General features: G+C 48.7%; 46 protein-coding genes, 3 tRNA genes and 1 other RNA gene. 44 read left to right on the plus strand and 6 right to left on the minus strand.

Annotated features, from left to right (window positions below; all coding sequences use genetic code 11):
- Positions 1-11 precede the first annotated feature (11 nt).
- From guaA to LLF78_03885, 43 genes are all read left to right on the plus strand, one after another.
- Complete coding sequence (guaA, locus tag LLF78_03675) at positions 12-1,556, plus strand: glutamine-hydrolyzing GMP synthase (GenBank protein ID MCE5201597.1); 1,545 nt, start codon at positions 12-14, stop codon at positions 1,554-1,556.
- Between the two features lie 24 nt (positions 1,557-1,580).
- Positions 1,581-2,240, plus strand: coding sequence for a nickel pincer cofactor biosynthesis protein LarB (gene larB / locus LLF78_03680; protein ID MCE5201598.1), 660 nt, complete (start codon positions 1,581-1,583; stop codon positions 2,238-2,240).
- 19 nt (positions 2,241-2,259) lie between these two features.
- Positions 2,260-3,402 (plus strand): AI-2E family transporter, encoded by a 1,143-nt coding sequence (locus LLF78_03685; protein ID MCE5201599.1) that lies wholly within the window; start codon positions 2,260-2,262, stop codon positions 3,400-3,402.
- Complete coding sequence (locus LLF78_03690; protein MCE5201600.1) at positions 3,399-4,049, plus strand: molybdopterin-guanine dinucleotide biosynthesis protein MobB; 651 nt, start codon at positions 3,399-3,401, stop codon at positions 4,047-4,049. Before LLF78_03685 ends, LLF78_03690 begins: the two co-directional genes overlap by 4 nt.
- Before the next feature lie 305 nt (positions 4,050-4,354).
- Positions 4,355-6,313: a sodium-translocating pyrophosphatase gene (locus tag LLF78_03695; protein MCE5201601.1), complete on the plus strand. Its 1,959-nt coding sequence runs from the start codon at positions 4,355-4,357 to the stop codon at positions 6,311-6,313.
- 93 nt (positions 6,314-6,406) lie between these two features.
- Entirely contained in the window at positions 6,407-8,155 is a 1,749-nt protein-coding gene (gene dnaG, locus LLF78_03700; GenBank protein ID MCE5201602.1) for a DNA primase, read from the plus strand.
- Entirely contained in the window at positions 8,152-9,543 is a 1,392-nt protein-coding gene (gene rpoD, locus LLF78_03705; protein MCE5201603.1) for an RNA polymerase sigma factor RpoD, read from the plus strand. The genes dnaG and rpoD overlap by 4 nt, the downstream gene beginning before the upstream one ends.
- A 195-nt stretch (positions 9,544-9,738) precedes the next feature.
- The gene (locus LLF78_03710; protein ID MCE5201604.1) at positions 9,739-10,011 is read left to right on the plus strand and encodes an RNA-binding S4 domain-containing protein; all 273 of its coding nucleotides are present in this window, start codon (positions 9,739-9,741) and stop codon (positions 10,009-10,011) included.
- Between the two features lie 31 nt (positions 10,012-10,042).
- Positions 10,043-11,311 (plus strand): phosphopyruvate hydratase, encoded by a 1,269-nt coding sequence (gene eno, locus LLF78_03715; protein ID MCE5201605.1) that lies wholly within the window; start codon positions 10,043-10,045, stop codon positions 11,309-11,311.
- Between the two features lie 42 nt (positions 11,312-11,353).
- Positions 11,354-12,007, plus strand: a complete 654-nt coding sequence (locus LLF78_03720; GenBank protein MCE5201606.1) for a redox-sensing transcriptional repressor Rex — start codon at positions 11,354-11,356, stop codon at positions 12,005-12,007.
- A 93-nt stretch (positions 12,008-12,100) separates the two neighbouring features.
- Positions 12,101-12,508, plus strand: coding sequence for a preprotein translocase subunit YajC (gene yajC, locus LLF78_03725; GenBank protein ID MCE5201607.1), 408 nt, complete (start codon positions 12,101-12,103; stop codon positions 12,506-12,508).
- 95 nt (positions 12,509-12,603) lie between these two features.
- Positions 12,604-13,986, plus strand: coding sequence for a protein translocase subunit SecD (gene secD / locus LLF78_03730; GenBank protein ID MCE5201608.1), 1,383 nt, complete (start codon positions 12,604-12,606; stop codon positions 13,984-13,986).
- A 15-nt stretch (positions 13,987-14,001) separates the two neighbouring features.
- Positions 14,002-14,883: a protein translocase subunit SecF gene (gene secF / locus LLF78_03735; protein MCE5201609.1), complete on the plus strand. Its 882-nt coding sequence runs from the start codon at positions 14,002-14,004 to the stop codon at positions 14,881-14,883.
- A gap of 122 nt (positions 14,884-15,005) precedes the next feature.
- On the plus strand, positions 15,006-15,377 hold the full coding sequence (locus tag LLF78_03740; protein ID MCE5201610.1) for a LapA family protein: 372 nt from the start codon (positions 15,006-15,008) through the stop codon (positions 15,375-15,377).
- Positions 15,378-15,406: 29 nt separating this feature from the next.
- The gene (locus tag LLF78_03745) at positions 15,407-17,038 is read left to right on the plus strand and encodes a DHH family phosphoesterase (GenBank protein MCE5201611.1); all 1,632 of its coding nucleotides are present in this window, start codon (positions 15,407-15,409) and stop codon (positions 17,036-17,038) included.
- Positions 17,039-17,178: 140 nt separating this feature from the next.
- Complete coding sequence (locus LLF78_03750) at positions 17,179-19,389, plus strand: bifunctional (p)ppGpp synthetase/guanosine-3',5'-bis(diphosphate) 3'-pyrophosphohydrolase (GenBank protein ID MCE5201612.1); 2,211 nt, start codon at positions 17,179-17,181, stop codon at positions 19,387-19,389.
- A 5-nt stretch (positions 19,390-19,394) separates the two neighbouring features.
- Positions 19,395-19,838, plus strand: coding sequence for a D-tyrosyl-tRNA(Tyr) deacylase (gene dtd / locus LLF78_03755; GenBank protein MCE5201613.1), 444 nt, complete (start codon positions 19,395-19,397; stop codon positions 19,836-19,838).
- Between the two features lie 7 nt (positions 19,839-19,845).
- Positions 19,846-20,475: an MBL fold metallo-hydrolase gene (locus tag LLF78_03760; GenBank protein MCE5201614.1), complete on the plus strand. Its 630-nt coding sequence runs from the start codon at positions 19,846-19,848 to the stop codon at positions 20,473-20,475.
- Between the two features lie 13 nt (positions 20,476-20,488).
- Positions 20,489-21,139 carry a DNA repair protein RadC gene (gene radC / locus LLF78_03765; GenBank protein MCE5201615.1) on the plus strand — a complete coding sequence of 217 codons (651 nt, stop codon included), beginning with the start codon at positions 20,489-20,491 and terminating at the stop codon, positions 21,137-21,139.
- Between the two features lie 86 nt (positions 21,140-21,225).
- Entirely contained in the window at positions 21,226-22,281 is a 1,056-nt protein-coding gene (locus tag LLF78_03770; GenBank protein ID MCE5201616.1) for a rod shape-determining protein, read from the plus strand.
- A 51-nt stretch (positions 22,282-22,332) separates the two neighbouring features.
- Positions 22,333-23,118 carry a rod shape-determining protein MreC gene (locus LLF78_03775; protein MCE5201617.1) on the plus strand — a complete coding sequence of 262 codons (786 nt, stop codon included), beginning with the start codon at positions 22,333-22,335 and terminating at the stop codon, positions 23,116-23,118.
- A 65-nt stretch (positions 23,119-23,183) separates the two neighbouring features.
- The gene (locus tag LLF78_03780; protein ID MCE5201618.1) at positions 23,184-23,582 is read left to right on the plus strand and encodes a hypothetical protein; all 399 of its coding nucleotides are present in this window, start codon (positions 23,184-23,186) and stop codon (positions 23,580-23,582) included.
- Positions 23,575-25,350 carry a penicillin-binding protein 2 gene (gene mrdA / locus LLF78_03785; protein MCE5201619.1) on the plus strand — a complete coding sequence of 592 codons (1,776 nt, stop codon included), beginning with the start codon at positions 23,575-23,577 and terminating at the stop codon, positions 25,348-25,350. The genes LLF78_03780 and mrdA overlap by 8 nt, the downstream gene beginning before the upstream one ends.
- Before the next feature lie 13 nt (positions 25,351-25,363).
- Positions 25,364-26,032, plus strand: coding sequence for a septum site-determining protein MinC (minC, locus tag LLF78_03790; GenBank protein MCE5201620.1), 669 nt, complete (start codon positions 25,364-25,366; stop codon positions 26,030-26,032).
- A 13-nt stretch (positions 26,033-26,045) separates the two neighbouring features.
- Positions 26,046-26,846 carry a septum site-determining protein MinD gene (gene minD, locus LLF78_03795; protein MCE5201621.1) on the plus strand — a complete coding sequence of 267 codons (801 nt, stop codon included), beginning with the start codon at positions 26,046-26,048 and terminating at the stop codon, positions 26,844-26,846.
- Positions 26,847-26,852: 6 nt separating this feature from the next.
- A complete protein-coding gene (minE, locus tag LLF78_03800; protein ID MCE5201622.1) occupies positions 26,853-27,137 on the plus strand; it encodes a cell division topological specificity factor MinE in 285 nt (94 codons plus the stop codon).
- Positions 27,130-28,248 (plus strand): rod shape-determining protein RodA, encoded by a 1,119-nt coding sequence (gene rodA, locus LLF78_03805; protein ID MCE5201623.1) that lies wholly within the window; start codon positions 27,130-27,132, stop codon positions 28,246-28,248. Before minE ends, rodA begins: the two co-directional genes overlap by 8 nt.
- 107 nt (positions 28,249-28,355) lie before the next feature.
- Positions 28,356-30,140, plus strand: a complete 1,785-nt coding sequence (locus LLF78_03810; protein ID MCE5201624.1) for a TIGR03960 family B12-binding radical SAM protein — start codon at positions 28,356-28,358, stop codon at positions 30,138-30,140.
- Complete coding sequence (locus LLF78_03815) at positions 30,127-30,729, plus strand: TIGR03936 family radical SAM-associated protein (GenBank protein ID MCE5201625.1); 603 nt, start codon at positions 30,127-30,129, stop codon at positions 30,727-30,729. Before LLF78_03810 ends, LLF78_03815 begins: the two co-directional genes overlap by 14 nt.
- A gap of 16 nt (positions 30,730-30,745) precedes the next feature.
- Positions 30,746-32,254: an Rne/Rng family ribonuclease gene (locus LLF78_03820; GenBank protein ID MCE5201626.1), complete on the plus strand. Its 1,509-nt coding sequence runs from the start codon at positions 30,746-30,748 to the stop codon at positions 32,252-32,254.
- The gene (gene smc, locus LLF78_03825; GenBank protein MCE5201627.1) at positions 32,229-35,648 is read left to right on the plus strand and encodes a chromosome segregation protein SMC; all 3,420 of its coding nucleotides are present in this window, start codon (positions 32,229-32,231) and stop codon (positions 35,646-35,648) included. Before LLF78_03820 ends, smc begins: the two co-directional genes overlap by 26 nt.
- The gene (locus tag LLF78_03830) at positions 35,648-36,376 is read left to right on the plus strand and encodes a methyltransferase (GenBank protein MCE5201628.1); all 729 of its coding nucleotides are present in this window, start codon (positions 35,648-35,650) and stop codon (positions 36,374-36,376) included. The genes smc and LLF78_03830 overlap by 1 nt, the downstream gene beginning before the upstream one ends.
- On the plus strand, positions 36,376-37,212 hold the full coding sequence (gene rsmI / locus LLF78_03835; GenBank protein ID MCE5201629.1) for a 16S rRNA (cytidine(1402)-2'-O)-methyltransferase: 837 nt from the start codon (positions 36,376-36,378) through the stop codon (positions 37,210-37,212). The genes LLF78_03830 and rsmI overlap by 1 nt, the downstream gene beginning before the upstream one ends.
- On the plus strand, positions 37,213-39,174 hold the full coding sequence (metG, locus tag LLF78_03840; protein ID MCE5201630.1) for a methionine--tRNA ligase: 1,962 nt from the start codon (positions 37,213-37,215) through the stop codon (positions 39,172-39,174). It begins immediately after the preceding gene.
- Positions 39,175-39,271: 97 nt separating this feature from the next.
- Positions 39,272-40,087 (plus strand): TatD family hydrolase, encoded by an 816-nt coding sequence (locus LLF78_03845; GenBank protein ID MCE5201631.1) that lies wholly within the window; start codon positions 39,272-39,274, stop codon positions 40,085-40,087.
- The gene (gene tgt / locus LLF78_03850) at positions 40,080-41,201 is read left to right on the plus strand and encodes a tRNA guanosine(34) transglycosylase Tgt (GenBank protein MCE5201632.1); all 1,122 of its coding nucleotides are present in this window, start codon (positions 40,080-40,082) and stop codon (positions 41,199-41,201) included. Before LLF78_03845 ends, tgt begins: the two co-directional genes overlap by 8 nt.
- Positions 41,198-42,184 carry a threonylcarbamoyl-AMP synthase gene (locus LLF78_03855; protein ID MCE5201633.1) on the plus strand — a complete coding sequence of 329 codons (987 nt, stop codon included), beginning with the start codon at positions 41,198-41,200 and terminating at the stop codon, positions 42,182-42,184. Before tgt ends, LLF78_03855 begins: the two co-directional genes overlap by 4 nt.
- A 37-nt stretch (positions 42,185-42,221) precedes the next feature.
- Positions 42,222-42,299 (plus strand) — tRNA-Pro (locus tag LLF78_03860).
- A 152-nt stretch (positions 42,300-42,451) separates the two neighbouring features.
- Entirely contained in the window at positions 42,452-42,919 is a 468-nt protein-coding gene (gene smpB / locus LLF78_03865) for an SsrA-binding protein SmpB (GenBank protein MCE5201634.1), read from the plus strand.
- Positions 42,920-42,963: 44 nt separating this feature from the next.
- Positions 42,964-43,320, plus strand: a transfer-messenger RNA (tmRNA) gene (gene ssrA / locus LLF78_03870).
- 267 nt (positions 43,321-43,587) lie between these two features.
- Positions 43,588-44,949 carry a radical SAM protein gene (locus LLF78_03875; GenBank protein MCE5201635.1) on the plus strand — a complete coding sequence of 454 codons (1,362 nt, stop codon included), beginning with the start codon at positions 43,588-43,590 and terminating at the stop codon, positions 44,947-44,949.
- A gap of 277 nt (positions 44,950-45,226) precedes the next feature.
- Positions 45,227-46,393, plus strand: coding sequence for an FIST C-terminal domain-containing protein (locus LLF78_03880; protein ID MCE5201636.1), 1,167 nt, complete (start codon positions 45,227-45,229; stop codon positions 46,391-46,393).
- A gap of 33 nt (positions 46,394-46,426) precedes the next feature.
- Positions 46,427-47,863 (plus strand): aldehyde dehydrogenase family protein, encoded by a 1,437-nt coding sequence (locus tag LLF78_03885; GenBank protein ID MCE5201637.1) that lies wholly within the window; start codon positions 46,427-46,429, stop codon positions 47,861-47,863.
- A gap of 84 nt (positions 47,864-47,947) precedes the next feature.
- On the opposite strand, the gene LLF78_03890 is transcribed toward LLF78_03885, so the two are convergent.
- The 3 genes from LLF78_03890 to clpB form a co-directional block, all read right to left on the minus strand.
- On the minus strand, positions 47,948-48,652 hold the full coding sequence (locus LLF78_03890; protein MCE5201638.1) for a hypothetical protein: 705 nt from the start codon (positions 48,650-48,652) through the stop codon (positions 47,948-47,950).
- 161 nt (positions 48,653-48,813) lie between these two features.
- Complete coding sequence (gene htpG, locus LLF78_03895) at positions 48,814-50,694, minus strand: molecular chaperone HtpG (GenBank protein MCE5201639.1); 1,881 nt, start codon at positions 50,692-50,694, stop codon at positions 48,814-48,816.
- Positions 50,695-50,778: 84 nt separating this feature from the next.
- A complete protein-coding gene (gene clpB / locus LLF78_03900) occupies positions 50,779-53,394 on the minus strand; it encodes an ATP-dependent chaperone ClpB (protein MCE5201640.1) in 2,616 nt (871 codons plus the stop codon).
- 344 nt (positions 53,395-53,738) lie between these two features.
- Here clpB and LLF78_03905 point away from each other — a divergent pair, with 344 nt between their 5' ends.
- Positions 53,739-53,942: a cold-shock protein gene (locus tag LLF78_03905; protein ID MCE5201641.1), complete on the plus strand. Its 204-nt coding sequence runs from the start codon at positions 53,739-53,741 to the stop codon at positions 53,940-53,942.
- A gap of 228 nt (positions 53,943-54,170) precedes the next feature.
- Here the strand turns inward: LLF78_03905 and tnpB are convergent, their stop codons facing one another.
- The 3 genes from tnpB to LLF78_03920 all read right to left on the minus strand — a co-directional run bounded on the left by tnpB (position 54,171) and on the right by LLF78_03920 (position 54,892).
- Positions 54,171-54,527, minus strand: a complete 357-nt coding sequence (gene tnpB / locus LLF78_03910) for an IS66 family insertion sequence element accessory protein TnpB (GenBank protein MCE5201642.1) — start codon at positions 54,525-54,527, stop codon at positions 54,171-54,173.
- 206 nt (positions 54,528-54,733) lie between these two features.
- A tRNA-Met gene (locus tag LLF78_03915) sits at positions 54,734-54,810 on the minus strand.
- Positions 54,811-54,815: 5 nt separating this feature from the next.
- Positions 54,816-54,892 (minus strand) — tRNA-Met (locus LLF78_03920).
- Position 54,893: the final 1 nt, after the last annotated feature.

Genomic DNA, 54,893 nt, shown 5'->3' on the forward strand with positions numbered 1-54,893 from the left:
GACTCCCCGTGATGATGGAAAAAAAGAATAAAATACTTATCCTTGACTGCGGTTCTCAATACACACAACTTATAGCCAGGCGTGTCAGAGAACTTGGCGTCTTCAGTGAGATACTTTTCTGGGACGCTGCAGAGGATAAAATCAATGAAACGGTTCCGGCAGGAATTATTATTTCCGGGGGGCCACGCAGCGTGCTTGACAAAGATTCTCCCTTCATTCCGATGTCTGTACTGAAATCAGGGATCCCAATACTTGGCATATGCTACGGAATGCAGATCCTTGCTCATCAGTTTGGAGGCAAGGTCCAGCGTGGCAGCGCCGCCGAGTACGGGCGTGCCAGGGTCAGGCTGCTTGGCCGCGGCCGCGTGTTCGATAAACTTGCTGACGAGAAGATCCTCGATGTATGGATGAGCCACTGGGATCAGGTCGTCGGACTTCCTGACGGATTTGTTGCGACGGCCGTCAGTGAGAGCGGAGCCCTTGCCGGCTTTGAGTCATCTGACGGCAGGATAAGCGGTCTGCAGTTCCATCCGGAAGTCGTACACACGCCGAAGGGAAGCGAGATACTTTCGGCCTTCCTCTTTGATATATGCGGCTGCACGGCCGATTGGGACCTTGGGCACAACTGGATAGACCGCGAAATAGAGAAGATACGCAACATGGTAGGGAGCGGCAGGGTAATCTGCGGTCTATCCGGGGGAGTGGATTCAACTGTCTCGGCTGTTATCACTTCCAGGGCAGTCGGAAAGAATCTTTTCTGTATTTTTGTCGACCATGGGATGCTACGTAAAGATGAGGGCAGACAGGTCATGGAGACATACAAATCCTTGCATCTCAACGTTCGCTATGTCGATGCTGAGGAGCGATTCCTCAAAGCCTTGGCAGGAGTAACTGACCCTGAGGAAAAGCGCAAAATTATCGGAGAGCTATTCATACGTGTGTTTGAGGAAGAGGCGCGCAGAATAGGCGGCTCGGACTGGCTGCTTCAGGGGACCATATATCCGGATGTTGTTGAGAGCGGTCACGGCGGAGGGGGAGTCATCAAGAGCCACCATAATGTCGGAGGATTGCCTGATGATATGAAAATGCAGCTCCTTGAGCCACTCAGAGATCTTTTTAAGGACGAAGTAAGGGCCGTGGGAAAGGTTCTTGGTATTGAACCGCATTTTCTGCAGCGCCATCCTTTCCCCGGCCCCGGGCTTGCCGTGCGCTGCCTCGGTGAACTCAAGAAAGAGAGGCTGGATGTTTTGCGCGAGGCGGATGCGATATTTATAGAGGAGATACGAAAATTCGGACTCTACGACGAGATATGGCAGGCGTTCTGCACGCTGCTGCCGGTCCGCAGCGTAGGAGTTGTCGGCGACGTGAGGACATACGGTGAGACTATAGCTCTTCGTGCGGTAGCATCGCTTGACGCAATGACAGCAGAATGGGTGCACCTGCCTTATGAGCTTTTGGATACAGTCTCACGCCGTATCTGCAATGAGGTCCCGCATGTCAACCGTATCGTTTTTGATGTTACGAGCAAGCCGCCTGCAACGATAGAGTGGGAATGACAAGGAGATGTATTTTTGAATACTATGAAATCTAAGGCAGCGGAAGTCAGACTTGATTTTGCGAGGAGAGAAAGAAAGGGGTTTTCTGAGGTTATTTTCTGCCCCGGAAAGTCCGATGAGCAGTTGCGTGTAATTGCGGAAGATATAAATACAAAAAGGCTGGATACTGCCTTCAGCAGGATGAGCGTTGAGCAGTATGAGCTTATTGCGTCTGTTATCTCTCCGTTCCGTTATGATCCTGTTTCGCGGCTGGGAATGACAGGGTACAACAGAATAGAACCTAACGGATCTGCCATTGTTGTGTTGTCTGCTGGCAGCACAGATGTTCCTGTGGCGGAAGAGGCGGCAGGCATAGCGGAATTTTCGGGCTGTGCTGTCAAGCGTTTTTACGACGTCGGAGTAGCTGGTATCCACAGGCTCTTAGAAGTGCTGCCTGAAGTATGTGAAGCTGACGCTGTCATAGTGGCGGCAGGCATGGACGGGGCTCTTCCAAGTGTAGTCGCTGGTCTGGTGCCTTCGCTGGTGATTGGGTTGCCTACATCCGTGGGCTATGGGATAGCTGAAAACGGTAAGACAGCTCTTCGTTCAATGTTGTGTTCTTGCAGCCCAGGCCTTGTTGTCGTTAACATAGACAACGGGATAGGTGCTGGACTTGCGGCTGTTATGGCGGTATGTAGGAAATAAACGGGGGGGAGTTTCATCGTTGAAAGATGAAAGATATTTTGTAATATCAAATAAAATCAAAGAGAGTGTAGTTCCTTTTGTGCTGCTTCTCCTGTTTTTTCTGTTGCTGACATATATTATCATCTCTCCTCTTGCACGGCCGCTGCTATGGTCCGGAGTGCTTTCATATTTCGCATACCCGTTCTATAAATATGTACACGGAAAAATTTTTAAAGGCGGCTATGCAAATATAGCAGCCGGGCTTACGACTGCAGCGATACTTTTTTTTATGTTTATTCCGATGCTTCTTCTGGGGCTTTTTCTGATTAAGGAGTTTGTTAAAGTATATGCGGCGATAATGGAGAGCGGTTTTCTCAGAGGTCCATACAGTGATATCCTGCTCAGGTTCAGGGATGTTCCAATACTTGGCAGCCTCATATCTAAATTTGATTTTCTCCGCGGTATGCCGATACTGGAGTCTATAGTAGGCAGCACTATCAACTGGGCTACCGGAGTTGCAAGAGTTATTTCCAAAGGAATAGTGGGGAATGCGTTCAAAATTTTCTATCTGCTGGCAGTAGTGACTGTCTCATCGTTTTTTTTTGTCAGGGACGGGCATAAGATCTTTCCCTATATAAAGGATATCATACCGCTCCCAACCGAGGCCAGAGATAGTTTTGTTAACAGGGCTGCAAAGATGTTGAGGGCAGTTGTGTACGGCATTATATTCACGGCAGGCGTACAGGGTTGCCTGGGTGGGTTTGGCTGGTGGTTTGTCGGGCTTTCGCACCCGATTTTATTTGGTTTTCTTATGTTTATAACAGGGATGATACCATTTGTCGGTACGCCCATTGTTTGGATACCGGGCTCCATTGTCCTGCTTTTGCAGAATGACATCTCAGGAGCCCTTATGCTTCTTGGGTGGGGGGTTGGTGTAGTAAGCATGGTGGACAACTTCATCAGACCTTACTTTATATCTGAGGAGAGCAAAATACATATGCTTGTAATATTTATAGGCATCTTTGGCGGGCTTTTCAACTGGGGTTTTCTTGGGTTGTTTATCGGTCCGATTATTTTATCGCTTGGTATTTTTATGCTTGATATATACAAGGCCATAGTGGCGGAGCAAAGCATCGGTACATTGCCAGATGACAAATTATCAGATGAGGAGCGGACAACATGATAAAAATAATTGCTGTGTCAGGTTATAAAAACAGCGGTAAAACGACGCTCTGCAGAAAACTGCTTGCTGAGCTACAAAAACTTGGGATAAGAACGGGTTATATCAAAAGGACTTGCGAAAATGTCCTAATGAATGAAAAGACTGACACAGGCTCTGTAACTGATATGGGAACAAGAACGCTGCTGTGGGGGAAAGACGGGCTTAGGTGTGAAGCTCCAGCCGATGAGACAACGACACCTCAGTGTATAGCTTCGAGATATTTTCCGGACGCTGAGCTACTGATACTTGAAGGCGGCAAAGAACTGGAGATCCCCAAAATATGGGTGTGTTCACATGGGGAGAAGGCGCTTGATCATCCGGGGATATTTCTCGTTTATGACCGCTTTGGTACCGGAGACGGAGAGAAGATATTCAGTGAAGGTGACGAGGCGGCCATTGCCGAAAGGCTGTCAAGACTTGTGCGCGGGGCCGCTTACAGGAGTTCTAAGGTATATATCGGAGATGCCCCTCTGCCGATGAAAGGTTTTGTTGCAGATTTTATAAGAGGAGGGATACTGGGTATGATAGCATCTTTAAAAGGCGCTAATAATACGGATGCCCAGGTAAGGGTTTATCTTGACGCCAACACGGAAGGAAAGAACATTTAGATCCTCTTGGTTTTGAAGAGAGAAAATATTCAATGATCTTCGATGTCCGGGTGTTCTGCAATCGTTTTGCATGAAAATTTTGAGTATTATTTATATTGCAGCAAAGCTGTTATCTGTTTTTTTGATTTAAATTATCTCCTAAACCCGGCACACAAAAAATAAATGTATTTTTTGTAAAACATTAGCCTTTTTCTCGTAATCGACCCTATATACAGTTGAAAATTGCATTAAACACGGATATAATCATCAGTTGGGTCGACTGTAAAGGTCGATAACACCAAACCTTTGAGGGGGTCACTTCAGCAATGGGAATTTTGTATATCATAGGAGGCATAGGCGTAGCTGCACTTTTGTATGCAGCATACGCTTCTGGAAAGATTAGGTTATTTAAAGTCGATAATGACAAGATAAATGAACTTTCCGGCATCATTCAGAGCGGGGCAATGGCATTTCTGTACAGGGAATACAAAGCTCTTATACCATTCGTAATTATAGTCGGAGCTTTACTCGCATGGAAAATAGGCGTGCCCAGTGCTATATGCTTTGTCTCAGGAGCACTTTGCAGTGCCCTTACAGGTTACATTGGGATGAGGGTAGCGACTAAGGCGAACGGGAAGACTGCATTTGCTGCAATGAGCGGAATGAACAATGCACTTGCCATCGCGTTTACCGGCGGAAGCGTTATGGGTATGACTGTTGTCGGAGTAGGACTTCTTGGAATTCTTGCAATGTTTGTCTTCTTCGGAGATCCAAGCATCATCACAGCGTTTGGTTTTGGTGCAAGCTCAATAGCGCTTTTTGCGCGTGTCGGGGGCGGTATATATACCAAGGCGGCAGATGTGGGGGCCGACCTTGTCGGTAAAGTAGAGGCCGGCATACCGGAAGATGACCCGCGTAACCCCGCAGTTATAGCTGATAATGTCGGCGACAACGTTGGAGACATTGCAGGCATGGGGGCGGACCTGTTTGAATCCTATGTAAACTCGATCATTGCATCAATGGCAATAGGAGCTATCGTAGCAGGGCTTGCCGGTGTTATGTATCCGCTTATGCTTGCCGCCGTAGGTATTATTTCGTCGATACTGGGGACGTTTTTTGTCCGCGTAAAAGAAGGCGGAGATCCGGCCAAGGCACTTCGTTACGGACTTGGATCAACAGGACTTTTTATGATAATAGGCACATTCTTCCTTACACGCTGGGTTTTCTCAGGAGATCTGACTCTATTTTACGCGGTTGTTTCAGGTGTTCTTGCCGGTATTCTTATAGGTGCGGCAACAGAATATTATACTTCAGGTGATTACAGCAGCGTCCAAGAAATAGCTGCGGCATCAGAAACGGGAAGTGCCACCAACATACTTGCCGGTCTTGGAGTCGGCATGAAATCAACAACTATACCGGTTATGTTTGTCTGTGCAGCTATACTTGCGGGTGTACACTTTGGTGGTCTCTACGGGATCTCATGTGCAGCGGTAGGGATGCTTGCAATAACCGGAATGGCTCTCTCTGTTGACGCTTACGGACCTATATCTGATAACGCCGGTGGGATCGCTGAAATGGCAGACCTCCCCAAAGAAGTTCGCGAAATCACTGACAGACTTGACGCGGTTGGCAATACAACGGCAGCGGTGGGCAAGGGGCTTGCCATCGGATCAGCTGCGCTTACCGCGCTTGCCCTCTTTGTCACGTATGCCCAGGCTACTAATCTTTCAGCAATAGATCTTAAGGACCCGAGGGTTATGGTGGGGCTCTTTATAGGAGGGCTTCTCCCCTTTGTCTTCAGTGCATTCTCCATTCAGGCAGTCGGCCGTGCCGCAGAAAAAATGATTGAAGAAGTACGCCGGCAGTTCCGTGAAATTCCAGGAATAATGGAAGGCACAGGACGTCCCGAATATGAGCGCTGTATTGACATTTCAACATCGGCTGCCTTACGTGAGATGGTCCTTCCCGGGCTGATGGCAGTACTGGTTCCGGTTATAGTAGGTTTTGTCCTTGGTGCACAGGCACTTGGCGGTCTTCTTGCCGGTTCAATTGTAACAGGTGTCATGATGGCGATCTTTATGTCAAACGCAGGCGGGGCATGGGACAATGCCAAGAAGTATATTGAAGCGGGCCATCACGGAGGTAAGGGGACGGCGGCCCATGCAGCGGCAGTAGTAGGAGATACAGTCGGTGACCCGTTTAAAGACACTGCAGGACCCAGCCTAAACATACTTATAAAGCTCATGTCCGTAGTTGCCACGGTCCTTGCTCCGTTGTTTATATAAAAAAGCATTGCAGTTTTTGCGTTAAATTTTGTGATAATGGTCTAGAGGGAGAGTCTTGCTCTCCCTCTGACCTTCTTTTTACGGGGGTGCGCTATGCTCAACGATGATGTTCGGGAAGTTAAATCAAAAATTGATATTACGGAAATCGTTGGGGATTATGTTGCGCTGCGTAAAAACGGGCGGACTTTTTGGGGGCTCTGCCCTTTTCACAGTGAAAAAACTCCCTCTTTCAGCGTCTCGCAGGAGAGGCAGACCTTTCACTGTTTCGGGTGCGGCAAGGGCGGGGATGTTTTTACTTTTCTAATGGAGATAGACCATCTTGAATTCAGGGAGGCCCTTGAGCGTTTGGCTGAAAAGGCCGGAGTCAAGCTTCATGCAAGGGCGGGCATAAATACACGGGACACAAAAGCATGTTGCGATATAAACATGCAGGCTCTTGAATTTTTCAGAAGGGCACTTGAGGGGAGCGGCGGTGAGGTTGCCCGCGCTTATCTTATGAGACGCAGCATACCGCCCGGAGCCAGCAGAAGATTTGAACTTGGGTGGGCCCCTTCGTCGTGGGATGCGTTGCTGGATCATCTGATAAAAAATGGTTTCACTAAAAGCCAGATTATTGAAAGCGGCCTTGTGGCGCAGGGTGACAATGGACTCTATGACCGTTTCAGGGGAAGGATTATGTTTCCGATATACAGTATTACAGACAGGCTTATAGGTTTTGGAGGGCGTATCCTTGATGGAGACGGTGCAAAATATATCAATAGTCCAGAAAGCCCGCTTTTTAACAAGAGAAATAACCTATACCTGCTTAACAAAGCTAAAATGTCAATTCGTGAAAAGGGCAGCGTCATATTGGTAGAGGGCTATATGGATGCTATCAGAGCTCATTTGTCCGGTTTCACTAATACTGTAGCGTCGCTTGGCACGGCACTTACCGAATCGCAGGCCGCACTGATCAAAAGGATCACAGGTCTATGTTATATCTGTTATGATTCCGATGCCTCAGGCCAGGAGGCTGCACTTCGGGGTATGTATGTGCTTCAGAAACAGGGTATATCTGTTAAGGTGGTATGTCTGTCAGGAGGCAAGGACCCGGATGAGATACTCCTTCAGGAAAATGGGACCGATATATTCCTGTCAGCTATTGAAAAAGCACTGCCGCTTCCCTTATATCATGCTATGCTGCGAAGTACGGAAATGAATATACCGGAAAAGTCCCTTGCCGCCAGAAATGACCTGCTGGATGGCCTGGCTTCGCTCTCCGTGTTTGACGTACTGCCATATCTTGATAAAATTGGGCAGTACCTTGGTATATTTTCACATGAACTTAAAAAAGAGATAGAATCAAGGCAGGAAAAGGTCAGAGGCAGGAATACGAGGCGTATTCCGGAGGATGATTTTCCCGGTTTTGAAGAGAGTGTCAATAAAGAACAGCCTGCAGATGATCTTGAATGTATGTTCTGCAGTCTGCTTTGGGAAAGCGAACCGCTAAGGGCTGAATTCAGTCCTGAGATGGTTATCCCTTTTATTCGAGATCCAGGCATACAGAATATTATCACGGCACTTCTTTCTGGTGATCGCCCCGAACAGCTGGAGACCAGATGGCGTCAGATGGGGGATATAAGAGGACAGAATCTTATTGCCAGAGGAAACGGGATGCTTGCAAGAGACGGACTTGATGCCGGATCCGCGTACAAGTTGGCTGATGTGTTGAGAAAACGCTGTATAGAGGACAGGGTCTTTACATTGAGGACAAAAATGACAAAGGGAACTGCAACGGAAGCAGAGCAGCTTGAATATCAACAACTGTCCAGAATACTCAAGGGAGGGAAATCCGGGGCATGAAGACAAATAAGTTGGAAGAAAAGTCCACAGCAAAAGATAAAGAGGTCATGAAAAAGGAGAAAGCCGTACTTTCTGAGGAGCTTGATGTTAAACCTTTTAAAAATTTCACCTCCGAGCATGGTTTGGATGATGGTTTTGCGGCTGATGATCCGGATGATAATTTTGAATCTGTTGACATTGAGGCTGAATCTGCGGACTCATCAAAAATTACAGAGGACATCAAGATAATCTGCGAGGAAGAACCGATCGTGGAATCTGATGCTGAGCGCTCAGATAATCCTGAGGAAGGGGATACCGCCGAATACGCAGCTTATATAGACAATGTTCGTGACCTGCTGCATGAGGGAAGAGAAAAGGGCTTTGTTACTTACGAGGATATAGAAAAACGTATGCCTAAGGACTTTCTTACTGCAGATATCCTGGATAATCTCTATATGAATCTCATGGAGCTTGGCGTTGATGTCGTAGATGAGCCGAAAACGAAGGTCGACCCGTCAGAGGGAGAGGTCATGCTTCCTACAGCGGCTAACACGGAAGAAATGGGGGACCTTGAAGATCTTCCTCTGTCAGATCCGGTACGCATGTATCTGCGAGAGATAGGGAAGATATTGCTTCTCACATCTGATGATGAAGTTATGCTTGCAAAAGGCGTTGAAGCAGGAGATATGCCTTGCAAAGACAGGCTTGTAGAAGCTAATTTAAGGCTTGTCGTCAGCATAGCCAAGAAATATATCGGCCGCGGGATGCTCTTCCTTGATCTGATCCAGGAGGGCAATCTAGGCCTGATAAGAGCTGTCGAAAAATTTGACTACCGCAAGGGGTACAAATTCAGTACCTATGCCACTTGGTGGATCAGACAGGCAATAACGAGGGCGATTGCGGATCAGGCGAGGACAATACGCATACCGGTCCACATGGTAGAGACGATAAATAAACTTATACGCGTATCTCGTCAGCTCGTTCAAAGGTTGGGCAGAGAGCCCACCGCCGAGGAGATCGCGTCAGAGATGGAGATCCCTTCCGACAGAGTGGAGGAGATACAGCGCATTGCACAGGAGCCTGTCTCTCTTGAGACCCCTATCGGAGAGGAAGAGGATAGCCAGCTTGGCGATTTTCTTGAAGATAAAGATCTCCCCAGCCCCGAAGAAGCTGCAGCGAGCCAGATCCTTAGGGAACAGCTTGATGAGATGCTGGATGATCTTACCGACAGAGAGCGTGAGGTTCTGCGCCTCCGGTTTGGTCTGGAGGACGGACACGCGCATACACTCGAGGAAGTGGGACGGCGTTTCGGTGTCACCCGGGAAAGGATCCGCCAGATAGAGGCAAAGGCCCTAAGAAAACTTCGTCACCCCAGCAGAAGCAAAAAACTTAAGGATTTTCTCGAGTAGCAGAGATCCCGGATGTTTTCAGTATTAAAGTAAACATTCCACACCACCGCTGCGGCCAAAAGACATTTGCAACATGCCGCAGCGACGGTATCTTTTACAGACGGCTATTTTATTTGCAGACATTGCTAATTATTGTACTAAATGCGGATAGGGATTATACTTTCCGTGTCTTTGTGAAGATAGTGAGGTACCGATATGAGACTTGATAAATTTCTCAAATTGTCAAAACTTGTAAAGCGTCGGACTGTTGCTCAGGAAATGGCTGAAATTGGGGCTGTACGCATAAATAAGAGGGACAGCAAACCATCATCAAGTGTCTCTGTTGGCGATTTGATTGAAATAGCTTATCCGCGGAGGATCGTTACAGTACGTGTCCTGACTTCCGATGAAACAGCTATTAAACGAAATGCCGTTGCATATGAGTTTGTCGAAGAAAAAAAAGCAGACCAGGATGGGCGTCCATGGTAAAAAACGCAGAAGCAGGAAGGGGTTGTTTTATTTGTCATCTATTGTCAATGTGCACGGCAGAGAGATCCTTGATTCACGCGGGTTTCCTACCGTTGAAGTTGAAGTTACGCTTGACTCCGGCATAGTGGGGCAGGCAAGTGTCCCGTCAGGTACGTCGACAGGAACGTATGAATCCTATGAGCTTCGTGACGGCGATAACGGCAGATATATGGGGCGTGGCGTTCAGAAGGCCGTCAGAAATATCAATGAAGTGATAGCTTTGGAGATCAGAGGGTTTGACCCTCTGGAACAGGATCTTATAGACAGTGCTCTTATCGCGTTGGACGGTACACTTCAAAAAAAACGTCTCGGAGCAAATGCAATTCTCGGCACATCTCTTGCTACAGCACGTGCTGCGGCTAATTCCCTTGGGATCCCTCTGTGGCGTTATCTGGGAGGTCTAAACGCAGACCTGCTTCCGACTCCGCTTATGAACGTTATCAACGGTGGTATGCATGCAAACAACAACCTCAATATACAGGAATTTCTTATAATACCGTACGGGGCGCAGAGCTTTGCAGAGGCACTGCGTATGGGTGCTGAGACGTATCATTCACTAAAAAAAATCCTCATTAAATATAACAAGACGACCGGTACGGGCGATGAAGGCGGTTTCTCCTGTGACTTCAGGGATCAGGAAGAAGCCCTTGACCTTCTCGTAATGGCTATAAGCGATGCGGGTTACCAGCCAGGACATCAGATCTCCATTGGCCTGGATATTGCAGCTAATCAGTTCTGCTCGGACGGGGGATATAAGTTTCCGGGCAGCGACTACAAATATACGTCGGGAGAACTCATAGATATCTATGAGCTGCTATGCTCAAAATATCCGATCATATCCATAGAGGATGGACTTTCGGAGGATGATTGGCAGGGTTGGACTGCAATGACTGAGCGTCTTTCGGGAAAGATACAGCTTATAGGCGACGATCTGTTCGTCACGCACAAGGACAGGCTCCTGATAGGAATGGAAAAAAAAGCTGCGAATGCCGTGTTGGTAAAGCCGAACCAGATAGGCACGCTAAGTGAAGTGCTCAGCGTTGTAGACATCGCAAGACGCGGCGGATACAGGACCATCATATCCCACCGTTCCGGGGAAACAGCAGACAGCTTTATAGCTGATCTTGCCGTAGCAACGGGGGCCGGCCAGATCAAGGCAGGGGCTCCTCGAGGTATGGATCGGCTAAGTAAATACAATCGGCTGCTGAGGATCGAAGAATCAATACAGGGACGATCTCAGTTTGCCGGAATGCCTAAGTAAAACAATTTGTTTACTGATTTATATTGAGAGGTGGCTTAATAAATGAAGGTGGCAGAGCCGACTGTTGAGAGGCTTATACAGTATTACCGTCTGCTTACGCAGATGAAAGAAGAGGGGGGCAAGGTCGTCTCTTCGCTTCAAATCGGAGAAATGCTGGGCATCAAGGCGAGTCAGGTTCGCAAGGATCTTTCTTATTTCGGTGAAATAGGCAAAAGGGGTGTAGGATATCATGTGAACCGCCTGTGCCTTCATATTGAAAATATACTTGCATCCCCCAGAGTATGGAGGGTAGCTCTTGCCGGAGTAGGCAATCTTGGTACGGCGCTCATGGGGCATGCCGCGTTTCAGAGCTATAAATTTACGGTTGAAGCCCTATTTGATATAGATGATGAAAAGGTAGGGCATGAAATTATAGGTGTGCACTGCTGGCACGTAAATGACATCGCGCGTGTCATGGAAGAGAGGAACATCGAAGTACTTTTGCTGGCTGTTCCTGCCTCCGCTGCGCAGAGTTGTGTCGATAAGGCTGTAATGTCTCCGTCTCTCAAGGGAATACTGGCATTTACTCCTGCTACCGTTGTTGTGCCGGATAATATTCTTTTTTATCGTGTTGATATATTTGTCGAACTTGAAAAACTATTGTTCTTTCTAAAGGAGCAGGAAAAATCCAATCGAGAAAAAAGTTCTGTACGATAGTTCTGTCTCATGTTAGAATAAACTCCGTTGCTTTTGGAGTTAGTCAAAAAAGTACATAAATAATATTTTAATAGTGCTTAAGGAGGGTTTCTTTTGGGTCAGCAGAGCGGTCTTGTAGGTATGATGTTACCTCTTGCAATGTTCGCGGCGATTTTCTATTTTTTGATCATCCGTCCGCAAAAGAAGAAACAGAAGGCGCACGAGGAGATGCTTGCCAGTATAAGCAGGGGCTCCACGGTAGTCACGGCAGGGGGCTTTTTTGGTATAGTGCGGGATGTGCTTGATGACAGTTACATTATAGAGCTTGATGAGGGCGTTAAAGCGCGCATACTCAAAAGCTCGATTTCCATGAAGCGGACAGAGGGTATTTCTGACAAACCTAAGAAAAAAAAGGTCAAGAAAACAGCCGAGTCGCTTGATGAAGCTACAGAAAACGTATCCGAGCCGATACAGGAAGCCGAAGTTGTGGATGCCTCTGTCGAAGCAAAGGAAGAAGCATAGCTGTTTCGAGTATTCAAATTTTGCTCTGTTAAACACGGAGAGGACAACTTTGGGGTCCACTCCGTGTTCTGGTGTAAGGAGGCGCTTTCTTTATTATGATGAAAAGAGACAAATGGCGGCTGATCCTGGTCTTGGCAATAGTAGTCATAGCCGCGATAATTACTTTTCCGATACAGGGGAAGGTGCATTTGGGGCTTGATCTGAGAGGCGGAGTTCATATTGTCCTTCAGGCTAAAGGTACCCCGGGGAACCCTGTCACCTCTGACAGCATTGAAAGGCTGTTGACTGTTCTGCGTAACCGTATTGACCAGTACGGGATCGCAGAACCGGTGCTTCAGCGTCAGGGCGAGGACCGTATTGCTATCGACCTTCCGGGAGTAGAAGATCCTGAGGCTGCGCTTGATCTGATAGGACGTACTGCTGTCTTAGAGTTCAGGCAGGTGCTTGGCGAATCTCCAAGAGTTCCCGCTAAGCCTGTCCGTTCAAACTACGACAACGATGAACAGTTCAAATCAGCGGAAGAACGCTGGCAGTTGGCTAAAAGTGAAGTTGATGCCTATATTAGGCAAATGCAGGATGCCGTTAAGGCCAACCCTGATATTATTGTAGCGAAGGGCGAAGAGGGCGGTGCTTATCTTCTTGGAAAAGCATACGTCAGCGGGAAGGACCTTACGAAGGCAGAAACAACTTTTGACCAGTTCGGCAAGGCCGCGGTATCTCTGAAATTCAGCACGGAAGGGGCAAAGCTCTTTGACGAGGCAACGCTTGCCAATGTTGGCAAACAGATCGCGATCGTACTCGATGGAATGGTAATCTCCGCACCTGTTGTTCAGCAGCGCATATCCGGCGGAGAGGCGCAAATTACAGGCAAGTTCACTCCCGCTGAGGCAAACAGGCTTGCTATCATGCTTCGCGCCGGAGCACTTCCTGTTTCCGTTGAAATACTTGAGAACCGTTCGGTAGGCCCGACTCTTGGAGCTGATTCAGTGAGGGATGGAGTACGTTCTGGGCTAATAGGCGCTGCTCTCGTAGTAGTTTTTATGCTTGTCTACTATGGTATCCTCGGGATCGCTGCAGATATTGCGCTTTGCGTTGCAATACTGCTTGTCATCGCATGTCTGATATTTCTTAAATCCACGCTCACACTTCCCGGTATAGGCGGAGTTATTCTTACTATAGGCATGGCAGTTGACGGGAACATCCTTATATATGAGAGGATGAAGGAAGAATTTCGTTCGGGCAAGACTCTGATGGCCGCGCTTGACGCAGGGTTCAGAAAAGCTCTTGTCGTAATCCTTGACTCCAATATCACTACGCTTATCGCAGCGTCTGTCCTTTTTTATTTCGGAAGTGGCCCCATAAGGGGGTTCGCTGTAACGCTCAGCGTCGGTGTGATATCGTCGGTCTTCTGCAATGTAGTAGTCACCCGGTCTATTCTGAGTGCTATCCTGTCAGCCCGCAAGGGCATGACCCTATAGAAGGAGGCGATAACAATGGCTGCTTTTAATGTGTCCGAGCTTCGCTTGCCGTTTATGAAATACAGAACGATCTGGCTGACGGTCAGCATCGTCTGTATCGTGATTTCGGCAGGCCTCCTTATGACGAAGGGCCTTAATCTAAGCGTAGACTTCACCGGAGGGCTTGTTCTTCAGGTTAAATTTGACTCTCGTGTCGACGTGGCAGATATACGCAAGAGCCTCAGCAGCATAGGCCAGGGACAGGCTGTTATCCAGGCTTATGACAACAATGATGTCCTTATCCGATTCCAGGCACAGGACGAAGAGGTACGCAGAAATGTGCTTAGTGCGCTGAAGAAGGATTTTGGTGGACTGACAGTGCTGAAAATAGACAAGGTCGGTCCTGTTGTGGGCAAGGAACTGCGGAATCAGGCTGTGATTTCTCTTGTGCTTGCACTTCTTGGGATTCTGCTTTACATGGCGTTTCGCTTCAAATTTCGCTTTGGTGTTGCAGCCGTTCTTTCACTGCTCCACGATTCGATAATCATGCTTGGCGTTTATAGCCTGACCGGCAAAGAGGTTTCCGTTTCGTTTATTGCGGCGATACTTACTGTAATAGGCTACTCACTGAACGACTCTATAGTGGTTCTGGATCGTGTACGGGAAAACTGGTCCTCTGTCGGCAAGACTGGCATCGTAGAGCTTGTGGACAATTCAGTAAATCAGACACTTGCAAGAACTGTCAATACGTCTCTTACGACGCTTCTCCCCGTTATAGCAATGTACATTTTTGGAGGAGAGGTAATAAGCAACTTTGCCTTTGCGTTTCTTATCGGAATCGTAGTCGGCACGTACAGTTCCATTTATATAGCGAGCTCTATAGTTGCAGAATGGTATCTGCGCTCTCCAAAATTCTAAAAAATATTTCGTAACACCAAAGGAGAGGGGTAATTACCCCTCTCCTTTGGTGTTTTTAAGGCATATTTGATGTATCATAGATAAGTAGGTACATAATTTTTTGCTTGATTAGGAGGGTTTCCATGAAGAGCTATATTCTGGCAATAACTATTACTATGTTTCTCTCCGCCCTTTTTGCATTCCAGAACATCGGCGATGTGACTGTACGTTTTCTCATGTTCGAGTGGGTGTTTCCTCAGGGTGTCTGGGAGGTGCTGGTTTTCTGTACCGGTGCTGCAATTATGTGGATATTCTCTATTTTTTCAATGTTCGAAATGAGGGGTAAATACAAGAAGGAACTCAAGGCAAAGGACGAGAGGATCGCGGCTGTTGAGAATGAAAAGAAGATGATCCTTGAGTCTATGGCGGTAACCAAAAACAGCGGGTTTTCACCCGATACACTTCATGCACCATACACAGACGGAGAATCCCAAATAACCGGATTGGCTGATTAGACTTGGTTGTACGCTGTTTAAAAAGTGATTTGAATATTTATAGGCCGGGGCAGGACGCGGCAGCTCTGTCTCTGAGGCTTGGCTGTAATTTTCTGCAGGCAGCCCTGCTTGAGATGAGAGGAGTTACAGCGGAAGCCGCAGATGCCGATATTGATAGCTGGCTTGCTCCAGATATGGATAAGATGCTGGACTCTCTTGACTTGGGGGCTACCAGTTCAGAGGCGGCAAAAATAATCAGAGGTCTCTCTGAAAGCTCTGATGTTGTTGTTTACGGCGATTACGACGTGGATGGCATTTCATCCACAACGATCGCCATAGAGATGGTTCTTTCGAAACATGCCCATGTGAGGTACTTCATTCCACACCGCTTTAACCATGGATACGGATTCCACTCCGATGTAGCGCAGAATATCGCAAAAAGGAAATGCGATCTTCTTATAGTTGTTGACTGCGGGACACAGGATGTTGATGCGGTCAGGATTGTTAAAGATCGCGGCATACCTGTGGTTATATTTGACCACCATCTTGTCGAGGGAGCATCTGCGTCCTGCGACACGATGGTTAATCCTCAGATGGGCGGCGACCACCTTGCAAAACGTCTCTGCGCAGCTGGCGTTATATGGTGCTGGGCATGGCAGAACAGCATTCTTCCCAGAGAAAAACTACTGAAACTTCTGGATCTGGTTGCTTTGGCAACTGTGGCTGATTGTGTATCTCTTTTATCCCCGCTGAACAGGGTACTGGTGCATGGAGGTCTCAGTGTGCTTCGCTCTAACCCGAGGCAGGGCCTTGAAATACTGATGAGGAAGCTTGGTATTGATCCATTAATGGCTGGTACCGAGGATCTTGCCATGAAAGTTATTCCATGTCTCAATGCCGCAGGCAGACTTTATCTGGCGGATCTTGCGGTAAAGTTGCTCTTTCCCGGCAATGATCTTTCTGTCTGTGCGGATAAGATAATAGGTCTTAACAATAAAAGACGGGAACTCTCAACAAAAATACTCTCTCAGGTCAAAACCTCAGACGCAGACGGCTACCAGTACGTCCTTTCCGACAAAGACTGGTCAGTAGGTGTTCTAAGCAGTGTGGCGAGCCGGATATGCAACGAACGGAGCGCACCCGTTGCATTGGTTGCAGCGGTAGGCGACACAATGCGCGGCACGCTTCGGATGCCGGCCGGCGGAGATGCGGTCGGAGTACTTAAGGTTCTGTCGCCCATGCTTAATACATGGGGCGGTCATCGTCTTGCTGCCGGTTTCAGTGTAAAGGCAGACAAATGGCTGCAGTTGCGCGGTGAAATGGAGAAAGTTCTCTCTTCTGTACAGGTTTGCGGTGAGAAAGAGGATATGCTTTACTGGAAGCCGTCAGATTTGGACCTTGAAATGTGGCGGACTTGTGAGCAGCTTGGCCCTTTCGGCATGGAGAATCCTTATCCAAAACTTTATTCACCTTATGATGGGAATCTCAAAGTTTCTCCGATGGGCAAAACTGGCAAGCATATCAGGATAGATTTGGGCACATCAACGTTGCTCGGATTCGGCGCAGCCGAAATGATCAATGACAGAGAAAGCCTGACAGGCTGGGTCTACAAACCGAGGGTCGATACATGGCGCAATATCACATCCCTGCAGCTTGTGCTTGAAAAAATGGTTATAAGATAAGGTCTTATGCGTTACATGGCGGTGATACCCAGTTGAACGTAGAGAAGAAAACCATACCTGTCAATGTACGATCAGTTCATCTGTCTGAAATTGCCAGAAAAGAAGATGGGGGCTTAGGAGAGAAAGAAAATAAGGCCCTGATGGAGAGCTATTGGGGACGTATTCCTGAGGCTCAGCGTGTCTCTTCACTTCGTCTTCCTTGGCAGGATCTCTGGTCTAAAACTACGCGCTATCTTTCAAAAGATGATATGAAGGAAATCGGCGAGGCGTTCGTATTTGCTGCGAATGCACATGGAGAACAGCGCCGATACAGCGGAGATCCTTATGTTGTGCATACAGTCAGTGTTGCGGCGATCTTGTCAGGCATGGAGATAGACATGGAAACTATTGTTGCGGCGCTGCTACATGATGTACTTGAGGACACTTCTGTGACAGCGGATGTACTGCAGGAAAAATTTGGACCAGGGGTCCTTACTCTCGTTGATGGTGTCACAAAATTGGGAAAACTCCCTTTCAAAACTGTTGAGGACTACCAGGCTGAGAATCTCCGTAAGATGTTTGTAGTCATGGCTAAAGACATCCGGGTAGTCCTTATAAAACTTGCCGACCGCCTGCACAATATGAGGACCATTTCCTCTCACAGGCGTGAAAAACAGCTCTCAATAGCACACGAGACTCTTGAGATATATGCTCCGCTTGCTCACAGACTTGGAATTTATCAATTAAAACGGGAACTTGAAGATCTTTCTTTCAGGATAATAGATCCCGAGATGTACTATGACATCAAACGCAGGGTACGAAAGAAGCTGCCGGAGCGTGAAATGATAATAAAAGAGGCTATGGATATCCTCTCTCAGAAAATGCATGAGCAGGATATTGAAGTTTCGATCAGCGGCCGTCCAAAGCACTTTTACAGTATATATGAGAAGATGCGTCGCAAGAACATCTCCCTTGACCAGCTTTATGATCTGCTCGCGCTGCGCGTCATAGTCAAGACTGTTGGCGAGTGTTATCAGGTGCTGGGTATCGTACATGCGCTATGGAAACCGATACCGGGACAGTTTGACGATTATATCGCTAATCCGAAGAGCAACCTTTATCAGTCACTGCATACAACGGTGGTAGGTCCTGCGGGGGAGCCTCTTGAGGTGCAAATAAGGACATGGGAAATGCATTTCCTCGCCGAATATGGGATCGCGGCTCACTGGAACTATAAGGAAGGCGGCAAAAGGGTAAGCAATCTAGACAAAGGGCTCACATGGATACGAAAGGCGCTTGAAGCGGCTCCAGATTCACAGGAGGACGGAGAAAGCGGAGGTTCTTTATTTCTGGACAACCTCAAGACGGATGTTCTTTCTACTGAAGTGTTTGTGTTCACACCGAAAGGGAATGTTATATCTGTTCCCAAGGGATCTACGCCTATAGATTTCGCATATGCGATACACACTGAGATAGGGCATAAATGTGTTGGGGCAATGATCAATGGGCGCATCGCGCCTATGGATCAGGAACTCCAGAATGGCGACATAGTCAGGATACTGACCTCCCCGCAGGGGAAACCGTCACGTGATTGGCTCAAGATAGCAAAATCCAGCAGGACGAGAAGCAAGATCAAATCGTGGTTCCGCCTGCAGGACAGGCAGGAGCGCGACGAGAAGCTGAAGCGCGGCAGAGAGATCCTTGAAAGGGAAGCTGCAAAGCGCTATCCTGGAGTTATTAATCCACTTGAGGTCATATCGGCACAGATGAATCATATAGCTAGGGAAATGGGATACCTGAGCCTTGAAGAGCTTATTGTTTCCGTAGGGATAGGGACACATACTGCAGCGAGTGTACTTGGCAGAGTGAATGCTGATGCCTCAAAACTGACGGCGGAGCCCATTCCTGCACAAAGTGCCCCGCAGCGCAAAGAGGCTGATTCCGAGATAGTGGTGGAAGGCGCACAGGGCGTTCTTGTCTCACTTGCCCAATGCTGCCGCCCCGTCCCAGGAGACCCGATCATCGGCTGTGTCACACAGAGCAGAGGTATTACCGTTCATCGGATTGATTGCGCCAATCTGCATAAGACTGACCCGGCAAAGAAGGTAACAGTGGCGTGGGGTAAACCTAAAGACACCCGCTACACTGCACGAATAAAGGTCGAAGGAATAGATAAGTCCAGCCTGTTTGGAGAAATTGTTCAGAATATAACCGGTATGGACGGTAATATCGTAGGTATTCGTGCTAATGTTGTAAATAACAGCAGAACGCGGGTTATTGTTGAAGTACAGGTGAAGGATATAGAACACCTTTACAGAATAATAGCAAAACTTAACACCATTTCGGGTATTATAGAAATAACCAGGGGGTAGCTGATTTGAAAGCACTTTTGCAGCGTGTTGATCATGCGTCCGTAACAATTGAAGGGAAGCCGGCCGGAGAGATAGGCAGAGGATTATGTATATTACTGGGAGTTGTCCATGAGGACACCGAAAAAGATATAGCCTGGCTTGCCGAGAAAATAGTAAATCTTCGTATTTTTGATGATGAGAACGGAAAGATGAACCGCTCTGTAATGGACGAAAACGGAGAGATACTTGTCGTTTCGCAGTTTACTCTCTGCGGTGACTGCAGAAGGGGACGAAGACCTTCATGGATCGGTGCGGCCGAACCTGTTTTTGCAAACAGAATGTACGAGAAGTTTGTGAAAACAATAGAAGCCAGCGGGCTACGCACGGTGACCGGTGTATTTCAGGCTGCTATGAAGGTCAATATATGCAACGACGGTCCGGTTACACTTATGATTGACAGCAGGGAGTGATTTACATATGAAAATTAAAAGATTTGCCCTCGGTCCGCTTTGGACAAACTGCTATCTTATCTGGGACTCCAACGGGGATGGGATCGTCGTGGATCCCGGGGGGCCCGCCCAAGATGTTGAGGATTACATACGTGACAATGATATCAGGATCCACTGGATCATACTTACACATGGGCACGGAGACCACATCGGAGGTGTTGCCGATTTGCGCAACTTTGCAGAGAACGGCGTAGCAATACACTATGAAGATGCCGACTGTCTGACAGATGCCAATAAAAATCTGTCGGCGTTTATGGGTGCCTCTACAGAACTGTCTTCCGCCGACAAGATGCTTGCTGACGGTGACCAGCTCAAAGCCGGGGAACTGAATATCTCTGTAATCTATACTCCGGGGCATACGAAAGGCGGGATATGTCTGCTTATAACCGATGGCGAGGAGCAGATCCTTGTTTCGGGAGACACCCTGTTTGCCCGTTCAATAGGAAGAAGCGACCTCCCGGGTGGGGACGAAGATACGCTGATAGAATCTCTGAAGAGGCTGGATTTTTTGCCGGATAAGCTGCGAGTGTTTCCTGGACACGGTCCGGAGACTACTATTGGCGAGGAAAAGCAGTATAATCCTTACTGGCCCAGGTGAAGAGGCCGGCATAATGAAAGTATCCCAGCTTCCGCAGGATGAGCGCCCAAGGGAAAGATTGCTGAACAGCGGTCCGGAAAGCCTTTCTGTTATAGAGTTGCTTGCGGTTCTTTTACGCACAGGAACAAATGGCGAAGATGTGCTTGAATATTCTGCGTCTCTTCTTGATAAATGGGGCGGTCTTGAGGGGCTTTGCAGGGCAAGGCCGGCGGAACTTATGCAGGAAAAAGGCCTTAAGGAGGCCAAGGTTGCAACCATTGCCGCAGTTATTGAGCTTGGCAAGCGTATCGCAATGCTCGGCAGTCAGCATAAAGACAGCTGGAACGCAAGGATAGAGGCAATAGCGCTTGAAACGCAGTTTGCAGACAGGGAGCAGATATACGCGGTTTTTCTGGATGCAAAAGATAGAGTACTGGATGAGGAAACATTATCATATGGCGGGCAGAACGGAGCTTATCTTGATATTCCGGTTTTTTACAGAAAGGCTGTGAGGCTGAATGCGTATAACATCGTGCTCATTCACAACCATCCGGACGGCACGCTGTATGCGAGCAGGGAGGACATCTCTCTTACCGATAATATAAGGCATGGCCTGAAGTTGCTGGGCATAGGGCTGAAAGGGCATTACATTGCCGCAAACGGAGCACTTACGCAAGTTCCATGATGTTATCGTGGTCAAAGAGTGGGATAATATTACGCTGAAGATTATTTTCCCGGCTACGGGAATTTTTGTGAAAGCAGGTGTCGTTGGTGTTTAATTTTAGACCTAATTTTTTCAATAATGAGATAGGCATAGATATAGGCACTGTGAATACTGTGATATATGTAAAATCAAAGGGTATCGTTGTAAATGAGCCATCTGTAGTTGCCGTGCGGAACCTTGGCAGGAAGGGACAGAAGGAGATAATAGCATTCGGCACGGAAGCAAAGAAGATGGTAGGAAAAACTCCGGTTGGCATAACGACCATACATCCGCTTTCACATGGAGTCATCGCCGATTTTGAGATGACTGAGCACATGATAAGGCACTATATGAGAAAAGCTATTGCATCAAATGGGATGTTTTCGTTCCCAAGGGTGGCAGTTTCTGTGCCTGCCTGTGTCACAGAAGTCGAAAAACGCGCCGTTGTAGAAGTTACTTTAGCAGCAGGTGCAAAGGAAGCGTTTGTTGTTGAGGAGCCGCTGGCTGCCGCAGTAGGCATAGGTATAGCGGTCAACGAGCCTCAGGGGAACATGGTAGTCAATATTGGCGGCGGTACATGCGAAGTTGCGGTCATCTCACTGGGAGGAATAGTCCTTAATCACGCAATCAGGGTAGCCGGCAATTCCATAGACGAAGCAATAATATCGATGATGCGGCAAAGCTATACACTTGCCATAGGAGATAGCACTGCGGAGGAGATAAAAGTTGCCATTGGTTCGTCTCTGCCTATGGAACAGGAGCTGAAGATCGACGTCAAGGGACGCGATCTGGTAGATGGTCTGCCAAAGGTCATCCGTCTCAGCTCGGTTGAAGTACGGGAAGCCATTGAGCCTGTCATCATACAGATAGAAGATACTATTTGCTCGGCATTGGAACACACTCCGCCCGAGCTGGTGCGGGATATAGTGGATCAGGGCATAGTGCTCTCAGGCGGGACCGCAAACCTGCGCGGTTTGAATCTTAGGTTTGCAGATGCGCTCAATGTACCGGTCCACATTGCTGAACAGCCGCTTTACTCTGTTGCGCTCGGGCTGGGAAAGATACTGGAGACACCTGAAGAGAAGAAAAAAGTATCGATAACGATAGACAGACAGGGCAGTTGAAAATTGTCTTTCCTGCCCTTTGTCGATTGATTGTCCGGAGGTGCTGCGGGCATGAGGATCATGGATAGAGAGTTGAAGCCGTGGCTGCATGGAGTCGTATCCGTGCTGTTGGGGTTTATTTTGCTCTGGACAATGACGGCCTTTCCTGTCATGAATTACAGGTTTCTTGATATTGTCAACAATGTCCTTTATTATCCTGAGAAACCTTTCATGCAGCTGCGCAGCCTCATCAAGTACAGCAGCAATTGGGTGCTGGAGAGATCCAGTCTGCAGGAGCGCGTATCCCAGCTTGAACTTAAAAACAGGATTATGTCGGAGGCTCTGCAGAAGGCAGGTATAATAATGCCGGCGCCGAAGGATTCGACCGTTGCGGCTCAGGTTACTTTGCGTTATCCAGAGGCATGGTGGCAGGAGATGCGCATCGACAAAGGCAGAAGGGACGGCATAGCTGAGGGCGCAGCTGTAATGTCAGAGGGTTTTCTGATCGGGCGCATATCGAGACTTGGCGATAACTATGCCTGGGTAGAACTGATCACATCATCTTCCTTTTTCATAGCTGCCGCAGTTGACGAGACGCGTGACCTCGGAGTAATAAACGGAGATGACCATGGCAACCTGAAACTTCTCTATATTCCTGAAGAGCGTAAACTGAAACGCGGTATGAGCGTTTCGACATCACTTATGAGTGAGCTGGTACCACCTGGCATACCTATAGGCTCAATCATAGGGCCTGAGGAACCCAAAGAGGGCTTTATGCCGATGAAGATACAGGCTGGAGCACACCTTACGCAGCTGTATGCAGTCGAAGTTTTCTCGGCGGCTAGGGTGGCAAAGTGAGTATTCTGGCTATAGTTTGGCTGTTGCAGGATTTCCTTCAGGTTTTTTTAATGGGGATATGTATAGTGCCCGACGTATTCCTGTTTTCTGCTGTTTTACTGGCTCTTATGCCGAACACACAAAAAAGCCGGCAGATAATGTTGATATGGGCGGCGTTTATCGGAGGACTTTTATGGGATCTAAGATGGACGAACCTACCTGGGTTGACTGCTGCCATTAACGGGGCATCACTGGCCGTTGCCTGTCATGTCTGGCAGAAGATCCCAGCCCAGGCACGGACAGTGACGCTCTTTGCCATCCTTGCCGGAGGAACACATATACTTTCCGGTATTATACATTTTTCTTTATGGACGATCCCAAGCCAGGCTGCGGTACGCCAGCTTACTGTTCAGCAATTGCTTGCGATCCCGGTCCTTGTCGTTGTGTCTCTGTTATTCTGGAAGGTGTCAGATAAGCATGTCTAATCAGTATGACCGGATTGATATGGAGCATAGGCTCCGTTTCCTTCAGAATATGATAATAGTTACAATGGCGCTCCTGATTGCAGGTCTGGTTTTTTTTCAGATAATCAGGTCTGACGAATATGTGGATCTTGCGTCACAGAACAGATTGCGCATACTTCGCATAATTCCGCCGAGGGGCATAATCACAGATGCCAGAGGTGCTCCGCTGGCTCTGAACGTAAGAACTTTCAATATAAACGGATACCCTATAGATCTTCAGAAAGAAGAAAATGCAAAAATAATTGTAGCTCTGCTTAAAAGAAACGGCATTCCGATGGACGGGCAGAGCTTCAAAGAACTGATTGAAAAACAATATTCCGCACCATACCGCGCAATAACAGTGGCTTCAAACCTGACCTTTGCGCAGGTTGCCGAGTTCGTTATGGATAAGGATTTTAAAAACTTACTTTTTTTGGCTCCTGTATGGCGCAGATCCTATCCAGGAGGCGCGTTTGCGGCCCACGTAGTGGGCTATGTTTCTGAGATTACAAAAGAAGAACTTGAAGATCGGGATGGAACTGATTACAGAGGCGGCGACATAATTGGCAAAAATGGCATTGAGTCCTGGTATGAGGATGATCTGCATGGCCATGCGGGTGAAGAGGTCATAGAGGTTGATTCTCGCGGCAGAAAGCTAAGGGACATAAGCTACATAGAACCGCAGCGCGGCAAAGATATAATCCTCACAATCGACCTCACAGCTCAGCGTTATGCCGCTGAGCTTATGGGCAATTACCGCGGTGCAATAGTGGCCATGGATGTGAAGAATGGGGGTGTCAAATGTCTTTATTCATCGCCAAGTTATGATCCAAACCCGCTGACATGGGGCATATCCAACAAAGAATGGAAGGCCCTGTCTGACCGCACGGAACGTCCGATGATGAACAGGGCTATCTCCGGAGCTTATCCTCCGGCCTCTACTTTTAAAATAATAACAGGTTCGGCAGGGCTTGCCTATAACGTCATAAATACAAAAACGATCGTCAGATGTCCTGGATATTTCGAAATCGGAGACAGAAAGTTCCGATGTTGGCAGAGGTCGGGACATGGGCCAGAGAATATAGCAACTGCGCTGCGCGACTCCTGCGATGTCTATTTTTACCAGACCGGAGCCTGGCTTGGTATAGACAGGCTTATTGCGATGGCTGCAAAGTACGGTGTCGGTGAGAAGACAGGGATCGACATTCCTGCTGAGATATCCGGGACAATAGCCGGGCCTTCGTGGAAAAAGAAAAGGCTGAAAGAAAACTGGTATGGAGGTGACACTGTCAACTATTCTATCGGACAGGGGTATGTGCTTATGACACCGCTCCAGGTGCTGAGAGCATACGCAGCGATCGCAAATGGTGGTAAACTGTTAAGGCCAAGGCTGGTTTCCACAACAGAGCCTGAGTTCAGAGAGATCGGTGTCTCTCCTCAAGTTATAAATATTATGCAGAGCGGGCTTCGCGAAGTTGCAAAAAGTGGGACCGGCAGGAGGGCTAGTGCATTTGGTGTACAGGTGGCAGGAAAGACAGGTACGGCACAGAATGCACACGGCGATGACCATGCATGGTTCGTTGGCTATGCCCCCGCTGATGATCCAAAGTATGCAGTTGTTGCAATAGCGGAGGCAGGTAAGGGCGGCGCTGCTGTAGCGGGGCCGATCGTTGGCAAAATGCTTAATTTTCTAATAAACGGAAATAGGTATGCAGAACCAAATTCCATGGCAGAGCCGAAGAAAAATTAGGAGTGCGGGGCAAATGATTCAACTGAAGGGGACCAGGGGCGGACTGCTCCGATGCGTTATACCGGATGATCTTAGCGAAAAACGTATGCTTGAAGAATTAGATGAACTGGTCAGAAGCGGAAGAAATTTCCTTGAAGGAAGCACCGTAGTCATGGATATGCAGAGCAGGCAGTTCACGCCGGCCCTGGTAGGTAAGATATGGAAAGGTTTTATTGAACCATCTGGCTGCAGAGTGGCATCATGGGTCGTATCAGATAAGGAGACTCAGCAGTGCATAAAACGCATAGGAGCGCAGACAGGGGAACAGTCTGCATCTTCCGGTACTGAGCGTAAGACGAGATCGGCCTTGGTATCAAAGGGGCTTTTATACACAGGCAACCTTCGCGGAGGCCAAAAGCTGGAGCATGACGGGGACGTCATAATAGCCGGGCATGTGAATACAGGTGCGGAAGTAAGCGCCAAGGGGCATATAATAGTGCTCGGTAAACTTAAGGGACTTGTACACGCCGGGGCAGGGGGAGACAACGGGATGTCAGTATCCACTCATTCCCTTGAGGCAGGCCAGGTTAGGATAGGGAATAAGGTAGGAATGATAGACGAGAAGACAGATTTCTGGGGAAAACCCGCTGTGATCACAGTCGGCGGAGATGAAGTGCTGCTCGCAGAGTGGCCTGTAATATAAGGGGATGAGAGAATTGGGCTGCAGAATAATAGTTATTACCTCTGGCAAGGGTGGGGTGGGAAAGACGACTACGACGGCTAACCTTGCCGTAGCGCTTGCTTCGGCAGGGCATAAGGTTGTAGCAATTGACGGAGATGTCGGGCTTAGGAATCTGGATGTAGTAATGGGGCTTGAGAACCGCATCGTATATACACTGGTTGATGCAGTTGAGGGCACGTGCCGCCTCAACCAAGCGCTTATAAGGGACAAGCGGCTCAACAATCTGTATATGATACCGACGGCACAGTCACGTACTAAGGATGCGGTGACAGCAGAACAGATGGTTGCGATCTGTGAGGAATTGAGAAAAGATTTTGACTTTGTGCTGATAGACAGCCCCGCGGGTATAGAAGCAGGATTTCGTAATGCAGCGGCAGGAGTGGACGAGGCTCTCGTGATAACGACGCCTGAGGTCTCTGCGGTAAGGGACGCAGACAGGATAATAGGCCTTCTCGAATCCATGGATAAGACTCCGATAAACCTCGTGATAAACAGAATAAGGCCGGACATGGTGAAACGCGGTGAGATGCTTAATGTCCAGGATGTTCTTGATATCCTTGCAGTTGATCTTATCGGCATAATACCGGACGACGAAAACATTGTGACCTCGTCCAACAAAGGGGAGCCTCTTACGCTTTCAGGGACCTCCCGTGCCGCACAGGCATACACTAATATAGCAAGGCGCATATGCGGTGAGGATGTTTCTTTCTTGGATATCTTCAACGAATCGCACGGCTTCTTCTCCTCTTTACGCCGTCTTTTTGCAAAAGGCTAGGTGAGAATGATGTTTGAGTTTCTGCATAGTCTGTTCGGCAGGGAAAACAGCAGCCAGGTCGCGAAAGAACGGCTTCAGCTTGTGCTCATACATGACCGTAACGATATCTCTCCGGAGATACTTAATTCTCTTAAGATAGATATGATAAAGGTAATAAAAAAATATCTTGAGATAGACGAGGGCAATATAGAGATAGAACTTGAGCGCGAAAATCGCTCTGTCGCGCTGGTTGCCAGCATACCTCTGAAGAACATGCAGAGGCCTGTCAGAGGGAAGAAGAGGAATGGCTGATAGCACCACCGGCAGCAGGTGGAGTGATATTCGTGCCTACAGCGATGTTGTGATGCTGATGGTCACATTGGTGATCTTTGCCCTTGGAATTGTAGCAATTTATAGTGCGAGTTCATCCATGTCTACAGCGTCCGGCTCCTCCTTTGTAGTTCGTCAGCTGATGTGGGGGGGGATAGGTGCGTTTGCATACTTATTTATACTTAAAATTGGCTACAGAAAATTCATTTCAATGGCAGTCCCCCTTTTTGCAGCGCTGCTTATTACTCTGATCCTGCTGCTCGTTGTCGGGCATACATCTAAAGGAGCTCAGAGCTGGTTCAATATGGGGTTCATACGTTTTCAGCCCTCTGAGCCAGGAAAGGTGATATTTGCCCTTATATTGGCAAAGATATGCACGAAAATCCCCCCGTCAGACGTAAAGGGGATAAGTGCGGCTATGCTGTTATCGGGCCTTGTAATAGTGTTGATACTGATGCAGCCTGACCTTGGGAGTACTCTGGTATATTCTGTCATGCTCCTTGCAGTGCTTATAACAGCCGGGACTCCGGTAAGATTTCTGGCTGGTATGGCGGCGGCAGGGCTTTCCTTGCTACCTTTAGGCTGGATGGTACTTAAGCCATATCAGAGAATGAGGCTGCTCGTATTTATGGACCCATCGATAGATCCGCAGGGGGCAGGTTATAATGTCATACAGTCAAGGATAGCGGTTGGTTCAGGAGGGTTGCTGGGAAAGGGTTTTATGCATGGGACCCAGGGTAAGCTCCATTTTCTGCCTGAGCCACACACTGATTTTATTTTCAGCGTCTTCTCCGAAGAATTTGGCTTTATCGGCTGTACGATAGTGCTTATACTTTTTGCAGTACTTCTGTGGAAGATACTGCGCACGGCGCAATATACAAAGGATCCGGAGGCAAAACTGATGGTGGCTGCTATTGCGGCATGGCTATGGTTTCAAGTCACAGAGAGCGTGGCTATGAGTATGGGGCTTGCTCCGGTTACAGGTCTTCCTTTGCCGCTGTTCAGCTATGGAGGCAGCTCCCTGCTTGCTGTAGCTGCAGGTCTTGCCCTCGTGCAGAGCGTGGCGATAGTGGCAAGGTCGGAAAGATTCTAATTTAAGTATCTAGTTTAACGTACAGTTTCAGCCTTTTTAAAAATAGATGTCGGCAAGTTTTTTAATTTAAAAAATTTGCCGTATTCAGGAGGAACACCGCAATGCCGATGCAGTTTCAGCAAAACCCGCTCAGGTCTGTCCTTGCAGGAGTAAAGCGCCCGTCAAGGTATGTCGGCGGGGAATGGGGAAGCGGTCCTGTCAAAGAGGGCGGGACAGATGTTCTCCGGGTATGTTATGCTTTCCCCGATATTTATGAGGTTGGGATGAGCTATCTTGGATATCAGATACTTTATGGACTGACAAAAGCCCTTCCGTTCGCGGATGCGGAGCGGGTCTATGCTCCGTGGTCCGATATGGAGCAGGCCCTTCGTTCCTCAGGGATACCGCTTTGGTCACTTGAAAGCAAACGGCCCATATCTGAGTTTGATGTTGTGGGGTTTACTCTTCAGTATGAGCTTTCATACACCAACATACTTACAATACTTGATCTCGGGAATATTCCGTTTCGCTCATCGCAGCGCGGCGATGCCGACCCGATTATTATTGCCGGAGGCCCTGGGGCGCTTGCGCCGGAACCGGTCGCGCCGTTTATCGACGTGTTCTGCATAGGGGACGGAGAGGTCGTATTGCCTGAGCTCTTAAAAGTTCTTCATGAACTGAAGGATAGTCGCCGGGATGAAAAACTTTCCGCAATTTCCAGAATCGATGGCGTTTATGTACCGGAGATACCGCAGGTATTTCCTGTCCGCAGACGCATTGCCGAAGACCTTGATTCCGTCTTCTATAACACGAGCATGATAGTACCGAATACCGGAATTATCCATGATCGGGCGGCAATCCAGGTATTTAAGGGATGTACGCGCGGCTGCCGTTTCTGTCAGGCGGGGATGACAGACAGGCCTGTACGCGAACGAAGTGCCGATTCAACGGTGAAACAGGCCGAGGCTCTGCTGAAGAATACGGGCTGGGAGGAAATTGGCCTCCTTTCGCTTGCAACATGTGACTGGGCAGGGCTTGCAGAGACCCTCTCCCGTTTTGAGCCGCTGCTTAAAGAAAACCAGATAAAGCTGAGTTTGCCAAGTCTCCGCGTAGACGCGTTCTCCGTAAACATGGCTGCGGGGCTTGAATCGATACGCAGGGGAGGGCTCACCTTTGCTCCAGAGGCCGGGACTCAGCGGCTGAGAAATGTGATAAACAAGGGAGTAAGCGACGAGGATATAGAATCCGCGCTTGATGCAACATTTGCACACGGGTGGGACAGGGTCAAACTCTATTTTATGATGGGGCTTCCAACTGAGACAGAAGAAGATCTTGCGGGGATACTCGATATATGCGGCAGGGCCGTCTCCATAGCTAAACATTATAAGAGACGCGGCGACGTAAGCGTATCGCTTGCCGGATTTGTTCCGAAAGCCCACACTCCATTCCAGTGGGAGGCTCAGCTTGACAGGGTTTCTCTGCGTGAGCGCGGCAGGTGGGTCAAGAACAGGATAAAGAACAGAAAAGTAAGCCTTACGTATCATGAACCCGAGCAGACATATATTGAAGGCGTCTTTGCGCGCGGTGATTCAAGGCTTGCCGACGCAATCGAGGAAGTATGGCGCCGCGGTGAACGTTTTGACGGCTGGAGTGAGTGCTTTAATTTTGAAAGATGGATGGAAGTATTCCGCGACCTTGAGATCGATCCGGACAGCTATGCCTGCAGGAAACGCGATTTTGATGAAAAACTCCCGTGGGACCATATCGATTCGGGAGTGACGAAGGCATTTCTGCTTGCCGAGCGTGCAAGAGCTGTCAATGGAGAGCTGACGCCGGACTGCAGATATGGCTGCAACGGCTGTGGCTGGCAGGGGCGTACCGGAGTGAAGGGATGCGGCAATGGCAAGAATTAGGATTATTTTTGAAAAGAAGGGCTGGATCATATTTATAAACCACATGGATCTCCCGGTATTATTCTCGCGCGCTGCAAGACGCGCCGGACTCTCCCAGGAGTTTACGCAGGGATTTTCACCGCATCCGCATATCAGCCTGTGCCCGCCGCTTGCGATAGGGGTCGAGGGGCGGGCTGAACCTGCGGAGTTCTGGTTTAATGAATGGCATGGCGGATCCGCTGTTTACTGGAATGCTAAATTGCCGGAAGGCTTAAAGATATTGCAATATGCGGAAGTAGAGGGACCTGCTCTGGCGAAACTTGCGACCGCCGCTGTTTATATAATAACCGGAGCAGGATTTGATCTGTCTTGCGATGCTAAGGCTGTGCTTGAGGAAGAGTCAAAACGTGCAGGCATACTGTACTCTTCTTCACTTGATGAAGGGATTGTAACTCTTACAGTAGGAGGCCTGGAAAACTGCGGTGCCGGTAATTTTGTAAGGGCCCTCAAGGATAGCGGTATCTGCGGCGGCTGGTCTGACCTCAGTATTGTGCGGGAGACGGTCGGCACATGGGATACAGAGAACTCAAGAATCCTTTCGCTTATTTGACCAGGGAGGTATGGATATGACTTCAGATAGATGGTCAAAGAAAATAGTTGCGAACCTCATAGATCCTGAGGAGATAAGAATAGCCATCCTTGACGAGAAGGGTAAGCTGTATGACTTCTTTGTTGAAAGGATGCTGGAACATCAGTGCACGGGAGAAATATACAAAGCGCGCGTTGACAGCGTGCTCCCAGGGATGAACTCAGCGTTTCTGAATCTGGGCGACGGGAGGAACGGTTTTTTATACCTTGACGATGTACACGGAGCAAACGTCAAAGCCGGAATGGAAATGCTGGTACAGGTTGTCAAGAATGCACGCAAGGGCAAGGGGGCGCGGGTATCGCCGCGCATTTCGCTCGCAGGACGTTATATGGTGCTGATACCGGACGGGCACGAGACCGGAGTCTCTAAACGCATCGAAAACGATGAAGAGCGTTCACGCCTGAGGAACATTGCAAAACATATAAGACCGGATGGATTCGGCATAATTATCAGGACTGTAGCCGAAGGCTGCGATGAGGAAAGCCTTATCAAAGACGTTAACGAGCTGCTCTCTCAGTGGGAGACGATACAGCACAATACGAAGCGGAACAGCGCCCCCTGTCTTATACACAGAGAGCCCGGACTGCTTGAGCGCGTACTGCGCGATGAACTCACAGAAGATATAGATGAGATAATTGTGGATACGGAAGAGGATAAGAAGAACATAGAGTTGTTTGTAAAGCGCTTCTTCTCTGACAAGAGCATAGAGGTCAGCCTGTACAAGGGCAAAACCCCGGTGTTTGATGTATACAACATTGAAAATCAGCTTGCAGAGCTGCAGGACAGGAAGGTATGGCTATCATCCGGCGCATACCTTGTAATTGACCAGACTGAGGCCCTTACTGTCATTGATGTAAATACAGGCAAGTTCATAGGCACAAAGAACCTTAACGACACAGTGCTGAAGACCAACATGGAGGCTGCGGTAGAGATAGCGAGACAGATGCGTCTTCGCGCGCTGGGAGGTATCGTCGTCGTTGACTTTATAGACATGGAAACGGAAGAAAACAAGAACGACCTTGTACGCGAGCTTCAGGATCTTTTTAAAACTGACAGGTGCAAAGCTAGAGTTTATGGCGTGACCGGGCTCGGACTTGTCGAGATAACCAGAAAACGTGCAAGGACGGATATCCGCGCGGCGCTTGGCCGCAGCTGTCCGTTTTGTGCCGGTCTGGGCTGGGTGCCTAAAGAAGAGGGAGTAGCGATGCAGATCAAGCGTTTTATCCGAAAGGTCTCTGCGTCGTCTAAATCGGAAGCGCTGCTTATAGAGGTATATACTTCGGTTGCCGAGTATATAGCGGAGACGTTCCTCTCATCGTGGGAGGAAGAGTTCGAAAAGACCATCTTTATCAGAGGTTGCCCGGATTTTTCATGGAGCAAATTCAGACTTGACAGCCAGGGCGGCGTTGCTCAGCTGGAGCACAGAATAGCCGCACTTCAGAAAAGAGAGGGCTGGGCAGTTGTACATAGGTCGTCTTCAGCTTAAGGGATTCAAAAGTTTCGGAGGCACCCATGACCTCATCCTGTCGTCAGGGTTCACCGCAATAGTAGGTCCAAACGGGAGCGGAAAGAGTAATCTTCTCGATGCTCTCAGATGGGCGCTTGGTGACAGCCATGCAGGACGTCTCCGTATCGCGCGGCAGAACGACCTCCTCTTTCAGGGGTCGATAAGCCTTCCCGAGGCCAAAGATGCCGAGGTTATGATCCAGCTCAGGGAAGAAATGCGCACCTGTTCCATCAAGCGGCGTGTAACGGCGCCTGACGGCAATACCGTGCTGTTTATTGATAATATTCGCAAGACACTTGCGGAACTTGACGAGACAAAGCGCGAATGGAAACTTGAAGGCGACAGGTTTGCATTTATAGGGCAGGGAGAAGTAGCAGAGGTTATTCAACAACGTCCGGCCGCACGCAGAATGCGTCTTGAGGCATTGTTCGGAATAGATATTTACAGGAAACGCCGTATGGAGGCTTCAGACAGGCTGGTCACGGTAAGAGAAGAGTATGATCAGCTCCGCAACATTATGGCGGAACTTAACGCCAGGCGTGATGAGATAGCACCTGAGGTCAGGCGTGCAGCGCAGATACGCGGTATACTTGACAGCATAGAGGAAGAAAGAAAACTCCTTTACTGGCTACGCCGCGATCGTTTGGAAAAAACATTTGCGGATATGCGGGCTGAGATAGAGAATGCCGCATCAGCACGCGATGTAGCATCAGCATGGTCCAGGACATGGAAGCACGCGGAGAGCATGATGGAAGCTGAGCTTGCAGGTCTGGCAAAGGCGCGTCAGCAGCAGATATTGGAGCTTGAACAATGCAGGACAAATTTTGACGGACTCACAAAATCCGGTTTTGCATCAGCATCTGTGCTGATGTCCTCTAAAGAGAGGCTTATACAGGCGCAGACGGAGCATAAGAGGGTCAAGTCCCATCTTGAATCTCTTATGGAAGAGCAAAAAAGTTCCGATATCGGGAATAAAGAGGCAAAAGAGGCACTTGCCGCAAGCCAGAAGGCTCTTGAATCTGTGGAAAAAAAATGGCAGGAATATAATCTGCGCATTGAGCGGGAAAAACAAAAGCGAGAGGCGTTGAACCAGGAGAAGGGCAAGCTTGAAGCAGAACTTCAGCAGATAAGGGCAAAACTTTCATTTCTTGGCAAAGACCTGATAGATTTGCGTGATAAAAAAACGCGGTCAGCAGATCCGAGGAAAGACCTCGATGCCGGTATAAAACACTATGAAGAGGAGCGCGACCGCCTTCTCAAGGAGCAGGAACTACTTGTTAATCGTCACGGTGAACTCTATGCCAAAGTTCAGAACCTTGCATCAGAAGTGCAGCGTGCTCGCAGGGATGCATCACAGGCGCGCTCCCGCCTGAATGAAGTATCTGAAGCGCTGCAGACAGAGCTTTATCCGACAGCGGTACAATTTCTTCTTTCGGCTGCCAGGCTCAACAGGCTTGATGCCTCTCCCCGTGCGGTGATAGATGTATTTACATGCGAAGCGTCGCTTTCAACCGCCTTGGAGGCATATCTGGGAGGACGCCAGTTTCAGCTGCTCGTGGAAAATCTTGAGGAAGCCGGACGCTGCATAGATAAACTCAAAGCAAACAGCAAAGGCAGGGCTACATTCCTGCCACTTGAGCGCTGCCGCCCACGTTTCCCAGACAAGTCCGTCAGGCTTCCCGCGCAGGGAATAGTCGGGTGGGCGATAGACTTGGTAAAGGTGGAGGAACACTGGCTCCCCGCAATAGAGCAGATAATGGGTGACCTGCTTATAGTGAGTTCCTATTCTGTAGGGCAGGAACTGGTCCGGTCAGGCTTCAGAGGCCCGGTAGCCACGCTAGAGGGAGATGTATTTCAGCCGGGAGGCACTGTGTCTGGAGGGCGTTCACTGAAATCAGGCAGAACGCTGGAGATGAAGTCAAATGTGGCCAGGCTTGAGGATGAATTTGCCAAAGCTTCAGCCCTTGCTGAAAAAATATCTGTTGAATTTAAAAAATGCGAGGCGGAAGAAATAGCCGTCTCTGAGCAGAAAGAAGCCTACACAAGGCAGATCCGTGAACTTGACGGGCGCATAGCGCTCGTGCTCGATCAGAAGGAATCCATAGCCAAGGAATACAGGCGTATGGAAGGGGAGCGTGCGAGGATACTGGATACGCTCAAAGAGTATGGCCTTCGTTGGAAGGCCATACTTACAGCCCTTTCAGAGCTTGAGGAGAAGCGTGACATACAGGCCGATATCGAAGATGACCACCAGCTTATAGAAGAGAGGGAACGCTTGCGCGCCGATGCTGCTGTAACCGCCGAACGCCTGCGTTCTGGTTTTGCGCTTATGGAGCGTGTGAGCACAGAGGTGCGCGCCGAGGAACGCAAGGTCTGGGCGCTGGAAGAGGAGATATCAGAGCTTGATCAGCGATGTGTCCGCGAACGCGCCAACCTTGCGCGTGTCGGAAGGGGCTGTCTTGAGATACACAACAGGCGCATAAAACTAATTTCAGAGATGGACATGCATGTTGAAGGTTACTCGAAGCTTGAGGCAAAGCGGGAATATTTCCGCAGGAGGCTTGCCGCCGCAGAAATACGCCTCCTTGCCTGCATTGAGAAATTATCCGCCGCTGAAGCTAAAAAAGGCGAGACAGCGCGTGAACTGGAGGAACTTATAAATACGTGGGAAGAACAGTACCCATATCATGACGCCGAATCTCTCCCACCGGACACAGATGTTGAGGATCTTCGCAGGAATATAAGGGACGGAGAGAGGAAGATAAAAGCATTCGGAGATGTGGACATGGGAGTTCTTTCCGAGGACCGCAACCTTAAGGATCGTCTTGCATTCCTGGGTGAGCATCTGGACGACGTCCGCGCTGGCGCAGCAGAACTTGAGAAGCTTATCGCTGATGCCGACAGACAGGCGCACAAAATTTTCACAGATGCGCTGCAGGAAGTGGACAACAGATTCTGCTCTCTCTTCCAGCGTCTCTTCGGAGGAGGAGAGGCTCACCTTGAGATGACCGACGGTGAGACAATATGGGACACTGGTGTCGATGTTATAGCCCGTCCGCCTGGAAAACATCCTCAGGGGATAAACCAGCTCTCCGGCGGAGAGCAATCGCTTGCCGCGATATCTCTTCTTTTCGCCTCAATGGAGGTGGCTGGCTGTCCCCTCGCCGTGCTTGACGAAGTAGACGCCGCTCTTGATGAGGTAAACCTCAGGCGATTCTCCGAGCTTGCGAAGGAGTATGCGAAAAACAGACAGGTACTTGCTATGACACACAGGCGGGTAACCATGGAGCGTGCCGATGTTCTTTACGGTGTGACTCTTTCGGAGCCGGGCCTCTCACAGGTCATAGGTGTCAGGCTGGAGGACTGGGCATAATGAAGGACGGACGTGAAGACCTGCTCAGAGGACTTCTGAAGATAAGACAGCCGGATGAGAAGAACGGCTTAAGGGTGAACCTTGACACTATACTCCTTGCTCACTTTACAAAGCCGCGCAGCCGCGAAAGGATACTTGAAATAGGCTGCGCGCACGGCGCAATATCTCTGATACTTGCTAAAAGGGGATTCAGTGTAGAGGGGTTCGACATACAGCCGTATCTGGTGGAGCTTGCTGCCGAGAACGCAGAGTATAACGGGCTTCAGCACAGAGCAAAGTTTTACGTCAGTGATCTGCGCGAATATAAGAGGACATGGGAAGCGCAGACTTTCGACAGGATCGTGGTCAACCCGCCTTACGACGAACTTAGCAAAAACAGGAGCCCGTCGGATGCGCTCGCGGCGGCAATGCACGGGACCATGTGCACGCTTGAAGATGTCATCGCTGCCTCACGCTACCTTCTGAAGAATAAAGGATATTTGGATATGGTAATACGCGCGAACAGGGTCGGCGAATTATTCTCACTTCTGGACAAGTACTGTATCCCGCCCAAGGTGATGCGTTCCGTGCATCCAAAGCCCGGTGCCAATGCGACGGTCATCCTTGTGGAAGCGATGTGCGCCGCGAGCCATGGGCTTAAAATCGAACCTCCGATATTCGTTCTTGGGGATGACGGCAAAGAGACGCGGGAACTGCTTGAAGCATATAGAATAGAGGCGAAGGACTGATGCCCCTTATAATAATACCCACACCGATCGGCAACCTCGAAGATATTACGCTGCGCGGCCTCAGGGTACTAAGGGAGGCAGATGTGATCGCGTGTGAGGATACCAGACATACGCTCAAGCTGCTGAATCATTTCGATATAAAGAAACCACTCATCTCGTGTCATGAACACAACGAGGCAGAACGGGTAGATACTCTTATGAGGCGCATAGAAAACGGCGAGACTGTTGCGCTGGTATCGGATGCAGGTACACCTGGGCTTTCAGACCCGGGTTTTATCATTATCAAAGCGGCGATCGAAAGAGGGCTTCCGTATGATGTTCTGCCAGGGGCTAACGCGCTGCTGCCTGCGCTGCTGCTGTCCAATATGGGGATGGAGTCTTTTTTGTTCGCCGGCTTTCTCAAAGGCAGTAAGGAAGAGAAAAAAAAGAGGCTGGAAGGGCTTAAAAACATAGAGGAATTACTGGTATTCTATATGGCTCCGCACCATCTTATAAAAGAGCTGTGTATGATGGGGGAAGTTCTGGGAGACAGAAAGGCTGCTCTGGTACGAGAGATAAGCAAAATACATCAGGAATCTATTCACGGGACGCTGCTTTCATTCAAAGATACTTTGCCTGAAGATAAAATCCGCGGTGAGTTTGTCTGTATTGTAGAAGGGAGCAAGAAAGAAGCAGAAGTTCAGGATGATTCCGCCTGGATGAATGAAGCGGAGCAAATGTACAAAGCCGGCGAACAGATGAAAAATGTTGCAAACTTGCTTACAATCAAGTATCGTATTCCACGAAACAGAATAAAACGGTACATTTTTGAGAAGTGTGCCGAGGAGGGTAAATAAATGACAAATAAAAAGACATTTTACATAACTACCCCGATCTATTATGTTAACGATGTCCCGCATATCGGCCATGCCTACACTACCATAGCGGCTGATACGCTGGCGCGTTGGCACAGATCCGCCGGTGAAAACACCCGTTTCCTGACCGGCACCGATGAGCATGGACAGAAGATCCAGAATGTGGCAGAGAAGAGAGGCATCACGCCAAAGCAACTATGCGACGAAGTGGTCCAGAACTTCCAGAGACTCTGGGACGTGCTCAATATATCAAATGACGATTTTATACGCACGACTGATCCGCGCCATGAGAAGGTGGTCCAGGAAATATTCAGACGTCTGATGGCCAACGGGGATATATACAAGGGCGAATATGAGGGCTGGTACTGCGTGCCATGCGAGACATACGTCCCCGAGGCGCAGATGGGAGAAGGACAGACCTGCCCCGACTGTCACAGGCCGCTGACAAGAATGACGGAGGAAACATACTTCTTCAGACTTTCGAAATATACCGAGCCGTTGCTCAAGTTTTATGAGGAGCATCCTGACGCTATCATGCCTAAGTCCCGCTATAACGAGATAGTCAGCTTTATCAGGAGCGGGCTCCGTGACCAGTCGGTCTCGCGGACAACGCTCAAGTGGGGCGTACCGGTGCCGGGTGACGACAAACATGTAATCTACGTCTGGTTCGATGCGCTCATAAACTACCTCTCCGCACTTGATTATCCTGAAAAGGGCGGACTTTGGGAGAAATACTGGCCTGCAGCACGCCATCTCGTAGGCAAGGACATAATAAGATTCCACTGTGTGATCTGGCCGGCGATGCTCTTGGCGCTCGGAGTCAACCCGCCTGTGAGGGTCTTTGCACATGGCTGGTGGACAGTGGAAGGCGATAAAATGTCAAAATCCGTGGGTAACGTAGTCGACCCGTTTGAGATGGCTGACCTCTACGGTGTCGATGCCTTTCGCTATTTCCTGCTCCGCGAGGTCCCGTTCGGACATGACGGTGATTTCTCAGAGCTAGCTCTTGTCCAGCGCATCAATTCCGACCTTGCCAATGACCTCGGCAACCTGCTGAGCCGGAGCCTTCAGATGATAGAGAAGTTTCGCGCAGGCGAGCTTCCTGTTAGTTATACTGCAACAGATCTTGACAAGGAGATAGAGGCGCTTGCAAACAAAACAGCCGCTGAAATGGAAACATATATGGAACGTTTTGCGTTTGACGATTCGCTAAAGACGCTCTGGAATTTTATAAGCAGGGCGAACAAGTACATAGACGAGACAGAACCATGGAAACTTGGCAGGGAGGGCGAAGTAGAAAGGCTTGATGCGGTGCTCAGGACCCTCTGGGAATCGCTTCGTCTGACAGCTGTCCTCGCCGCGCCTTTTATACCTGAGACATCCGCTCGTATATGGGAGCAGCTTGGGCTTACAGGTGACCCGCTTGACGGCGGACGCGCGGTATGGGGATGGGGCAGGCTCTGCGGGCCGGTAACTGTAAAGAAAGGTCCAATCCTCTTTCCTCGTATAGATGTGGATAAGTGGAAAGCCGATAAAGAGGCCCGTGACCTTGAAAAACGTGCCAAGGAGGATCCCTCTGCGTTTTATAAGTTTGACGACCATGAGCCGGAGGTATCTATAGATGATTTCAGTAAACTCGAGTTTCGGGTCGCGCTCGTTGAAAAGGTCGAAGCAGTGCCCAAAGCGGACAAACTCTACATACTGAGCCTCGACCTTGGCTATGAGAAGCGTACCATAGTTTCCAGCATTCGTGAATTTTATAAGCCGGAAGATTTGGAGGGCAAAAAGATAATTGTCCTCTGTAACCTGAAACCGGCAAAGTTCAGAGGAGTGCTGAGCAACGGGATGCTGCTTGCGGCCGAAAGCCCCGATACCAGAAAAGAAGCGCTCACTCTGCTCACTGTGATGGACGACTCCATCCCTATCGGAAGCAGGATACATTAAAAGACTTTGCGCAGCAGCCATGCCGTCGGCAGATGCGGGCGGCATGGCTGCTCTTTAACTGCGACGTATTTCTGCAGTTTTTTGAAAGGAAGAAGAAATGTTTCTAGTTGATACCCATTGCCACTTGAATAACGAATATTACCCGGAAGGTTTGGCGCAGGTCTTACGCAATGCACTTGAAAGCGATGTGAAGCGGCTGCTTTTCGCCTCTGCCGACCTTCAGTCAAGCCGCGAAGCTGTTGATCTCGCAGCGTGGCAGACTAAAGACCCTGAGGTATGGGCGATTGTCGGGATCCATCCCCATGAGGCCCTGTCGGCTGGGGCCGGTATCCCTGATGAACTAGAAGAACTTGCGCTGAACCGGCGGGTTGTCGCGGTTGGCGAAATAGGGCTTGATTATTTTTACGACCACTCTCCTCACGAAGTGCAGCGCAAGGTGTTCTGTGATCAGATAGAGCTTGCCAAGAAGATAAAAAAACCGATAGTGATACACGTCAGAGACTCAAAAGGATCTGCCGACGAAGATGCCAACGGCGAGACAATAAAAATACTTCGGGAAACGGGAGCCGATGAGATAGGAGGTGTGATCCACTGTTTTTCAGGCAATCTTCAGAACGCTGAAGACGCGCTGAAGCTGGGTTTTTACATCTCATTTGCCGGGCCTGTCACATATCCCAAAAATACCGCGCTTCGCGAGACGGCAATGCAGATACCGCTCGACAGGATACTCTGTGAGACGGATTCACCATACCTTGCGCCTCAGGGTTTCCGCGGAAAGACGAACGAACCGTGTCATGTGCGTCAGGTATATGAGCTGATAGCGATGCTTAAAGCTATTTCTGTTGAGGAATTTGCGGAGGTAGTGCGTAAAAACGGAGACAGAATATTTGGATGGGGAAATGCAGATGTTTAAATACAGGCTTATAGCCGAATGTCACGAGACTGGGGCGCGTGCCGGAGAGTTTACTACACCGCACGGCGTAATAGAGACCCCTGTCTTCATGCCCGTAGGCACCCAGGCGACAGTTAAGGCAATGATGCCGCATGAACTTGAGGAGATGGGTGCTCAGATAATCCTGAGCAATACATACCACCTCTACATGCGTCCTGGGGCAGATATAGTTGAAGAGGCCGGAGGGCTGCACCGTTTTATGCAGTGGCACCATCCGATACTCACGGACAGCGGTGGATTCCAGGTGTTTTCCCTTGCCGAACTGCGCAAGATCACCGACGAAGGGGTCGAGTTCCACTCCCATATAAACGGCAGTAAGCATTTTATGCGTCCGGAAGACTCCATGGATATACAGCAGAAACTCGGAAGCGACATCGCCATGGCGTTTGACGAATGTGTCAACTGGCCGACGGCAGAAGAATATTCATACGCGGCTATGGAGCGAACGATACGCTGGGCGGAACGCTGCAAGGATTTTCATTCACGGGAGGATCAGGCGCTGTTCGGAATAGTTCAGGGCTCCACCTTCGAGACGCAGCGCATAGAATGTATTCATAGGCTGGAAGAGATCGGTTTTCCGGGATATGGAATAGGCGGGCTCTCCGTAGGAGAACCTCACGATGAAATGTACCGCATACTGGACGTCCTTTCTCCAGAGATGCCTAAGGACAAACCGCGCTACCTGATGGGAGTCGGATTTCCGACAAACCTTTTAGAAGGGGTGGCACGCGGGATAGACATGTTTGACTGCGTCCTTCCCACCAGGAACGGACGCAATGGTGGGGTCATCACCAGCTTTGGCAAACTGAATCTTAAAAATCAGGGTTATGCCCGCGACTTTACTCCGATAGACCCGGCGTGCGGTTGTTATGTATGCCGTAACTTCACCCGCGCCTACATCCGCCACCTCTACACGGCCGGTGAGATACTCGCGGCGCGCCTCTGCAGCTGGCATAACCTCCATTTTCTCGTCAACCTCATGAAAGATGCGCGCCGGGCGATAATAGAAGGGCGTTTCCCTGTATTTCGCCGTAATTTCCTCGAGAACTTTATGGAGGGCATATACCTTAAATGATATCTGACATGTCCGAGAGGCTTAGAATAATATTTGAACAGACGAACGCAGAACAGAGCGCTGAGATAGAAAAAGCGGCGCAGATAATTCGCTCTGGCGGACTTGTCGCATTCCCGACAGAAACTGTATACGGGCTTGGAGCGAATGCGCTTGATGCCGATGCCGTAAAAAAAATATACGAAGCCAAGGGACGCCCCTCCGATAATCCGCTTATTCTCCACGTATGCGATATAAAGATGGCGGAGTCGGCAGTCGAACTCAACTGGCGCGCAAGATTCCTCATGGAGACATTCTGGCCGGGGCCGCTATCTCTCGTGCTTAACGCAAAGCCCATAGTCCCGGAGCGTACGAGGGGCGGTCTGTCAACGGCTGCAATACGGATGCCTGACAACCGGATAGCGCTTGAACTGATACGTGCTTCCCGTGTCCCCATAGCCGCTCCTAGTGCAAACAGAAGCGGCAGGCCAAGCCCCACTGACGCTCAGGCTGTAAGGGATGATATCGGAGCTGCCGCAGACATGGTGCTCGACGGTGGACCAGCCAGAGTCGGCCTTGAGTCCACAGTGCTTGATGTGACGGGGGAGAGCCCCGTGCTCCTGCGCCCCGGCGGAATATCGAAGAAACAGATAGAAGATGCGCTTGGCATAATTGTGATGTTGCCGCAGGATAGCAACATCATAAAACGCTCTCCGGGCACAAGATACCGCCACTATGCCCCTAAAATCCCTCTTATTTTGGCCGATTGCCCTGCCGAGAGATTTGCAGATGACAAAAAATGGGCATGGATGGGGATCTCGGAGCCAGACGGAAATCCATACACAGAAGTTATTTTTGCGGATGCTGACGAGTATGCCAGGGAACTTTTCCGTGCATTTCGTACAATTGAAAAAAGCGGAGCGGAAGTAATAATAGCTGAAATACCCGATGAAACCGGAATAGGTCTTGCTTTGAAGGACAGGCTCCTTCGCGCCGCCGGCAATTGACGAGCCCGGTCTGGAATGCTATAATTCACGCTGCTTCCGGGGCGTAGCGCAGTCTGGTTAGCGTGCCTGGTTCGGGACCAGGAGGTCGGAAGTTCAAATCTTCTCGCCCCGACCATAGTAAATACTGGTTCTCGGTTTCCCGGCCGGGAACTTTTTTTATCCCTGAAAACAATGTAACGGGCATATATAAATATGGATTTTTCAGTAATTTATACATTTGACTAATTTTGTTAATCCTGATATAGTCAGCATGTGAGGTGAGTTATTATGCCGGATGATAAGACTGTTGCGCAGAATCGAAAAGCGCGGCACGAATATTTCATATTGGAATCATTCGAAACAGGCATAATGCTCTCCGGAACGGAAATAAAATCCGTCAGGGAAGGGCAGTTAAACCTGAAGGATGGATTTGCGAGAGTCGAAAACGGGGAACTGTGGCTTTACAACGTGCACATATCTCCGTATGAAAAGGGCAGCTACTACAACAAAGAACCGATGCGGCCGAGGAAGCTCCTCGTCCATAAATCGGAGATAAGAAAGCTCCTTTCAAAGACGCGTGAAAAAGGTCTCACCCTCGTTCCGCTGAAGATATACATCAAGCAGGGAAGATGGGCGAAGTGCGAACTGGCAATAGCCAAGGGCAAGCAGCTCCATGACAAACGAGATACTGCCGCAGCAAAGGACGCCAGCAGAGAAATGGAGCGGGCGATCCGCCGCAAAGTTCGCGGAGAATAATTTTAACGGCAGTTAAAGCATGCATTATGATGCTTATTACATAAGGGGACGTATGGTTTCGACAGCAGGTTGGAGGATCGGGAGGAGCGTGCCGAGGATGGGGAACCCTCGTAAATCCGGCTCCAAAACAATAATCGTCAATAACGATTACGCACTCGCTGCTTAGTTTTAAGTAGCGCGCTCTCTGGAGCTTCCGTCATCGGGCTTCAGAAGGGCGTCACAAAGATGACTGGGACCTCCTCAGCGCTTTCTGGTTGGGGTTCGAGACTCTAGGGAAGGCTGGGCAATGCGGATCCTGTCTTTGGGAGCCGCAGAGCCGAGATCAAAGCAAAGACTACGCACGTAGTGCCTCCCAGATTGGCCCCTGTTGGACCGGAGTTCGAATCTCCGCGTCTCCACCAACTATCTTAATAGACCCTCTTGAAGGGTCTATTTTTTGGGGTGCGCCCGACATGTGCGCAGGCTAGAATACTTTATCTCAAGTGTAAACAACGCTATGGTTTCTTACAACATGTCTTATAACATGATTAGTAATATTGACTTAGAGTAACCTCAGGACTAAAATATGCCGTAATACATCACATCAATACGCGGCGATAATAATTTTTATTGATCCGCATTTTATAAAAAATCAATCCAATGTATGTCGAGGCGAAGGAGTGGGTAATATGGCTTTTAACATGAAGGAATATGTGGAGGGTTTAGGTGCAAAAATTGCTCTTTCTTATCTGGACAGCGACCCTGAGACAAATATTCCAAAGATAGTGCGATGGGTCGAAAAATTTGACAGAAATGGGATTTATTCTGCAGCATATCCTTATATTGATAAGATAGCTAACGATCCTGACGATATATGGTTCAAATTTATAAAAAGTATATATAGTGATATTGATCCGAAGGTACGCAAGACCATTTTTCGCAACTTTCTGTTGAACTCTGCCATAGCAGGCTTCAACCGCAGGACCGAAAGCGAGAAAAAATATAACTGTAATGTGCCATGGGCTATGCTGATAGACCCGACAAGCGCCTGTAATCTTAATTGTGTCGGTTGCTGGGCTGCGGAATATGACCATGCTCTTAACATGGATTTTACGACACTTGACAGCATAGTAACCCAGGGCAAAGAACTGGGCACTTATATGTACCTGTTCAGCGGCGGTGAACCGCTTATGCGCAAAACAGACATAATACGCCTGTGTGAAAAGCATGATGACTGTACGTTTTTGGCATTTACAAACGCAACCCTTATTGATGATGATTTTGCCGACGAGATGTTGCGCGTTAAAAATTTTATTCCTGCAATCAGTGTAGAGGGATTTGAAGAGGAAACTGATTTCCGCCGGGGCAAAGGAACATACAGGGCAGTTGAAAAGGCCATGGATATACTTAAAAATAGAAAGCTGCCCTTCGGCATATCATGCTGTTACACAAGTAAGAATATAGATTCCATAGGCAGTGAGGCATTCTTTGACCATATGATAGAAAAGGGAGCAAAGTTTGCATGGCTCTTCACTTATATGCCTATAGGGGTGAATGCGGAGACGGATCTCATGGTAACACCGGAACAGCGTGAATTTATGTACCATCGTATCCGTGAATTCCGTAAGACCAAGCCTATTTTCACAATGGATTTCTGGAATGACGGAGAATATGTCGGCGGGTGTATTGCTGGCGGACGCAGATACCTGCACATAAATGCCAATGGAGATATTGAGCCTTGTGCGTTTATCCACTACTCGGACTCGAACATACACGAAAAGACACTGCTGGAGGCCTATCAGTCTCCTCTTTTCATGCAGTACAGAGCTAATCAGCCATTTAATGATAACATGCTGCGCCCATGCCCGTTGCTTGATAACCATGGCAGGCTGACAGAAATCGTCGAAAAATCAGGGGCTGTTTCAACGGATATGCTCAACCGGGAAAATGTGAGGGATCTATCTTCCAAATGTGAAAAAAGCGCAACCGCATGGGCGCCTGTAGCATCAAAACTCTGGTCTGACCGCACGATTAAACATATAGAACAATAAAACACAGAGAAATCCCGCTCCATAGGTTCTGTACAAGCTCGGCGGAAAATAAAACAGCGTTTTATAAAAAGTCTCTTTATTTTCCGCCTGTATATATTTAAAATCAGAATACAATCCAAGACTAACCCTCACTTTGAATATCCAAATCTGACGGAATTTTTGTTTTTAAAACGCTTGTTTTGAAATAGGGAATTATACCCTTGTTCACCTTTTACCTGTTGCTATATTGGCAATGAGCATTACCACGTAAACATAATCTGATGGGAGGTAATATTTTATGTTCAAAGCAAAAGTCGGCTCAAGTATCTCAGCAAGTGCAAAGACGGCAGGAATGGAGGCGGCTGCCGCTGCAAAAAGCGGCCTTGATTCTGTAAAGATGGCTTTTGTCTATGGAAGCTGTGAGTATAATATCGACCAAATGATGGCTGGTGTTAAAGAGGTATTACCCGGAGTTCCTGCACTTGGCAACACATCATTTACCGGAATCATCACCCCCAACGGGTTTGTGGGTTCTGATGACGGTTTCGTTGGCGTGATGGCGTTTTCAGATGAAAATATGACAGTCGGAGTTGCTGCGGCAGAGCGTGGATCCGATCCATTTGCAACGGGCAGATCAGTTGCGCTTGAGGCTATGAAGAATGCGGGCAAGACATGCGCGCCAAACTTCTTCTATATGGCTGCGTCTCCGGCGGAAGAGGAATTCTATCTCAAAGGCATCAGTTCCGTAATAGGCAGAATTCCTTTTTTTGGCGGCAGCGCCGCTGATAATTCTATCGCCGGGAAATGGAAACTTTATGCAGACGGCAAGAATTTCGGAGATGGCGTTGTTACAGCCTTCTTTTATACGGATGTCAAGATGACGAACCTCTTTACAGGCGCTTATCGGGAAACAGATGACTTTGGCGTAATAACCAAGGTTCGCGGGAATCGCACGCTGGTGGAGATAGACGGGGTCCCCGCAATGCAGAAATACGCAGAATGGATGGGCTGCGATAAGAGTTCGCTTTTAGGTATGGATCTTCTGGTGGCTGCCATTGGCGCTCCGCTTGGGGTGAAGGACCGTCTGGGTGACCTTACAGCTATACGCCACCCGATGAATGGAAATGAAGACGGATCTATGGCTATCGGCAACAACCTGGCTGAGAAGACATGCGTCATCCGTATGGAAGCGACAGTCGACGAGTTGATTGATTCCACCGGAAGTACGCTCCGGTCTCTTATAGCGAAAATGGACACAAAACCGGCGGCGTTCCACCTTGTGCATTGCGGAGGACGCAGAGCTGGGATCGGTGACAGAATTGGAGAAGTTGCGGAGCAGATCAAAAAAGCAGCTGGTGATGTCCCGTTTATAGTTGAGTTCACTTTTGGGGAATATGGTTTTGAGAGTGACAACAATAACACCTGTGGCGGGCTGATGCTCTCTTTTACAGGATTTGGCAAATAGCGGATAAATTTTTGCAATAAGGGGGACTGTGAAATGAAGATGATCATTAATGGTAGAGCGGTAGATGCATCTGACGGGAAGTCTATAGAAGTGACTAACCCGGCTACAGGGAAACTTATTGACACTGTACCGGCGGCGACCGCGGAAGATGTCAACAGGGCCGTAGCTGCTGCGAAGGCCGGACAGAAAACATGGGCAAAGGTTCCGGTCTATAAAAAAGCAGATATTATTAAGAAATTCATACTGCTTGTTGAGAAGAACAAGGAAGACCTGGCCAGGACACTCTCTGATGAGACAGGCAAACCAATTAAGGAGGCCAGGGCAGAAATCGGCAACATCGCTATTGCATTTGAAGCGTTCTCCGAGAAAGCGAAGCACCTCTATGGTGAAGTTGTACCGCCGGGGCTTGAGGCGGGTCAGGACAAGACGATCCTCTTCACACAGAGAGAGCCGATAGGTGTCGTTGCCTGTATTATACCGTTCAACTTCCCGTGCGACCTCTTCGACCAGAAGGTCGCTCCGGCGCTTCTTGCCGGAAACGCGGCAATTGTAAAGCCATCGACAGATAACCCGCTTACCCTGTGCAAACTCACAGCGTTTCTGGTTGAAGCCGGCGTTACAGACGGAGCCATTCAGATCCTCACAGGACGCGGTTCTGTTGTAGGGAGCATGCTGTGCTCACATCCTGACGTACACCTCATAACATTGACAGGTTCTACAGAAGTTGGGATAGAGACTGCTAAAACTGCGGCTGCTAATCTGGCCCACACTGCCCTTGAGCTTGGCGGGAATGATGCGTTTATAGTCCTTGAAGATGCTGATGTTGACCTTGCTGCAGAGGAGCTCATTTGGGGCCGTATGTACAACACAGGGCAGGTCTGCTGTGCTTCAAAACGTTTCCTGGTACATAAGAGCCGTGCTGAAGAATTTACAAAAAAGGCTGTTGAAAAAATCAGAGCTCTTAAGGTTGGAATGCCTTCTGATGAAGATACATCCATCGGTTGCCTTATCAGCGAAAAGGCGGCTATCGAGGTAGAAAGACAGGTCAATCTCACGGTGGAGCAGGGCGGTAAAATAATTCTTGGCGGGAAGAGAAACGGTGCATTCTATGAACCCACGGTTATTGTCAATGTCCCTAAGACCGCTGATGTGGCGAAGGATATGGAGATATTTGGTCCTGTTGTCCCCATCATCACGTTTGACATGACAGAAGAGGCAATAGAGATCGCAAATGCCTCCAAGTTCGGTCTGTGCGGATGTGTCTTCTCGAAAGACATGAAGGAGGCACTTTACGTCGCAAATGCACTTGAGTGCGGCGGAGCTGTGATCAACGGGGCCAGCTTCTTCAGAAGCTTCGAGATGCCGTTTGGGGGGTATAAATTCTCAGGCATTGGCACCGAGGGCGTAATGACCACTTTTAACGAAATGACAAGGACAAAGTCGATTGTTCTCAAGAACATACTTAAGTAGGGGCTGTATCGGTCACTTAGAATAAGTTCTATAGATAGATGGGCTATGTGCAGGTATTATTAACTGCCGTAGCCCATTTGCGTGCTACAGCTTTGGCTGCTTGCTCCATTCGTAATAAAGGATCGGGATGTCATCTTCCATGACTAATTTCTGTATGTACAGGATGCCGCCTGAAATTTGAAAATAACCCGGAAGAGAGCTGGATTTGATTATCTCCTTGCTGAATTTGTCCTGGGTATTTGTGTCTGTAATATCAAAGACTATATCGTCAGAATATGGCATGGTCCCTGAATATTGAATCAGCAGGGCATTCGCGTCTGTCCTTGCCGTTATGGTGAACTGCGTGCCTATCAGCGCATATTCATCTGCGCTGAGTTCCCGTGTCCAGAGCTTTTGTGTTCCGTCTCCGTTGATGTCGTTGACGAACCATGATATGTCGGAGGTCTTGGGATCATACAACAGACCCATTGTATACCCTTTAGCCGGCAGGTGCGGGCTGCCGGATCTGACATGCGCGATACCTTTTGGTGCCGTGTATGTCTCTATGCCGTCATGGTCGGTGAATGTATGAGTAAGTTCACAGCTGCCGGAGTAGTCAAAAATAATAGGGATCCCATCAGGACCCGGAATGGTACTTTTATAAGGTTTATCCACTGTGAGGTGGAAAGTCTCCTTATACTCACCGCCCTTGAATATGAAATCAAGGGGCAGCGCCTCTTCAATAGCGTAGGCGGTGGCCGGAAATATGAGTAATATCAGTGTTATTATGAGAAATAGTTTATTCTTCATTTTACAAGTGTAGCATAAGAGGAGAATAACGCCACTATCTTTAAAATTTTATTTTGCATTCCTGCCAACGCTTTCAGATACTTTTTTAAAAGTATGATAAAAGGGGCTCTAAGAAAACAATAATTTTCATACAGCCCCTTTTAAAATGTTGTTTTTTCTGTCTATTTTTCCAGTATTTTACTTAGCAATCTTGTAAAATTCTGTCCGTCGGGAACAGGCTCTCCCTCTGCGATTGAGGCAAGTCCCATGAGCACATTCGCCCATTCGGAAACATCGGCGTCACCTTTTTCGCTCTCGGCAGCAATTTTCTTTATCAGAGTATGGTTCGGGTTGATCTCCATCACGCGTTTCTCTTCAGGCACTTCCTGTCCCATGCTGCGGAAGAAATTCCTCATCTGGGGAGAAATGGGCTCGCCCTTTTGTACAAAGCAGACAGGAGAATCCACAAGGCGCGATGAAATCTTCACATCTTCGACCAGATCAGAGAGAGATTCCTTAAGTTTTGCGACTAAGCCTGTCTTTTCCAGCTCTTCCTCGCCTTTGCCGTTTTCTTTTTCCCCATTGTTAGGGATGTCAATATCTTCGACCGCTACCGATTTAAATTCATATCCTCCAAACTTGCGCACGCTGTTTACCCAGATTTCATCTACAGCGTCGCCCAACAGCAGGACCTCTATGTTTTTCTTTCTGAAGGCCTCGAGTTTCGGTGAGCCGGCAAGAACCGATGCAGGCGCCCCGGTGAGATAGTAGATGTACTTCTGCCCCTCTGCCATGCGCGCAACGTAGTCTTCAAGCGTTGTCTTTTCAACGCTTGAACTGTCAATCAAACAGAGTCTCATTATCTGTTCCCTGTTCTTTGTGTCGGAGATGATCCCTTCCTTGAGGACTATGCCGAACATCTGCCAGAACTTCTTGTATTCTTCAGGTTTATCCTGCTTCATCTTTTTAATGACATCGAGTATCTTTCGTGTAAGGCTGTTCTTTATCGTAGCAGTTTGCCTGTCCTGCTGGAGTATCTCGCGTGAAACGTTGAGAGACAGGTCCTCCGAATCTACGACGCCCTTTATAAAACGAAGATACTCAGGGATCAGGTCGCGACAGTCGCTCATGATGAACACGCGGCGTATATAGAGCTGTATTCCGTGTTTACCGTCCTGAAAGAACAGGTCCATAGGCGGGCGCGACGGAATATAGAGCAGTGCGCGAAACTCACTTGTCCCCTCCCCTTTGTAGCTTATCCGCTCCATTGGGTCTTCCCAGTCATGGGTGATGTGGCGATAGAACTCCTTGTATTCATCTTCACTGACTTCGCTTTCAGGGCGTGTCCAGAGGGCTTTCATGGAGTTGACGGGCTCGTTCTCCTTCTCCTCTTTCCCCTCTTCCTTTAGGAAAATCGGATATGTAACGAAATCAGAGTACTGTTTTATTATCCCGCGCAGGGTCCAGGTTGAGAGATAATCCTTCGCGATATCGTTTTCGTCATCTGTATCTCCCTTTTTTTTCATGTGAAGGGTTATGGTCGTTCCTTGTGATTCCATGTTGCCGGGAGCAATAACATAAGTTCCGTCGCCCTCTGACTCCCAAATCCAGCTCTCGTCCGTTCCGGCTTTCCTGGTTTCAACCGTTACTTTATCGGCAACGATAAAGCTGGAGTAAAATCCGACCCCGAACTGGCCTATGAGGTCGCTGTTTACACCGGATTTCGCCTCCTGAATGGCGCGAATAAACTCCTTGGTACCGCTGCGCGCTATAGTTCCGAGGTAAGAAACAAGCTCATCCCGGCTCATCCCCAGCCCGTTATCCGACACAGTAAGCGTATTGGCATCCTTGTTTATCTTTATCTCTATCTTTCCGTCCTTAGCAAGGTCAGAGAGCTCATTATTGCGGAGCCCTTCTATCCTGAGCTTGTCAATTGCATCGGATGCGTTGGAAATCAGTTCTCTGATGAATATATCCGGGTTCGAATATACAGAGTTGATCATCAGATCAAGTACCTGTTTTGCCTCGCTCTGAAATTCATATTTTTCACTTTTAGTTGACATACTGTTTCCTCCTTGGGTAATTAAAATTGAATATGCATAACATGGGAGCGGGGTATATTATACCCGTCCCCATGCTATTTTGGCTTATTCCGGATTCTCAACCCGTACAACCAGATCGTTGCCCAGATTCTCTACTTTTATCCTACATCCGTCAGCCGCTATGCCTCCGATTATGAGCCGTGCGATCTGTGTCTCAAGCTTTTTCTGCAGATAGCGTTTCAGAGGACGTGCGCCGTAGACAGGGTCATAGCCGTTTTTAGCCGCCACCGCCAGAGCTTCGGGAGTGATCTCAAGAGTTATATTGCGCTCGCGCAGCCTTGACTCCAGCTGCTTAAGCAGAAGCCTGACAATCTCAGTTATCTCCTCTATACGTAGAGGCTTGAAGATGATTATCTCATCTACCCTGTTGAGGAACTCCGGCCGGAAGCTGGACCTGAGAGCGTCCATAACTTCATTCTTCGCCCTGTCCGATATTTCGCCGCTGTTTGAGTCCATGCCGCTTATCAGAGACTGTGCACCCAAGTTGCTCGTCATGATTATCACGCAGTTTTTGAAGCTTACGGTCCTGCCGTGGCTGTCTGTAACGCGTCCGTCGTCAAGTATTTGGAGCAGTATGTTAAACACGTCAGGATGTGCTTTCTCTATCTCGTCAAAGAGTATAACTGAGTAAGGGTGCCTGCGTACAGCTTCTGTAAGCTGTCCTCCCTCGTCGTAACCGACATATCCCGGGGGTGCTCCGATCAGCCGCGACACGGTGTGTTTCTCCATGTACTCCGACATGTCTATCCGTATCATATTTTCCTCGGAATCAAACAGAGACTCTGCAAGCGCGCGAGCGAGTTCCGTCTTTCCTACTCCTGTAGGCCCGAGAAAGATAAAAGAACCTATGGGGCGTTTGGGGTCTTTTATGCCGGAACGCGCCCGCAGCACCGCATCTGATACAAGCTGGACAGCTTCATCCTGGCCTATTACCCGTCCATGGAGCATGTCGTCAAGGTGCAGAAGCTTTTCACGCTCCCCCTCCACCAGCCTGGTTACAGGGATACCGGTCCACTTTGCGACAATCTGTGCTATTTCTTCCTCCGTCACTTCTTCTCGCAACAGTCGTTTCCCATTGCCCTCAGCCGCGATCCTTTCTTCCTCCTCAAGCTGTTTCTCAAGTCCGGGCAGCGTGCCGTGGCGGAGTTGGGCAGCCTTGTTCAGGTCATATTCACGCTCTGCTTTCTCTACCTCGTGGCGCACTTTTTCTATCTCCTCGCGCAGTGCGCGGACTTTGGCGATCTTTTGTTTTTCCGTTTCATACTGTGCGCGCAGTGTATTTGCTATTTCCTTCTGGTCAGCGAGCTCTTTCTGAAGCGCCTCAAGGCGTTCCTTGCTAGCCTTGTCTTTCTCATTCTTCAGTGCAGCTTCTTCGATCTCCAGCTGCATGACGCGGCGCGATACAGCGTCAAGCTCAGCCGGCATCGAATCGATATCTGTCCTGATCATTGCGCAGGCCTCGTCAACGAGGTCAATAGCCTTGTCGGGCAAGAAACGGTCTGCAATATATCTGTTGGAAAGCACTGCCGCCGCTACAAGCGCATTGTCCTGGATCCTTACGCCGTGGTGGAGCTGGAAACGTTCCTTGAGTCCGCGAAGGATCGATATAGTGTCCTCTACGTCCGGGGCCTCTACAAGGACAGGCTGGAAGCGTCTCTCAAGGGCAGCATCCTTTTCTATGTAATTTCTGTATTCTTCCAGCGTGGTCGCGCCTATACAGTGCAGTTCGCCGCGTGCCAGCATCGGTTTCAGCATGTTGCCTGCGTCTATGGCGCCTTCGGCTTTGCCTGCACCGACTATAGTGTGAAGTTCATCAATAAACATGATGACACGTCCTTCACTCTGCTTGATTTCATTCAGGACAGCTTTGAGACGTTCCTCGAACTCCCCGCGAAACTTTGCTCCTGCCAGCAGGGAACCCATGTCGAGTGCGAAGATGGAGCGGTCCTTCAAACCCTCGGGAACATCACCGCGCAGTATACGCATCGCAAGACCCTCGACAATTGCCGTCTTTCCGACCCCCGGTTCTCCTATGAGAACCGGGTTATTTTTTGTTTTACGGCTTAATATCCGGATAACGCGGCGGATTTCCTCGTCACGCCCAATGACAGGGTCAAGCTTGTTGTCCCGCGCTGCCTTCACCAGATCACGCCCGTATTTTTCCAAAACATCGTATTTATCCTCAGGGTTGTCGCTTGTAATACGCTGATTTCCCCTTACCTCGGATAGCGTCTTTAAAAAGTTTTCTCTGGTAAGGCCAAATGTCGCAAAAACCTTTCCGCAGGGCGTTGTTACGCCCTCTGAAAGCAGTGCAAGCAAAAGATGCTCGACAGAGATGTATTCATCCTTAAGTTTATCCGCTTCATCTTCCGCTTTTACCATGATATGCGAAAGGCGCTGAGATACATATATCTTGCCGGCTTCCTGTCCGGCGCCTGATATGCGCGGGCGTTTACGCAAATCTATCTCAAGCGCATTCTTGATATTTTCAACCGGCATGTTCATCCTGCCAAGCAGTTTAGGAATAAGGCCATCCTCCTGCAGCAACAGGGCAAGAGTAAGATGTTCACCGTCAACTTCCTGCTGACCGTATCGTATTGCGATATTCTGTGCTTCGTACAATGCTTCCTGTGATTTTTGTGTAAGTTTATTCATATCCATGATTATCCCCTCCAAGGGAGCATATTTACTATTAACTATAACTGATCATACTTTGGTATATTATATAGGTCAAATAAAATCAGACAAATTCCTTAAGGAGCACCTAAGGAATATTAGACTGAATTATAGTTGATTATAGATGGGATACTCTATGAATCTATGAATTGCTTGAGATATCGCGTACCTGTAAGAATGTTCAGGATCCAATCTGATATTTCAGAATAATTGCTGATATATTAGAAATTTTACAGTATTTATGCTTGACAATCAAAAGATATAAGTTTAATATCACATGGTCGGGTGAAGAATCCGATTCAAAATATTTCCTTTTGGGAGGCAACACATTGAAAAGCAATGGCACAGTAAAATGGTTCAACGCAACGAAGGGCTACGGTTTTATTACCACTGACGAAGGTAATGACGTCTTTGTTCACTTCAGCGCTATCCAGGGCGACGGTTTCAAGACTCTTGATGAAGGCCAGAAGGTCTCTTTCGAGATTACTCAGGGCAGCAAAGGTCCTCAGGCTTCTGACGTTGAAAAGATCTAATAACCGGTATTTCTTATAATTAAGAAATCGACTATTGGAAGGGGCTGTGTGAGATCTTACGATTTCACGCAGCTTCTTTTTTAGTGCCTATATTGTAAGCGTCAAATATCCCGGACCTGGATATCATCCAAGGGTCCGGCTTACGTTGTACAGTCAGCGGTACAGGAAAATCCAGCTAATGTAGTCATAGACTATATTGACATGATTTATCCTTCATAAAAAATTGTACTACGAGTTTTTCTCTACAGAGAGTACGTTTTGAGGAGGAGTAATCTTCAGTTTCTCAAATATCTCAGCCGCTTCTGCTGTAATATCAGAGGTCATCCAAGAGGTATAGCCACCGGATCCGATAGCCCCTGCGGTAATACAGGACATTGCCTTTTCTATTCTGTGCCAGGTCATCCCTGTCTCGTTTTCCGCGACCCGTATCAGTATCATCGCCACCCGGCAGAAGATGAACATGGCGGACTCATAAGAGTCGCAGACATGCTGAAGATTTACAATAGCGGACAGACCGTCTGTTCCCTTGCGCATATCCGTAGGACCGCAGATCAGATAAAGCTGTTTGCCGCTGTGATCGAACATGAAAACTCCCCCTTGCTGTTAAGTTACGGAGGAGTTTAGACGTTTGATATTATCTGGGATAGGTACGGATGGTTTGACGCTTACGTTATTTGGGACAGGTACGGATGGTTTGACGCTTACGATTCTTTGCACGTCTAAAAAACAAATCCCTCCGATTATCGGAAGGATCCCTATTATACAGGTTTCAATGCCTAGTAATTTTAATTTGGTGGCGCTGACTGGATTCGAACCGGTGACCTGTCGGGTATGAACCGAATGCTCTAGCCAACTGAGCTACAGCGCCAAAAATGGTTGCGGGGGCAGGACTTGAACCTGCGACCTTCGGGTTATGAGCCCGACGAGCTGCCGTGCTGCTCCACCCCGCGA

Source organism: Synergistaceae bacterium (genome assembly GCA_021372895.1).
Lineage (GTDB): Bacteria > Synergistota > Synergistia > Synergistales > Synergistaceae > JAJFTP01.

Bases quoted from the DNA above. Each gene is read 5' to 3' on its own strand.
- LLF78_03720 (MCE5201606.1), top strand. From the start codon at position 11,354: ATGAAGGTGGCAGAGCCGACTGTTGAGAGGCTTATACAGTATTACCGT.
- LLF78_03875 (MCE5201635.1), top strand. From the start codon at position 43,588: ATGGCTTTTAACATGAAGGAATATGTGGAGGGTTTAGGTGCAAAAATT.
- LLF78_03760 (MCE5201614.1), top strand. From the start codon at position 19,846: ATGAAAATTAAAAGATTTGCCCTCGGTCCGCTTTGGACAAACTGCTAT.
- htpG (MCE5201639.1), bottom strand. From the start codon at position 50,694: ATGTCAACTAAAAGTGAAAAATATGAATTTCAGAGCGAGGCAAAACAG.
- minE (MCE5201622.1), top strand. From the start codon at position 26,853: ATGATGTTTGAGTTTCTGCATAGTCTGTTCGGCAGGGAAAACAGCAGC.
- LLF78_03885 (MCE5201637.1), top strand. From the start codon at position 46,427: ATGAAGATGATCATTAATGGTAGAGCGGTAGATGCATCTGACGGGAAG.
- LLF78_03830 (MCE5201628.1), top strand. From the start codon at position 35,648: ATGAAGGACGGACGTGAAGACCTGCTCAGAGGACTTCTGAAGATAAGA.
- minC (MCE5201620.1), top strand. From the start codon at position 25,364: ATGATTCAACTGAAGGGGACCAGGGGCGGACTGCTCCGATGCGTTATA.
- secD (MCE5201608.1), top strand. From the start codon at position 12,604: ATGATGAAAAGAGACAAATGGCGGCTGATCCTGGTCTTGGCAATAGTA.
- LLF78_03820 (MCE5201626.1), top strand. From the start codon at position 30,746: ATGACTTCAGATAGATGGTCAAAGAAAATAGTTGCGAACCTCATAGAT.
- secF (MCE5201609.1), top strand. From the start codon at position 14,002: ATGGCTGCTTTTAATGTGTCCGAGCTTCGCTTGCCGTTTATGAAATAC.
- dnaG (MCE5201602.1), top strand. From the start codon at position 6,407: ATGCTCAACGATGATGTTCGGGAAGTTAAATCAAAAATTGATATTACG.
- LLF78_03845 (MCE5201631.1), top strand. From the start codon at position 39,272: ATGTTTCTAGTTGATACCCATTGCCACTTGAATAACGAATATTACCCG.
- LLF78_03890 (MCE5201638.1), bottom strand. From the start codon at position 48,652: ATGAAGAATAAACTATTTCTCATAATAACACTGATATTACTCATATTT.
- LLF78_03775 (MCE5201617.1), top strand. From the start codon at position 22,333: ATGAGGATCATGGATAGAGAGTTGAAGCCGTGGCTGCATGGAGTCGTA.
- LLF78_03855 (MCE5201633.1), top strand. From the start codon at position 41,198: ATGATATCTGACATGTCCGAGAGGCTTAGAATAATATTTGAACAGACG.
- rpoD (MCE5201603.1), top strand. From the start codon at position 8,152: ATGAAGACAAATAAGTTGGAAGAAAAGTCCACAGCAAAAGATAAAGAG.
- rodA (MCE5201623.1), top strand. From the start codon at position 27,130: ATGGCTGATAGCACCACCGGCAGCAGGTGGAGTGATATTCGTGCCTAC.
- guaA (MCE5201597.1), top strand. From the start codon at position 12: ATGATGGAAAAAAAGAATAAAATACTTATCCTTGACTGCGGTTCTCAA.
- LLF78_03710 (MCE5201604.1), top strand. From the start codon at position 9,739: ATGAGACTTGATAAATTTCTCAAATTGTCAAAACTTGTAAAGCGTCGG.
- LLF78_03880 (MCE5201636.1), top strand. From the start codon at position 45,227: ATGTTCAAAGCAAAAGTCGGCTCAAGTATCTCAGCAAGTGCAAAGACG.
- clpB (MCE5201640.1), bottom strand. From the start codon at position 53,394: ATGGATATGAATAAACTTACACAAAAATCACAGGAAGCATTGTACGAA.
- rsmI (MCE5201629.1), top strand. From the start codon at position 36,376: ATGCCCCTTATAATAATACCCACACCGATCGGCAACCTCGAAGATATT.
- larB (MCE5201598.1), top strand. From the start codon at position 1,581: ATGAAATCTAAGGCAGCGGAAGTCAGACTTGATTTTGCGAGGAGAGAA.
- LLF78_03690 (MCE5201600.1), top strand. From the start codon at position 3,399: ATGATAAAAATAATTGCTGTGTCAGGTTATAAAAACAGCGGTAAAACG.
- radC (MCE5201615.1), top strand. From the start codon at position 20,489: ATGAAAGTATCCCAGCTTCCGCAGGATGAGCGCCCAAGGGAAAGATTG.
- LLF78_03740 (MCE5201610.1), top strand. From the start codon at position 15,006: ATGAAGAGCTATATTCTGGCAATAACTATTACTATGTTTCTCTCCGCC.
- LLF78_03815 (MCE5201625.1), top strand. From the start codon at position 30,127: ATGGCAAGAATTAGGATTATTTTTGAAAAGAAGGGCTGGATCATATTT.
- mrdA (MCE5201619.1), top strand. From the start codon at position 23,575: ATGTCTAATCAGTATGACCGGATTGATATGGAGCATAGGCTCCGTTTC.
- tgt (MCE5201632.1), top strand. From the start codon at position 40,080: ATGTTTAAATACAGGCTTATAGCCGAATGTCACGAGACTGGGGCGCGT.
- metG (MCE5201630.1), top strand. From the start codon at position 37,213: ATGACAAATAAAAAGACATTTTACATAACTACCCCGATCTATTATGTT.
- tnpB (MCE5201642.1), bottom strand. From the start codon at position 54,527: ATGTTCGATCACAGCGGCAAACAGCTTTATCTGATCTGCGGTCCTACG.
- smpB (MCE5201634.1), top strand. From the start codon at position 42,452: ATGCCGGATGATAAGACTGTTGCGCAGAATCGAAAAGCGCGGCACGAA.
- LLF78_03695 (MCE5201601.1), top strand. From the start codon at position 4,355: ATGGGAATTTTGTATATCATAGGAGGCATAGGCGTAGCTGCACTTTTG.
- LLF78_03810 (MCE5201624.1), top strand. From the start codon at position 28,356: ATGCAGTTTCAGCAAAACCCGCTCAGGTCTGTCCTTGCAGGAGTAAAG.
- LLF78_03750 (MCE5201612.1), top strand. From the start codon at position 17,179: ATGGAGAGCTATTGGGGACGTATTCCTGAGGCTCAGCGTGTCTCTTCA.